At 72.4% G+C, this 57,671-nt stretch carries 41 protein-coding genes and 2 pseudogenes (1 of these 43 cut by a window edge); 26 read left to right on the top strand and 17 right to left on the bottom strand.

Annotated features, from left to right (window positions below; genetic code table 11):
- A protein-coding gene (locus tag ACYVOO_RS24155; RefSeq protein WP_461017782.1) for a hypothetical protein crosses the window boundary here: on the top strand, positions 1-11 show its end. 379 nt of this gene lie to the left of the window's left edge; the window shows 11 of its 390 coding nt (coding positions 380-390); the start codon falls outside the window, past its left edge; the stop codon is at positions 9-11.
- Positions 12-186: 175 nt separating this feature from the next.
- Here ACYVOO_RS24155 and ACYVOO_RS24150 read toward each other — a convergent pair whose 3' ends face one another.
- Genes ACYVOO_RS24150 through ACYVOO_RS24140 form a run of 3 tightly spaced genes read right to left on the bottom strand, consistent with a single transcriptional unit; the run spans position 187 to position 3,793 of the window.
- The gene (locus ACYVOO_RS24150) at positions 187-312 is read right to left on the bottom strand and encodes a hypothetical protein (protein WP_461017781.1); all 126 of its coding nucleotides are present in this window, start codon (positions 310-312) and stop codon (positions 187-189) included.
- On the bottom strand, positions 309-3,095 hold the full coding sequence (locus ACYVOO_RS24145) for a tetratricopeptide repeat protein (RefSeq protein ID WP_461017780.1): 2,787 nt from the start codon (positions 3,093-3,095) through the stop codon (positions 309-311). Before ACYVOO_RS24145 ends, ACYVOO_RS24150 begins: the two co-directional genes overlap by 4 nt.
- A gap of 38 nt (positions 3,096-3,133) precedes the next feature.
- Positions 3,134-3,793 carry a class I SAM-dependent methyltransferase gene (locus ACYVOO_RS24140; protein WP_461017779.1) on the bottom strand — a complete coding sequence of 220 codons (660 nt, stop codon included), beginning with the start codon at positions 3,791-3,793 and terminating at the stop codon, positions 3,134-3,136.
- Between the two features lie 99 nt (positions 3,794-3,892).
- Here ACYVOO_RS24140 and ACYVOO_RS24135 point away from each other — a divergent pair, with 99 nt between their 5' ends.
- On the top strand, positions 3,893-4,543 hold the full coding sequence (locus ACYVOO_RS24135) for a GNAT family N-acetyltransferase (RefSeq protein WP_461017778.1): 651 nt from the start codon (positions 3,893-3,895) through the stop codon (positions 4,541-4,543).
- Between the two features lie 16 nt (positions 4,544-4,559).
- Here ACYVOO_RS24135 and ACYVOO_RS24130 read toward each other — a convergent pair.
- The 4 genes and pseudogenes from ACYVOO_RS24130 to ACYVOO_RS24115 all read right to left on the bottom strand — a co-directional run.
- Positions 4,560-5,204: pseudogene (locus ACYVOO_RS24130) on the bottom strand (cytochrome P450); the annotation flags it as partial.
- Between the two features lie 104 nt (positions 5,205-5,308).
- Entirely contained in the window at positions 5,309-6,343 is a 1,035-nt protein-coding gene (locus ACYVOO_RS24125; protein ID WP_461017777.1) for a terpene synthase family protein, read from the bottom strand.
- A gap of 5 nt (positions 6,344-6,348) precedes the next feature.
- Positions 6,349-7,749, bottom strand: coding sequence for a cytochrome P450 (locus tag ACYVOO_RS24120; RefSeq protein ID WP_461017776.1), 1,401 nt, complete (start codon positions 7,747-7,749; stop codon positions 6,349-6,351).
- A gap of 201 nt (positions 7,750-7,950) precedes the next feature.
- Positions 7,951-9,099, bottom strand: coding sequence for a S1 family peptidase (locus tag ACYVOO_RS24115; RefSeq protein ID WP_461017775.1), 1,149 nt, complete (start codon positions 9,097-9,099; stop codon positions 7,951-7,953).
- A 393-nt stretch (positions 9,100-9,492) separates the two neighbouring features.
- Between ACYVOO_RS24115 and ACYVOO_RS24110 the strand changes: the two are divergent.
- Together ACYVOO_RS24110 and ACYVOO_RS24105 are read left to right on the top strand one after the other, a co-directional pair.
- A pseudogene (locus tag ACYVOO_RS24110) lies at positions 9,493-10,566 on the top strand (NAD(P)H-dependent amine dehydrogenase family protein); the annotation flags it as partial.
- Between the two features lie 62 nt (positions 10,567-10,628).
- Complete coding sequence (locus ACYVOO_RS24105; protein WP_461017774.1) at positions 10,629-11,108, top strand: carboxymuconolactone decarboxylase family protein; 480 nt, start codon at positions 10,629-10,631, stop codon at positions 11,106-11,108.
- Positions 11,109-11,118: 10 nt separating this feature from the next.
- Here ACYVOO_RS24105 and ACYVOO_RS24100 read toward each other — a convergent pair whose 3' ends face one another.
- On the bottom strand, positions 11,119-12,774 hold the full coding sequence (locus ACYVOO_RS24100) for a GMC oxidoreductase (protein ID WP_461017773.1): 1,656 nt from the start codon (positions 12,772-12,774) through the stop codon (positions 11,119-11,121).
- 166 nt (positions 12,775-12,940) lie between these two features.
- On the bottom strand, positions 12,941-13,819 hold the full coding sequence (locus tag ACYVOO_RS24095; RefSeq protein ID WP_461017772.1) for an alpha/beta fold hydrolase: 879 nt from the start codon (positions 13,817-13,819) through the stop codon (positions 12,941-12,943).
- A gap of 197 nt (positions 13,820-14,016) precedes the next feature.
- Here ACYVOO_RS24095 and ACYVOO_RS24090 point away from each other — a divergent pair, with 197 nt between their 5' ends.
- Positions 14,017-16,125 carry an AfsR/SARP family transcriptional regulator gene (locus ACYVOO_RS24090; protein ID WP_461017771.1) on the top strand — a complete coding sequence of 703 codons (2,109 nt, stop codon included), beginning with the start codon at positions 14,017-14,019 and terminating at the stop codon, positions 16,123-16,125.
- Positions 16,126-16,357: 232 nt separating this feature from the next.
- Positions 16,358-17,185 carry an alpha/beta fold hydrolase gene (locus ACYVOO_RS24085; protein WP_461017770.1) on the top strand — a complete coding sequence of 276 codons (828 nt, stop codon included), beginning with the start codon at positions 16,358-16,360 and terminating at the stop codon, positions 17,183-17,185.
- 37 nt (positions 17,186-17,222) lie between these two features.
- Here ACYVOO_RS24085 and ACYVOO_RS24080 read toward each other — a convergent pair whose 3' ends face one another.
- Complete coding sequence (locus ACYVOO_RS24080; RefSeq protein ID WP_461017769.1) at positions 17,223-18,434, bottom strand: cytochrome P450 family protein; 1,212 nt, start codon at positions 18,432-18,434, stop codon at positions 17,223-17,225.
- 178 nt (positions 18,435-18,612) lie between these two features.
- Between ACYVOO_RS24080 and ACYVOO_RS24075 the strand changes: the two genes are divergently transcribed.
- The 5 genes from ACYVOO_RS24075 (at position 18,613) to ACYVOO_RS24055 (ending at position 23,468) form a co-directional block, all read left to right on the top strand.
- The gene (locus tag ACYVOO_RS24075) at positions 18,613-19,662 is read left to right on the top strand and encodes a zinc-binding dehydrogenase (protein WP_461017768.1); all 1,050 of its coding nucleotides are present in this window, start codon (positions 18,613-18,615) and stop codon (positions 19,660-19,662) included.
- A gap of 45 nt (positions 19,663-19,707) precedes the next feature.
- A complete protein-coding gene (locus ACYVOO_RS24070; RefSeq protein ID WP_461017767.1) occupies positions 19,708-20,583 on the top strand; it encodes an SDR family oxidoreductase in 876 nt (291 codons plus the stop codon).
- 113 nt (positions 20,584-20,696) lie between these two features.
- Entirely contained in the window at positions 20,697-21,317 is a 621-nt protein-coding gene (locus tag ACYVOO_RS24065) for an L-threonylcarbamoyladenylate synthase (protein WP_453349437.1), read from the top strand.
- Positions 21,318-21,507: 190 nt separating this feature from the next.
- Entirely contained in the window at positions 21,508-21,792 is a 285-nt protein-coding gene (locus tag ACYVOO_RS24060; RefSeq protein WP_461017766.1) for an EF-hand domain-containing protein, read from the top strand.
- 209 nt (positions 21,793-22,001) lie between these two features.
- Positions 22,002-23,468, top strand: a complete 1,467-nt coding sequence (locus tag ACYVOO_RS24055) for a flavin-containing monooxygenase (RefSeq protein ID WP_461017765.1) — start codon at positions 22,002-22,004, stop codon at positions 23,466-23,468.
- A gap of 28 nt (positions 23,469-23,496) precedes the next feature.
- Here ACYVOO_RS24055 and ACYVOO_RS24050 read toward each other — a convergent pair whose 3' ends face one another.
- From ACYVOO_RS24050 to ACYVOO_RS24040, 3 genes are all read right to left on the bottom strand, one after another.
- Entirely contained in the window at positions 23,497-24,624 is a 1,128-nt protein-coding gene (locus ACYVOO_RS24050; protein WP_461017764.1) for a SagB/ThcOx family dehydrogenase, read from the bottom strand.
- A gap of 61 nt (positions 24,625-24,685) precedes the next feature.
- Positions 24,686-26,908 carry a TOMM precursor leader peptide-binding protein gene (locus ACYVOO_RS24045; protein ID WP_461017763.1) on the bottom strand — a complete coding sequence of 741 codons (2,223 nt, stop codon included), beginning with the start codon at positions 26,906-26,908 and terminating at the stop codon, positions 24,686-24,688.
- A gap of 141 nt (positions 26,909-27,049) precedes the next feature.
- The gene (locus ACYVOO_RS24040) at positions 27,050-27,169 is read right to left on the bottom strand and encodes an azolemycin family RiPP peptide (RefSeq protein WP_461017762.1); all 120 of its coding nucleotides are present in this window, start codon (positions 27,167-27,169) and stop codon (positions 27,050-27,052) included.
- A gap of 429 nt (positions 27,170-27,598) precedes the next feature.
- Here ACYVOO_RS24040 and ACYVOO_RS24035 point away from each other — a divergent pair, with 429 nt between their 5' ends.
- The 8 genes from ACYVOO_RS24035 (at position 27,599) to ACYVOO_RS24000 (ending at position 37,838) form a co-directional block, all read left to right on the top strand.
- Positions 27,599-28,747 (top strand): serine hydrolase domain-containing protein, encoded by a 1,149-nt coding sequence (locus ACYVOO_RS24035; protein WP_461017761.1) that lies wholly within the window; start codon positions 27,599-27,601, stop codon positions 28,745-28,747.
- Positions 28,748-29,427: 680 nt separating this feature from the next.
- Positions 29,428-30,450, top strand: coding sequence for an aminotransferase class I/II-fold pyridoxal phosphate-dependent enzyme (locus ACYVOO_RS24030; RefSeq protein WP_461017760.1), 1,023 nt, complete (start codon positions 29,428-29,430; stop codon positions 30,448-30,450).
- A gap of 2 nt (positions 30,451-30,452) precedes the next feature.
- Positions 30,453-31,625, top strand: a complete 1,173-nt coding sequence (locus ACYVOO_RS24025) for a polyprenyl synthetase family protein (RefSeq protein ID WP_461017759.1) — start codon at positions 30,453-30,455, stop codon at positions 31,623-31,625.
- Positions 31,622-32,695, top strand: a complete 1,074-nt coding sequence (locus ACYVOO_RS24020) for a UbiA family prenyltransferase (RefSeq protein ID WP_461017758.1) — start codon at positions 31,622-31,624, stop codon at positions 32,693-32,695. Before ACYVOO_RS24025 ends, ACYVOO_RS24020 begins: the two co-directional genes overlap by 4 nt.
- Before the next feature lie 8 nt (positions 32,696-32,703).
- Positions 32,704-34,509 (top strand): prenyltransferase/squalene oxidase repeat-containing protein, encoded by a 1,806-nt coding sequence (locus ACYVOO_RS24015; RefSeq protein WP_461017757.1) that lies wholly within the window; start codon positions 32,704-32,706, stop codon positions 34,507-34,509.
- Positions 34,506-35,855, top strand: coding sequence for an FAD-dependent oxidoreductase (locus tag ACYVOO_RS24010; RefSeq protein ID WP_461017756.1), 1,350 nt, complete (start codon positions 34,506-34,508; stop codon positions 35,853-35,855). The genes ACYVOO_RS24015 and ACYVOO_RS24010 overlap by 4 nt, the downstream gene beginning before the upstream one ends.
- Before the next feature lie 81 nt (positions 35,856-35,936).
- Positions 35,937-36,824, top strand: coding sequence for a TauD/TfdA dioxygenase family protein (locus ACYVOO_RS24005; RefSeq protein ID WP_461017755.1), 888 nt, complete (start codon positions 35,937-35,939; stop codon positions 36,822-36,824).
- A gap of 12 nt (positions 36,825-36,836) precedes the next feature.
- Positions 36,837-37,838 carry a sulfotransferase gene (locus ACYVOO_RS24000; RefSeq protein ID WP_461017754.1) on the top strand — a complete coding sequence of 334 codons (1,002 nt, stop codon included), beginning with the start codon at positions 36,837-36,839 and terminating at the stop codon, positions 37,836-37,838.
- A gap of 93 nt (positions 37,839-37,931) precedes the next feature.
- Here ACYVOO_RS24000 and ACYVOO_RS23995 read toward each other — a convergent pair whose 3' ends face one another.
- From ACYVOO_RS23995 to ACYVOO_RS23980, 4 genes are all read right to left on the bottom strand, one after another.
- Positions 37,932-38,120: a hypothetical protein gene (locus ACYVOO_RS23995; protein ID WP_461017753.1), complete on the bottom strand. Its 189-nt coding sequence runs from the start codon at positions 38,118-38,120 to the stop codon at positions 37,932-37,934.
- A gap of 158 nt (positions 38,121-38,278) precedes the next feature.
- The gene (locus ACYVOO_RS23990; protein ID WP_461018106.1) at positions 38,279-38,950 is read right to left on the bottom strand and encodes a chitinase; all 672 of its coding nucleotides are present in this window, start codon (positions 38,948-38,950) and stop codon (positions 38,279-38,281) included.
- Positions 38,951-39,164: 214 nt separating this feature from the next.
- Positions 39,165-40,184 (bottom strand): helix-turn-helix transcriptional regulator, encoded by a 1,020-nt coding sequence (locus ACYVOO_RS23985; protein WP_461017752.1) that lies wholly within the window; start codon positions 40,182-40,184, stop codon positions 39,165-39,167.
- 353 nt (positions 40,185-40,537) lie between these two features.
- The gene (locus tag ACYVOO_RS23980; RefSeq protein ID WP_461017751.1) at positions 40,538-41,518 is read right to left on the bottom strand and encodes an alpha/beta fold hydrolase; all 981 of its coding nucleotides are present in this window, start codon (positions 41,516-41,518) and stop codon (positions 40,538-40,540) included.
- Between the two features lie 200 nt (positions 41,519-41,718).
- Between ACYVOO_RS23980 and ACYVOO_RS23975 the strand changes: the two genes are divergently transcribed.
- The 7 genes from ACYVOO_RS23975 to ACYVOO_RS23945 all read left to right on the top strand — a co-directional run.
- Positions 41,719-43,062, top strand: coding sequence for a cation:proton antiporter (locus tag ACYVOO_RS23975; protein WP_461017750.1), 1,344 nt, complete (start codon positions 41,719-41,721; stop codon positions 43,060-43,062).
- 389 nt (positions 43,063-43,451) lie between these two features.
- Positions 43,452-44,375 (top strand): hypothetical protein, encoded by a 924-nt coding sequence (locus ACYVOO_RS23970; RefSeq protein WP_461017749.1) that lies wholly within the window; start codon positions 43,452-43,454, stop codon positions 44,373-44,375.
- A 70-nt stretch (positions 44,376-44,445) separates the two neighbouring features.
- The gene (locus ACYVOO_RS23965) at positions 44,446-45,510 is read left to right on the top strand and encodes a fatty acid desaturase family protein (RefSeq protein WP_461017748.1); all 1,065 of its coding nucleotides are present in this window, start codon (positions 44,446-44,448) and stop codon (positions 45,508-45,510) included.
- The gene (locus ACYVOO_RS23960; protein ID WP_461017747.1) at positions 45,510-50,939 is read left to right on the top strand and encodes an amino acid adenylation domain-containing protein; all 5,430 of its coding nucleotides are present in this window, start codon (positions 45,510-45,512) and stop codon (positions 50,937-50,939) included. The genes ACYVOO_RS23965 and ACYVOO_RS23960 overlap by 1 nt, the downstream gene beginning before the upstream one ends.
- Entirely contained in the window at positions 50,936-55,036 is a 4,101-nt protein-coding gene (locus ACYVOO_RS23955) for a non-ribosomal peptide synthetase (RefSeq protein WP_461017746.1), read from the top strand. Before ACYVOO_RS23960 ends, ACYVOO_RS23955 begins: the two co-directional genes overlap by 4 nt.
- Positions 55,037-55,134: 98 nt before the next feature.
- Positions 55,135-56,160, top strand: a complete 1,026-nt coding sequence (locus tag ACYVOO_RS23950; protein WP_461017745.1) for a fatty acid desaturase family protein — start codon at positions 55,135-55,137, stop codon at positions 56,158-56,160.
- Between the two features lie 107 nt (positions 56,161-56,267).
- A partial coding sequence (locus tag ACYVOO_RS23945; protein ID WP_461017744.1) for a condensation domain-containing protein occupies positions 56,268-57,671 on the top strand: 1,404 nt, incomplete at its 3' end.

The following is a 57,671-nucleotide window of genomic DNA, read 5'->3' as shown; positions in this document are numbered from 1 at the left end:
GGTCCGGCTGAGCCGGGCGGCCTGGCCGGACCGGCCCTGGTCGGACCGGTAGCCGTCGAACCGGAAGCCGCAGCACAGTCAGCCGCTGAACCGGCACCGGCCCGCACGGGCCGGTCCGGGCGGCGGGCGGTCCGGCGGGTGGGGGCGACCCGTGCGCACCCCACCCGGCGGACACACCACGGCAGGTCACTTCGGGCCGAAGGCCAGCGCGATGTCCTTGTCGTAGGTGCTGTCGTCGGAGATGATGCCGCGCTGGAGATAGAGGCGGCCCGCACCGGCACCGGTACCGGCATCACCGGCGCGGGCTGTCATGGCGGGCCGTCGCCCGTGAGGGAGGCCGCCTCGGCGTGCGCCGCGCGGGCCTCCACGTCGCGCCCCACAGCGGTGAGCTGGATGCCGAGGTTGCGCAGGGACGCCGCGAGCGCGTGACGGAAGCGGTCCACGTCGGCCCGGTCCGTGTTGGTCCGGGCCTGCGCCCGGTACGGGAACCGCACCGGATCTCGGCGCGGCCCCTGTCGCAGCTCGCGGTGCAGAGCCCGGTGGACGCGGACGGCCTCCTCGATCGAGACCAGGGCGTCCTGCTCGCGTCCCGCGTCGGAGAGCCGGTTGCCGAGGTTGTTGAGGCACGCGGCCAGGCCGGGGCGGTAGCGGTCGGGGGAGGTGCGGGCGAGGTCGCGGTAGAGGTCCACCGCTTCTTGAGCCGCCGTCAGCGCCTCGGCACGGAGACCCGCGTCGGAGAGCCGGTTGCCGAGGTTGTTGAGACAGCTCGCCAGCCCGGGGCGGTGGCGGTCGGGAGCGTGCCGCACCAGCTCGCGGTAGAGATCCGCCGCCTCCCGCGTCGGTGCCAGTGCCTCGTCCTCGCGTCCCGCCTCGAAGAGCCGGTTGCCGAGATTGTGCAGCAGCATCGCCAGCACGTGCGGGCGCCTGTCGGGCGCGTACCCGACCAGTTCCAGGTCGACCGCCTCCTGCGTCGCCGCCAGCGCCTCGTCCACCCGTCCCGCCTCGGACAGCCGCATGCCGAGGCTGTTGAGGCATTCGGCGAGCGCGGGCCGGTAGCGGTCGGGGGAGGAGGGGAAGGTGTGGGCGAGGTCGCGGTAGAGGCCGACGGCCTCCTGAGCCGCCGTCAGCGCCTCCGGGACGCGTCCGGCCTCCGCGAGCCGGTGCCCGAGACTGCTCAGGCACGCGGCCAGACCAGGGCGGTGCTGCTCGGGGGAGAGCCGCACGAGCCGACGCCGGATACGTTCCGCTTCCTCCATCGGCGCCAGCGCCTCCATCCGGCGCCCGACCTGATGGAACGCGAGCCCCAGGGCCTCCAGCCACATGGCACGGCGCTCCGGCGTGGCCTCCTCGGGCAGCGCCTCGACGATGTGATGGGTCACCACCATGTCCGCCTCGGCCAGCGCCAGGGTGGGGTACGGGATCGCACGCTTCACGTGCTGGAGAGCGGTGAGCGGCAGGTCCGCTTCCGCCAGCACCCGGGCCATGAGGGGGCCGAGCGGCCCCGGTGTCTCCACCGCGACGGTGACCGCCGCTTCGGCGAGTTCGGGCAGCCGGGCCGCGAGCCACCCCTCCAGCACCGCCTCGACGCCGGGCTGATGGGCGTGCGCCCTCGTCAGTACGGTGAGGGCGCGCCGCGCGTGCGACGCGTCGAGACGTAAGCCGATGAGCCGCGCCATCTCCGGGCTGCGGTCCAACTGGCGGGCGATGTGGTGCTCCGCCAGCAGATCGGGTTGCAGCGGCCCTACGGCGCCGGGCGACGTGCCGGGATAGAGGGTGCTCAGCCAGCGCGCCGTCCTGCGCCGCAGAGGGTCGCACCACGGTGCATCGAGGCCCGGCACCAGGCTCAGCAGGTCCGCCGCCGCTGCCTCGCTGTCCGCGTCGAGCAGGCTGGTGACGGCGACACAGCGCTGCACCGCCGTCGTGTCCAGACCGCCGGGGCCCGTGAGGGCGGCGATGGCGGCGCTCTCGTACCAGTACCGCTTCTCGTGCCGCAGCAGCTCGTCCAGCACGGCCGAGCCGACGGCCACGGGCAGCGCGGCCACGGGCAGGGCGGCACCGGGCAGCGCGGCCGGAGCACCGGGGGCCCCTGCCTCCCGTGCGCGGAGTACCAGGACCAGCGCCGCGGCGTGCAGCACGAGCAGAGGCACCCCCTCATCGGCCAACGTCACCTCGGCGTGCCGAGGGGGCGGTATCCCGAGCGCGCGGGCGAACTGGGGCACCGCTTCGGCGACGAGCTGCCGCTCCGGCCACCGCGGCAGCACACCGGGCTCCAGCGCGACGGTCACCGCGCCCGCGACCGCCGCGCCGACGGGACCCGGCACCCCCTGCAACCTCTCCCACCACTCGCCCTCGCTACGGGCCAGCAGCAGCACCCGTAGCCGCCGCGAATCCCGCTCGGGGCCGCCCTGCCCGGAACGCGAGCCCGCCACGGCGGTCAGCAGCGCCCGTAACCCGGTCCGGGTCTCCGCGTAGTCCACCACCAGCAGTACGGGAGCGGCCCCCACCTCCCGCACGGTGGTCACCACGTCGGCCTCGCCGCCCGCCCGCACCCACCGGCAGCTCCAGCCCCGCTGCCGCAGCTCCTCGGCCAGCCGCAGCGCCAGCCGGGTCTTGCCCACGCCTCCCGTACCCGTCACCAGCGCCACCGCGGCGCCCGTGCCCCCGCCCCCGCCCCCGCCGACGCTCACGCCGTCTCCGCCGTTCCGGCCGTCCGCGTGGCACCACTCCCGCAGCCGCCTCAGCTCGCCCTCGCGCCCGATGAAGGCCACCACCGCGCGCTGCGGACGCAGCAGCCCCACCACGTCACCGGTGCCGCGTGGCCGTGGCACGGTGGGCATCGCGGGCGGGGCGGTCATCTCGTCCGAGACCTCCGCCAGTCGTGCCACGGCGGCGCTTCGCCGCTCCAGCTCGGTCCTGACCCGGTCCCGGCGCTCCTTGACGCGGTCCCACACGGCCGGAACCACGAAACCGGCGGCCCCCGCGCACGCCGCTCCCCAGACCCCGGGCACCCACTCCCCGGCCGCTCCGCCGACGGCCGCGAGGACGGCCAGGGCCGCGGCCGTACCGGCCAGCAGCCACACGAACCCCCGCCTCATGCCCCCATCGTGCCCGCTCACCCGCTCACCCGCCCGCCTCAGCCGTCGCGTCGCCACACCAGCGTGTAGCGCCAGAACAGCCGACGCCGCAGTCGCGCGCCGGGAAGCACCCTGCGGGCCTCGCGTGCGATGTCGGGGAAGGTCATGGTCGCCGGTTTGACCGGTGCCCTCATGGCGGGCGGGCGGGGTGCCGCGCGGCCCCTGTTCTCGAGCAGGCCCATGGCGAGGTTGAGCGGCGCTGCGAGGGTGGCGAGCACGTAGTCGCCGGGGGAGTGCGTACGGAAGAGGCCGACGACGACGAGGGTGCCGCCGGGCGCCAGGTGGCGGCGGAAGTGGGTGAGCGCGTCGGTGAACGGCAGATGGTGCAGCGCGGCGACACACGTGATGACGGAGTACGGGCCGGGCGGTATCCCGGTGGGCGCGTCCGCGACGGTGAACGTCACGGGCGCGTCCTGGGCGGTGAGTTCCCGCGCCCTGGCGACCATCGCGGGGGAGGAGTCGATGCCCCGCACGGACGTGGCGCGGGCCGCCAGGAGCCTGGCCAGGTCACCGGCGCCGGAGCCGACGTCCAGGACATGTTCGACGTGCCTCGGCACCTGGCGGAGGATCCAGCGGTGGTAGTGGGCGTTGTGGTCCCAGGGGTGGGCGGAGTTGAAGCGGTGGAGTGCGTCGAGGAGACGGCGCGCCAGGACATGCATGCCGTGCAGTCCACCAGATTCCCGGCCCGGCGGCAGCCCCGGCGAGGGGACCCGGATATCGGGTGGCGGTCGCTGTCGCCGGTGGCGAGGATTCCCGGTATGCGCATCTTCCTGGAGACCGGCCGGCTCGTCCTGCGCGCGTTCACGGAGGCCGACGCGGACGATGTGCTCGCGCTGGACAACGACCCCGAGGTGACGCGCTTCCTCAACGGCGGTCGCCCGACGAGCCGCGAGGCGATCGTCGGACGCACCATGCCCCGGCTCCTCCACGACCACCCCTGCCTCGGCACCCGTGGCTACTGGGCGGTCCAGGCGAAGAGTGCGGGGACCTTCCTGGGCTGGTTCGAGTTCCGGCCCCTGTCGGAGCACAGCGCGGCCGTGGTCGAACTGGGCTACCGGCTGAACAGGAGCGCGTGGGGCAGCGGTTACGCCACCGAGGGCTCGCGTGCCCTGATCCGTAAGGGCTTCACAGACCTCGGGGTGGAGCGGGTGACCGCGAACACCATGGCCGTCAACACCCGTTCGCGGCGGGTGATGGAGAAGGCCGGGCTGTCCTACGTGCGCGGCTTCACCGGTGACTGGCCGGAGGCGATCGAGGGCTCCGAACACGGCGAGGTCGAGTACGCGCTCACCCGCGAGGAGTGGGCCCGTGCTCAGGGGAATCGTGCTGAGTGGGCCCGTGCTGAGTGGGACCGCGCCGGGCAGGAGCGGTCCGGGCCGTCGGGACCATCCGCATCCCCGCGGCGTTGAGGGAACTCCTGAACCGCGGCCGGGCACGGCTCCCGTCGACGGTGCGCAGGCGCCAGCGCGGCAGGAGGGAACTGAGCGTGATGACGGTCTCCGCGAGCGCGTACGTCTCCCCGAGGCGCCGTCGCCGGCCCGCGCCGAACGGGATGAACGCCTGGTCGGTGTCCTCGTACGAGGTGTCCCGGCGGTCGGGGCGGAACGTCTCCGGTGCCGGGAAGTACGCCGGGTCGTGATGGAGCTGGTACGGGCTGAAGAGGAAGCCCGTACCCGTGGGGAAGGTGTGGCCGCCCAGTTCGACCTCGGCCGTGGTCGTCCGGGTGAGGACCCACAGGACGGGCACCAGCCGCATGGTCTCCAGGACGACATTGCGGGTGAGGCGCAGCGCGGGCATGTCCGCGAGCCCGGCGGGCCTGCCGTCCAGGACCCAGGCCAGTTCGTCGCACACCCGCTGCTGCACGTCGGGCGCGCGGTCCAGGAGGTGGAGGATCCACACCATCAGCATGGCGTTGGTCTCGGTTCCCGCGACGAGCAGGTTGACGATCTGCACCTGGAGTTCACCGTCGTCGAGCACCCTGCCCCGCGCGTCGGGGACGGACAGCGCCGTGAGCAGGTGCCCGGGGTCGGGGCGTGTGCGTCTCGGCGACGATGCCGCCTGGCCGCGCATGAGGGACACGGTGTGTCCGAGCACGGGCAGTGCGCCCGGTGCCATCGGTACGGAGGTGGTGCCTCTGCCGTGGGTGTCTTCGGGGCGGGTGTCTTCGTGGTCGGTCATCGTGGGACTCCGGTGATGTCGAGCAGATCCTCCACATAGGACGCGGTGCCACCGTGCGCGGGAAGTTCGGAGGGGGCGAAGCGGATGGTGTCCGTGCGGTCCCAGTTCTCCATGCCGGCGGCCCATGACTGCTGGTCCCGGACACACCGCAGAACCGCTTCCCGCGAGGTGTGCGTCAGCCCCAGTTCCGCCATCACCCCGGGCAGTTCCCCGGACGCCGCGAGGTGGTCCGCGACGCGTCCCGCGACGCGCTCGGCCACGGTGTCGACGGCCTTCTGGACGCCGGTTTTCTCGTGGTGGTCCAGCACCGTCACGAAGTTGATCGGATCGCCCCGCTCCATGTGCAGCGAGTGGATGTCGTTGACCCAGCACATGATGTCGGCCGTGCCGAGGACCAGGGTCTGGTACTGGGGTGTCCCGTAGAGCGCGTCCGGCACCGTCGCACCCTCGGCCCTCTCCACGAGGTCGAGCGTGGGCAGCACCGTCGACGCGTCGCGCCGCACCGCGATGTAGTCCTCCACGCCGGGGACGGTCCCCGACACCCGGTAGGAGTTCTCGGCGAGGTGCCCGGTCAGCCACAGGTCCAGGTTGCGGCGGAACCGTGCGGCCCAGTACGGCGGACCGTCCCGGAGTGTGCGGCGCAGCAGGTCGCGCAGGGCGTCGAGGAGAGGGTGGCCGCGGCGGTACGTGCGCACCGGGCGCCCGGCGACGATCTCGCGCATGTCCGCGACGAGTGCCTCGTACAGCCCGGTGCGGTGGGTGGCGATCGCGGCGTTCTGCTGGTCGTCGGCGATGAAGAAGAGGCTGTTCCAGTAGGTGACCAGGGCCAGTTCGGCGACGGGCGCGTGGGGGAGGAGCGTGGACATGACGCGGCCGTAGCCCAGGGCGCGGAAGGTGGCGGCCGTCTCCGGTGAGTGCAGCAGACCGCTCGTCCGGCACCACCGCTCGGCCGTCTCCTGCACCTGGTGTGCCTGCGGATGGGCGGCGGTGGGGAAGGGTAGCCTCAGGTCGGGGAGCACGTAGGAGTCCATGTCCGTCAGCCCCGCGCGCCGTGTTCGCCGTGTCCGTCGTGACCGCCGACGTCGCGGCGGTGGACGGTCATGGGCAGCCGGTCGGGACGCACGAGCGCGGTGGCGATCTCGCGCACCGGCACACCGGGCACCGGCCGCATCCGCCAGCGTGCGCAGAGCACCGCCGCGATCATGGTGAGTTCCGTGGTGGCGAACAGCTTGCCGACGCACTGGTACGCACCGGCGGCGAAGGGGATGAAGGCACCCCTCGGTATCCGCGCCGCGTTCTCGGGGAGCCATCTGTCGGGGTCGAAGCGCAAGGGGTCGTGGAACCAGCGGGGGTCGTGGTGCAGCAGGTACGGGCTGTAGACGACCTCCGCGCCGGCCGGGACGACGGCCCCGCCGACGCGGACCTCGGACAGGGTGCGCCGCATGAAGACCAGGGGTGTGTGCAGCCGGAGCACCTCGGTGACGACACGGTCGAGGTACTCCAGCCGGGGGAGGTCGTCGAAGTGCGGGGGTCTCCCTTCGAGGACCGTGTCGATCTCGGTGTGGACGCGCTCGGCCACCTCGGGGTCCCGGCCGATCTCGTACATCAGCCAGCCCAGCACGGCGCCGGGTGCCTCGATCCCGGTCAGCGCCAACGTCATCACCTGGGCGTGCACCTCTTCGACGGAGAGCCCGTCGCCGTTGTCATCGCGGGCCGCGAGCAGGGCGGAGAGGACATCGCCCCGGTCCTCGCCCGCGTCGCGGTAGGTGCCGATGAGGTCGCCGACGGCCCGGTGCATCGTGGCCATCGCACGGTCGAAGCGGACGTTGCCGGGTGTGGGCACCCGTGTCCACACCGACGGCAGCACGGTGCGCATGAGCAGGCCGTGGCAGAGGCACCCCATGCCGTTCTGGATGGCCCGGGAGGTGTCGGCGCCCGCCGTGAACCGGAACAGGCTCCGGGTGAGCGCGGTGAGCGCCAGCTCGTTCATGGCCACGTCTGCCTCCAGCGTCTGGCCGTCCTGCCATGACGCGGCCGTCCCCTCGGCCGCGTCGCGCATGACCGAGGCGTAGCCGACGAGGCGCTCGCGCGTGAAGACGGGCTGGAGCAGCCTCCGCAGCCGACGGTGCTCGGCGCCGGACACCGTGGCCAGACCCCGGCCGAGCCCCGGTTCCAGCTTCTCGAAGATGCGCCCTCGCTTGTAGTCGAGGTCCCCCGGGACGAGCACCTCCCTGACCGCGTCCGGGTGCGTGAGGACGTAGACGGGCAGCCGTCCGAAGCGCACCTTGACCACGTCGCCGTAGCGGGCTCCGGCGGGCAGGAACTCCAGTGGCCGACGGAGCATCGGCACGATGTGGCCGAGCACCGGCCACGCTCCGGGAACCTCCCGGATGTTCTCCGGTCCCGCAGGGGGCTGACGGGTAACGGGCGCTGACATGGTCCCCTCCGTGTGTGCCACTCGACGTGTGTGCCATCAGGTGGGCGCGCCACTCGATGTGTGCGCTCAGGGAGTGCCGCTCCGTGTGTGCCGCTCGGCGGGGGCGGTACGCAGGGCCGAGGGTGCGGACGCCGGTCGCACCCTCGTCCGCACCCTCGTCGTACCGCCGCGCCGCCCGCTGCCCCCGTTATATCGCCGGGATCAGGCGGTGTGCAGGGTCAGCCCGTACCGCGCCAGGATCTCGTTGACCGGCTGGTACCACGTCTCGCCGCCGCTGGAGCAGTTGCCCCAGCCGCCCGAGGTCACACCCTGCGCCTGGTCGCCGCTGATGAACGAGCCGCCGGAGTCGCCCCCTTCGGCGCAGGCGCTGGTCTTGGTCATCTGGTACACGGCGCCCTGGCTGTAGTTGACCGTCTCGTTCTTGGCGAGCACGGTGCCGCAGTGCCAGTGCGAGGTGGACCCGGAGCGGCAGATGGAGGCGCCGACGGGTGCCTCGGCCGAGCCGCGTACGAGCTGGTCGGACACGGTGCCCCAGCCCAGGACGACGGGCACCGTCCACCAGCCGCTGCCGACGTTCACCCAGGCGTAGTCGTTGCCGGGGAAGGACGAGCCCTGGAAGTTGCCGATGTAGGAGCGGTCCCAGCCGCTCACCGAGGCACCCTGCTTCCCGCAGTGGCCCGCGGTGACGAACCCGCCGTGCACGGAGAAGCCGATGGAGCAGCGGACGTTGCCCGTGTAGTACGGGTCGCCGCCCACGGTTCCGGCGCTGAAGGTCTGGGGTGCCTCTTCGACGGTCTCGACCCGCACGGGCCCCGCGCGCCGCGCGCGCTCGGTGAACGCGCGGACGGCCTTGTCGTCCTTGTCGTCCGCGACGACGTCGACCACGACCCGGTTCGCTTCGGGATCGACGTGCCAGCTCGCGACGCCGGACGGCGCGGACAGCGCGTCGACGCGCTTCTTGGTGGCGTTCAGCTCCTTGGCGGTGTGCTCGACGGTACGGACGACGGCCCCGGTCTTCCGCACGGCCTCGGCGGCCTGTGACCGGGTGACGGCGACGTTCATCGAGCCGGTGTCCGCGTCGTACCAGGAACCGCCGTACGCGGAACCGGCCGCTTCGCGTGCCGCCTTCTCGACGGCCGTCGCGGCCTTCTCGGAGGCCAGCCGGTCACGGGCCTGACTCTCCGTCAGGCCCAGGTCCTGCTGCATGGCGCTGAGTATTCCGGCGGAGGCCGGTGCGGAGGTCGCGGGTGCGGGTGCCGCTGTCGCCTGGGGCGCGAGCACGGCGCCGCCCCAGGTGGCGAGGAGAAGGAAGGAGGACAGTCCGACGCGCGCTGCGATGGTGCGTCTCACGGTGGTGACCCTTCTGTCGTTCCAGCTACACGGGGGGTGGAAGGGTGGAACAGGGTGTGGTGAGAGCGCTCTCATGACGAACTAGGAGGGAGCATAGGAGAGCGCGATGGGCATGTCCATACCAATCCTTGTCGCGCAGGCTCCCCCCCCGGTTCGTAGACTCGGGGCATGCTCAGACTCGAATGCCCGGTCATCGCCCGGCCATCGGTGTGACCGGCCTTCCCCGCGCGGTGGACTTCTGGACCGAGGCGCTCGGCCTGGTGGACACCGCCGGCCGCTCGGGCGCTCGCGCGCGTGGAGCGCGTGACGCTGCGTCAACTCCGCGTGGATCGCGCGGAATTCGGTGTGCGCGTGGGCCTATGAACCGATAGGTGCTCTCGCTACCCTCCGCGCATGATTTCCACGGTTGTCTGGGGTACGGGAAATGTCGGGCGTGCCGCTGTGCGTGCCGTCGAGGCGCATCCCGCGCTGGAACTGGTGGCCGTGCTCGTGCACGACCCCGCGAAGGCCGGGCGCGACGCCGGGGAACTGGGCGGGCTCGGGCGCGAGCTGGGGGTGGCCGCGACGGACGACATCGGCGCGGTGCTCGGCGCCGCGCCGCAGGCCGTGGTGTACGCGGCCTCCGGGGACGTCCGCGCCGACGGGGCGCTCGCCGACATCGTCAGCGCTGTCCGCGCCGGAGCCGTGGTCGTCACCCCCGCGCTGTACGCGCTCTACGACCAGCGCAACGCACCGCCCGAGCTGCGCGAACCCGTGCTGGCCGCCGTCGCGGAGGGCGGCGGCTCGCTGTTCGTCTCCGGCGTCGACCCCGGCTGGGGCAACGACGTGCTGCCGCTGCTCATCAGCGGGCTGGGCACCACCGTGGACGTCATCCGCTGCCAGGAGATCTTCGACTACTCCACCTACGACCAGGAGGACTCCGTCCGCCATCTGGTCGGCATGGGCCATCCGCTGGACTACGAACCGCCCATGCTGGCGCCCACGGTCCCGACGATGGTGTGGGGCGGGCAGTTGCGGCTGATGGCACGCGCCCTCGGCGTCGAGCTGGACGAGATACGGGAGACCATGGACCGCCGCGCGCTCGACACGACGGTGAGCACCCGCACGATGGGGAAGTTCGCGGCCGGAACCCAGGGAGCCGTGCGGTTCGAGGTGCAGGGTGTCGTCGCGGGCGTACCGCGCCTCGTCATCGAGCACGTGACCCGCATCCACCCCTCCTGCGCACCGGACTGGCCGACGCCGCCCGACGGCGCGGGCGCACACCGCGTGGTCATCGAGGGGCGGCCCCGCATCGAGGTCACCGTGGAGGCCACCGACGAGGGCGGCAACCGTTCGGCCGGGGGCAACGCCACCGCCGTCGGCCGCCTGGTGGGTGCCATCGACTGGCTCGTGGAAGCGGACCCCGGACTCTACGACGCCCTCGACGTCCCCCTGCGCCCCGCCGTCGGCAGGCTCGGCGCGCATCCCGTCGGCGCGCAGCACGTCGACACGGACCACACCGACGCGGACCACACAGGAAGGAAGCTGCCATGAACATCGACATCCCCGAGGGCAAGGACCCGATCGCCTATGTGTGGGGCGAGATGGTCCCGGGCATCGGCCCCGCCGCCTCGCAGTTCTCGCTGTCCGTCTACTCCCACACCACCCTCGGGCTCCGGGAGTTCGAGGCGGCGCGCCTGCGGATCGCGCAGATCAACGGGTGCGCCTTCTGCCTCGAATGGCGGACCGAGCGGGACGGCGAGAAGGTCGAGGAGGAGTTCGCCGACGCGGTCACCCAGTGGCGCACCACCGACGCCTTCGACGACCGCACCAGGCTGGCCGCCGAGTACGCCGAGCGGTACGCACTGGACCACCGTGGCCTCGACGCGGAGTTCTGGGAGCGGATGACCGCGCACTACTCCCAGCGCGACATCGTGGAACTGAGCATGAGCATCGGCTCCTGGCTGGCCTTCGGCCGCCTCAACCACGTGCTGGGCCTCGACACGGTGTGCGTCCTGCCCGGTCATTGACCGTCGAGCGTCACAGGTCGGCGGCGACGATCCGCTCGATGTTGCGCTCGGCCAGCGCCGTGATGGTGACGAACGGGTTGACGCTGGTGTTGCCGGGGATCAGCGCGCCGTCGATGACGTACAGCCCAGGATGGCCGTGCAGACGGCCGTAGTTGTCGGTGGCCTTGCCGAGCACCGCGCCGCCCAGCGGGTGGTACGTGAGGTGGTCGCCCCAGATCTTGTAGGTGCCGAAGAGGTCGGTGCGGTAGATCGTGCCCTCCTTGGCGTTGATCTTGTCGAAGATGGTCTTGGCCATGTCGATGGATGCCTGTTTCCAGGAGGTCTGCCAGTCCAGTTCGGCCTTCCCCGCCGAGGTGTTCCACGAGAACTGGGCGCGGTGCGGGTTCCTGGTGATGGACAGATAGAACGAGGCGTAGGTCTCGATCCCGGTGGGCAGCGGCGCGACCTCGGCGAACGCGCCGCCCGCCGCCCAGTTGTCGATCCCCGCGGTGGGGATGCTCGACTGGAGTCTGCCCGTCGGATCCCACAGGTGGTTCGCCCGGCCGCACATGACGTTGCCGTTGTCGCCCCAGCCCTTGCCGATCTCGCTGTTCAGCCGGGGCAGCGCGCCCGTCGCCCTGAGGCCGACGAGCAGCTTGCTGGTGCCCACGCTGCCCGCTGCGAAGAACACCTTGTCCGCCGTCACGGTCTTGGTCGCCGTGGTGGCGCCGCCGGTGTCGAGCTGGTCGATGACGACGGTGTAGCCGCCGGCGGAGGCCGGGGTGACCGAGGTGACCCTGTGCAGGGGTGAGATGGTGACCCTGCCGGTGTCCCGTGCGCGGGCGAGGTAGGTCTGCTGGAGCGACTTCTTGCCGTGGTTGTTGCCGTACAGGATCTCCCCGTCGAGCGCCGACCGGGGCACGGTGCCCGCGGCCTCCCGCTCCATGTAGTCCCAGTCGTAGACGTCGGGCACGAAGACGAACGGGAAGCCCGAACGCTCCGCGTGTCGACGGCCGACGCGCGCGTACTGGTAGCACTCCGCGCTCTCGAACCAGTCCGGATCGACGGTGCCGACGCCGAGCCCGCTGTTGGCGCGCGGGTAGTAGGTGCCGTACATCTCGCCCGCGTCGACGGAGGGGAGGACGGCGGCGAAGTTCTCGCGCCGGGGTGTGACCGCCATGCCTCCGTTGACCAGCGAACCGCCGCCGACGCCGCGGCCCTGGTAGACCGTGATGCCGCTGAAGTCCTCGGCGTCGAGGATGCCGGTGTAGCGGGGGACGTCCTTGTCGAGGGGGAAGCCGAGGAAGTTGCTCAGGGGCTGCTTGGTCCTGGTGCGCAGCCAGTAGGAGCGCTTGTCGGGCCTGGTGGTGTTGGCGAAGATCTTGCCGTCGGAGCCCGGGGTGTCCCAGGCCATGCCCATCTCGACCATGTGCACCTCGACGCCCGCCTGGGCGAGGCGCAGCGCGGCGACGGAGCCGCCGTAGCCGGTGCCGATCACCAGGACGGGGACGTGGGCCCCTGAGCCGATCGCGGCGGGGGCCGAGGCGGGCGCGGCAGCGGCCCTGGGCTGGGCCACCGCAGGGGGACCGGCCAGGGCCGCGGCTCCCAGAAGGGAACCTGTTCCAGTGATGAATCCGCGGCGCGACAAGCCGTCGGAGCCGATGTCACGAGGAGTGATGTCGTTCATGCGACGTTCCTCACCTTCGGGGGAATGAGGACACGTTCTACTGTTGCTTACCGCTTAAGTCACTACATACCTGGAAGTAATTTCATGTCAGGTTCAGACCTGACAACCGGTCACTGCGCCGATCGCCGGGAGGGCCTCCGGGCCGCCCGGCGATCGGGTCGGGGCCTCAGCGGGCGAGCAGGTCCCGGATGGCAGTGGCGATCTCCGAGGGTGCTTCCTCGGCCATGAAGTGGCCGCTGGTGACGGTGGAGTGCCGCAGATCGGTGGCCCATGCGCGCCACAGCGCGGCGGCGTCGAAGCCGAGCGCGGCGCCCCAGTCCTGCTGGAGCACGGTGACCGGCATGGTCAGGCGGTTGCCCGCGTCGCGGTCGGCCTGGTCGTGCTCGACGTCGATACCGGCGGAGGCCCGGTAGTCGGCGACGATCGAGGGCACGGCGGCGCGGCAGGCGTCCAGATAGGCGGCGCGCACGTCGGCGGGCACGGCGTCCGGGTCGTTGGCCCAGATGTCGAGGAAGTAGCCGAAGAAGGCGTCGGGGGCCCCGGCGATCATTTGCTCGGGCAGGCCTGGCGGCTGCGCCATCAGATACAGGTGGAAGCCGACGGCCGCGCTCGTGCCGTGCATGGCGTCCCACATGTCGAGGGTCGGCAGCACGTCGAGGCTGGCCAGATGTGTGACGGCCCGGGGGTGGTCGAGCGCGGTGCGGAACGCGACGAGGGCGCCGCGATCGTGCCCGGCCAGCGCGAAGCGCTCGTGGCCCAGCGCACGGGCCAGCGCCACGATGTCGGCGGCCATGGTGCGCTTGGAGTAGGTGGCGCTGTCGGCCTCGGCGGGCTTGTCGCTCGCGCCGTAGCCGCGCAGGTCGGGGCAGATGACGGTGTGCTCGGACGCGAGGTCGGCTGCGACGTGCCGCCACATCAGATGGGTCTGCGGAAAGCCGTGCAGCAGGACGACGGGGCTGCCCGTGCCCCCGACGGCCACGTTGAGGGAGACGCCGTCGGCGACGGGGACGCGCCGGTAGTCGAAGCCGGTGAGGACAGGTGTCATGGTGCGGTGTTCCGTTCCTTGGTGGTGCTGGTCCTGTGGGGTGGCCGGGCGGCCGGGTGCCTGGTTGGCCGTGTCGCCGGGGCGATGCGCTCCGACCTGGTGTCCTCAGCCTGCCGGGCGCGGATGAGCATCCGGTCAGCGCGCTATAGCGTGGCCGGGGGCGACGCCCCGGAACGGCCGGAAAGGGTGGTGCGCAGGTGCGGGTCGACTTCGGAGTGCTGGGCCCGGTGACGGCGTGGGACGGTGCCGGGGACACTCTCGATCTGAAGGGGCCGCGGCACCGCGCGGTGCTGGCCAGGCTGGTCGTCGCGCGTCGCCGCGTCGTCCCGGTCGGCAGCCTGGTGGACGACCTGTGGGAGGACCCGCAGCCCGGCGCGGTGAGCGCGCTGCGCACCTTCGTTGCCGCGCTGCGCCGGGCACTGGAACCGGACCGTCCGCCCCGCGCCCCGGCCAGGCTGCTGGTCACCGAGGGGCCGGGGTACGCGCTGCGCGCGGACCCGGGAACGGTGGACGCCTGGCGCTTCGAGCAGGCGGTGGCCGACGCGGCGAAGCTGCCCGCCGAGGACGCGCTCGCGCACCTCGACGAGGCGCTGGGGTGGTGGCGCGGCCCCGCTTACGCCGACTTCGCCGAAGCGGACTGGGCCCGCGCGCCGCGCTCGCGCCTCGCTGAGCTGCGGCTGCACGCCGTCGAGCGGCAGGCAGAGGCCCGGCTGACGCTGGGACTCGCCGCGCAGGCCGCCGCCGATCTGGACGCGCACGTCGCCGAGCACCCCTGGCGTGAGGACGCGTGGCGCCTGCTGGCGCTCGCCCTGTACCGCACAGGGCGTCAGCGCGACGCGCTCGCCGTGCTGCGCCGGGCCCGTACCCTCCTCGCCGAGCAACTGGGCGTCGATCCGGGCCCGGCGCTGCGCCGCCTGGAGGCGGACATCCTCGGCCACGCGGAACACCTCGACCCCGGACACGGGGCCGTGGGCCCCGGCAGCAATACGGATGTGGATACGGGCACGGACACGGGATCGGCCGGTGCTGCGGGCGAGGTGTGGGCGAGCGCAGCCGCCGCGTACGACCGGACCGTGGCCTCAGGCGCCCGCGCGCGCCTGGAGTCGACGGTCGGCCTGCTGCGCAACCTCGCGGTGACCGGTGGCGGCGGTCTCGAGGCGGCACGCCGCCACCGTCTGGCAGCCGTCACAGCGGCGCGGGAACTGGGCGACGTGGAACTGACGGCCCGCGTCATCGGCGCCTACGACGTCCCCGCGATCTGGACCCGCTCCGACGACCCGGACCACGCCGCACGGATCGTGGCCGCCGCCGAGCACACCCTGACGCTGCTTCCGCCCGAGGGGCACGAGGCGGCGCGCGCCCGGCTGCTGGCCACGGTAGCGCTGGAGTCGCGCGGCACCACGGGAGAGCGCGGCCCGCGGGCGGCGCGGCAGGCGGAACGGCTCGCCCGCGGCCTGGAGGACCCGGCGCTGCTCGCCTTCGCCCTCAACGGTGTCTTCATGCAGACCTTCCACCGGGCGGGGCTGGCCCCGGAGCGGGACGCGGTCGGCGCCGAACTGGTGGCGCTCTCGGCGCGGCACGGGCTGGTCACATACGAGGTCCTCGGCCACCTCGTCCGCCTCCAGGCGCGCGGCGCCCTCGCGGACTTCGCCGGCGCCGACGCGCACGCCGCAGCCGCCGACCGGCTGGCGGAGCGTCATGAGCTGCCGCTGGTAGGGGTGTTCACACGGTGGTACGGGGCGCTACGGCTCGCCGAGACCGGAACGGCGCAGCGCGCCGAGGTGGAGTCGGCCTACCGGAACGCCGCCGCGTCCCTGGAGGGCGCGGGCATGCCGGGACTGGAGCGCGGCCTGCTTCCGCTCGCGCTGCTGTGCCTGCGGGTGCGGTACGGGGACGGGGCGGTGGGCCCTGACCTGGACCGTGGCCTGGGCCCGGACCTGGCTTCGGCCCCGACTCCGGCCCCCGCCCCGGGTCCGGCTCCGGATCCCGACTGGGGGCCGTACGAGCCCTGGGTCCGCCCGCTCCTCCTGCTGGCACACGACCGGCGCGACGCGGCGTCGGTGGCGCTGCGCGCCGTACCGGAGCCGCCCCGCGATCTGCTGTACGAGGCCATGTGGTGCCTCGTCGCGCGGGCCGCCGTCGCCACGGGCGAGCGGGGGACGATGGAGCGCGCGCACCACGCGCTCGCCCCCGCGGCGGGGGAACTGGCGGGGGCGGGCAGCGGCCTGCTCACCCTCGGCCCCGTCTCCCGCTACCTGGACGCCCTCACCGCCGCCCTGGGGAAGGCCCCCTCGGGCGGGCCGTGAGCTGCGGCTTCGCTCTCTCTTGCGGGCTTTCGTGCGCTGGCTTAGCTTCGTAGGGAGGCACCCGGCACGGCGAAGGTTCCGGCGCGGGTGGCGTGGCGTGGCGTGACCAACGTGCGCCACCCCGTACGACGCGTCGCATGCTGTGCCGTGTCCGTATCCGTGTGGCGCACGCTGACCCAGGACGGTCCGACGCGTGGCCCCCGGGCGCGTACCCCTGTCTGAGGAGGCGTACATGGCTTTCGTGACCACCCGTGACGGTGTGGAGATCTTCTACAAGGACTGGGGGAGCGGGCCGCCCGTGCTGTTCATCCACGGCTGGCCGCTGAACGCGGACGCGTGGGAGGACCAGATGAAGTGGGTGGCCGAGAACGGCTTCCGCGGCATCGCCCACGACCGCCGGGGCCACGGCCGCTCCGGTCAGCCGTGGGAGGGCTACGACTTCGACACCTTCGCCGACGATCTCGCCGACCTGATCCAGGCACTGGACCTGCGCGACGTGACCCTGGTCGCGCACTCCATGGGCGGCGGCGAGCTGGCCCGGTACATCGGCCGCCACGGAACCGGCAGGGTCCGGAAGGCCGTGCTGCTCTCCGCGATCCCGCCGCTGATGCTCAAGTCCGACACCAATCCCGAGGGTGTACCGGCGGACGTGTTCCAGGGCATCAAGGACGGCATCCTCAGGGAGCGTTCGGAGTTCTGGAAGGACACGGCGGAGGGCTTCTTCAGCGCCAACCGTCCGGGGAACAAGGTGACGCAGGGCAACAAGGACGCTTTCTGGTTCATGGCCATGCACGAGAGCATCAAGGCCGGGGTGGACTGTGTGACGGCGTTCGCGGAGACGGACTTCACCGAGGACCTCAAGAAGTTCGACATCCCCACCCTCGTCGTCCACGGCGACGACGACCAGGTGGTGCCGATCGACGCGACGGGCCGCAAGTCCGCCGAGATCATCCCCGACGCCACCCTCAAGGTCTACGAGGGCGGCTCGCACGGCATCGCCCTCGTGCCGGGTGACAAGGAGAAGTTCAACCGGGACCTCCTGGACTTCCTCAGGAAGTGAGGGAAGTGAGGGAAGCGAGGGGGAAGGTCCCGGTGGGTCAGGAACTCCGGACCGGCAGCGACGTCAACTTGTTGAACAGGAGCGCCGGTTCACGCTCCAGCGACTCGGGCGACGTCGCGAGCCGGAGCCCGGGGAAGCGCTCCACCAGTGCGCGCAGCGTGATCCGGCCCTCCAGCCTGGCCAGCGGCGCGCCGAGGCAGTGGTGGATGCCGTGGCCGAAGGCCAGGTGTCCGCCGTCGTCACGCGCGAGGTCGAGCAGCGCGGGGCCGGCGAAGCGGGCGGGGTCGCGGTTGGCCGCGAGCAGGGACACGATCACGACATCGCCCGCCGGGACCGTCCGGCCCGCTATCTCCACGTCCGCCGCCGCCGTGAGGGGCATCGCCACCTGGACGGGGCTGTCGAACCGCAGCAGTTCCTCCAGCGCTCCGGGCCACTGCCCGGGATCCTCGCGCAGGGAAGCCGTCCACGCAGGGTCCGACAGCAGTGCGAGGGCGCCGTTGGCGATCAGGCTGACGGTCGTGTCGTGCCCGGCGATGAACAGCAACTGCACCATCGAGGTGAGTTCGTCCTCGCTGAGCCGGTCCTCGCCGTCACGGGCCTGGACCAGCGCGGACAGCAGGTCGTCGGCCGGGGTGTGCCGCTTCTCGGCGACGAGGTCGCGGGTGAAGGCGAGCATCTTCCGCGCGGCTGCGGCGTACGTGTCGAACCCGAAGATCCCGCCCGCCAGCAGTGGCCGCATCCAGGTGCGCACATCCTCCCTGGCCTCTTCCGGGATGCCGAGCAGATCGCAGATGACGGTCAGGGGCAGCGGATGCGCCAGCGACTCCATCAGGTCCGCCTCGCCGGTCGCCGCCAACCGCTCGGCCACGTCGTCGAGCAGTGACGTGCACAGTGTCTCGATACCGGGTGCGAGGCGCTCGACCTGACGGCGGGTGAAGGCCGTCGAGACCAGCTTGCGCAGCCGGGTGTGGGTGGGCGGATCGGCCGTGAGCATGTGGTGGTTGAGCCCGGCCGAGGTCTCCGGTTCCAGCTCCGCCACATACGGCGCGTTGTCCGGGCCGCCCTTGACGAGACGGGGATCGGCCAGCGCTGCCCTGGCCTCCGCGTAGCCGGTGATCACCCACGCGGGCACCGTGGTGGGCAGGACCAGCCGGTGCAGTGGGCCCTGCCGGGCCAGTTCGGCGAGCGCGGCGTGCCGTGCGCCGTTGGGCACGGCGGCGAAGGGGTCGTGGTCATGAGTGGTCGTCATGGTGCCGCTGATCGTAGCGCCGCATCCCGCGCTGCTTAGTGCCACGCCGATGAGTTTCCGCGGCGGGGGGTCCGTGCAGGGGGCACGGGGGCACGGAGCGGCGTTGGGCGTCGCTTGACCGATCGGTTTACACTGGTACAGGTATACAGATCGGTTTACTTGCGAGGAGGGTCAAACGATGAACGCGTCCGAGACCATGCGAGCGGTGCGGATCACGGCGCACGGAGGGCCGGAGGTGCTGGAGCTGGCCGAGGTGCCCGTGCCCGTCCCGCAGGCGGGAGAGGTGCTGGTCAGGGTCGGCGCGGTGGCGCTGAACAACACGGACCTGTGGACGAGGGAGGGCGCCTACGGCCGCCCGGAGGACCCGAAGGCGCTGTCGGGCTGGCGTGGCCCCGTCGACTTCCCGCGCATCCAGGGCGCCGACGTGGCCGGCCGGGTCGTGGTGGTCGGCGCCGATGTGGACGTGGGGCTCGTCGGCCGTCGCGTGGTCGTCGACCCGGCGATCTACGACGCCGAGGGGCCGGACGCGAACCCGGTCGGCCTGATGGGGAGCGAGCGCGACGGCGGCTACGCCGAGTATGTGACCGCGCCCGCGCGGCGTGTGCACGACGTGACGGAGTCCCCGCTCACGGACGCGCAGCTCGCGACGCTGCCGACCGCCTACGGCACCGCGCTGGGCATGATCGAGCGGGGCCGGCTGCGGAAGGGGGAGACGGCCCTGGTCTCGGGCGCTTCCGGCGGCGTCGGTGTCGCGCTGACGCAGCTCGCCCGTGCGCGCGGTGCGCGGGTGGTCGCCATCAGCAGCGGCTCCAAGATCGACGCGGTGCGCGAGGCGGGCGCGCACGAGGTCGTCGACCGCGCACGGGACCTCGCCCCACAGCTCCGCGCCGCGGCGCCGGAGGGCATCGACGTCGCGCTCGACGTCGTCGCGGGTGACCTGGTGAGCGAGGGGCTGCCGCTGCTGCGCGAGGGCGGCCGATGGGTCGTGGCCGGAGCGCTCGGCGGGTACGGCATCGCCTTCGACGTGCGCCGTCTCTATCTGCACAACGCGCAGGTCATCGGCTCCGCGATGCACACCCCCACGCACTTCGACCGCCTGATGGACCTGGCGCGTGGGGCCGAGATCCAGCCCGTCGTCGCCGCGACGTTCCCCCTGGAGCAGGCCGCTCAGGCACAGGAGGAACTCGCCCGCAGGGGCCACGTGGGGAAGATCGTCATGCGCCCCTAGGGCGTCGGCGTCGGCGCTGGCGCCGGTGTCGGTGCCGGCTCCGACGTGGTCGCCGTCGTCACCGCGCTCATCGCGGCGGGCCATGCCGTCACCGGCCTGGCGCGCTCGGACACCGCCGCCGCCAGGCTGGAGTCACTGGGGGCCACGCCGCACCGCGGCTCGCTGGACGATCTCGACAGCCTGCGCAGCGGCGCCGAGGCCGCCGACGGCGTGCTGCACATGGCATACGGCGGCGATTTCTCCGACCTCGACGACATGATGAGGCGCGACCGGACCGCGATCGAGACGCTCGGCCGGCCGCTGGAACACTCGGGCAAGCCGTTCGTCGTCACCTCCGGCACCCTGGTCATGCCCGCCGGCCGGGAGGCCACCGAGAAGGACGAGCCCGACGCGGCCGGGATCGCCGCCTTCCGCATCGCGGGTGAGCGCGCGGGCCTGGGGTTCGCCGAGCGGGGAGTGCGCGCGAGCGTGGTCCGCCTCGCGCCCACCGTCCACGGCCCCCAGGACCACGGTTTTGTCCCCATGCTCATCGCCACCGCGCGACGAACAGGCGTCTCGGCCTACGTTGGCGACGGCAGCAACAGGTGGCCCGCGGTGCACCGGCTCGACGCGGCGGCGCTGTTCCGCCTCGCGCTGGAGAAGGCGCCGGCGGGCAGCATGCTGCACGGAGCGGCCGAGAGCGGCGTCACCCTGAAGAGCGTCGCGGAGGTGATCGCCCGCGGCCTGGGCCTGCCCACGGTCTCGCTGACACCCGACGAGGCCGCCACGCACTTCGTCAGCCCGTTCATGGCCACCCTGTACGGCTTCGACGGGCCCGTGTCCAGCTCGTACACCCAGGAGTTGCTGGGCTGGACGCCCACCGGCCCGGCGCTGCTCGACGACCTGGAGCACGGCGACTACCTGACCGCACCGGCACCCTGACGGCCCGCGCGCTCCGGCTTCGTCCGCCTCGCGCCGGATCACAGTGGTGTCGAACCGGGGCGGGACCCGTGCCCCCACCACATGATCGCGCGGGCAGCACCTAAGCTCGGCGGATGGCGAAGTATTTCGACGTGCACCCCGAGAACCCTCAGCGGCGCACCCTCAGCACCGTGGCCGACAGCATCCGCTCGGGGGCGCTCATCGCGTATCCCACGGACTCCTGTTTCGCGCTCGGATGCCAGTTGGGAAGCCGGGACGGCATCGACCGGATCCGGTCGATCCGGAACCTGGACGACCGCCACCACTTCACCCTCATGTGCCAGAACTTCGCGCAGTTGGGCCAGTTCGTGCACGTGGACAACGACGTGTTCCGTGCGGTGAAGGCCGCCACGCCCGGCAGCTACACCTTCATCCTCCCCGCGACGAAGGAGGTGCCGCGCAAGCTGTGGCACCCGAAGAAGAAGACGGTCGGGGTCCGCATCCCCGATCACGGCGTCACCCAGGCACTGCTCGCCGAACTCGGCGAGCCCCTGCTCTCCAGCACGCTGCTCCTCCCCGACGAGGAGGAACCCCTCACCCAGGGCTGGGAGATCAAGGAGCGGCTCGATCACGTGGTCGACGCCGTACTGGATTCGGGTGACTGCGGTACCGAGCCGACCACGGTCGTCGACTTCTCCAGCGGTGAGGCCGAGATCGTGCGCAGGGGGGCGGGGGACCCCGCACGCTTCGAGTAACGGCCGCGAGCGGCTTCGGGCGGCGGCCCGGCGGTGTGCTCCGGCGCCGGGCCGTCGTCGGTGCCCCTGCGTGACGCACGGTGGTGGATCGGTTACGTTTGGTGCCCGCATGTGCGAGCACGTGCTCGCACATGGAAGTAACCAGCACGCGTCCAACCCCTGCCCGTCGGCGGGGGCGATGGGAGAAAACATGCAGACTCGCACCGCTGTCATCGCGACCGCCCTCGCGGCGGCAGGTGTCCTCGGCGCCACGGGCAGCGCCCTCGCCGAGACCGGCCACGCGAGTGCCCCGCCCACGTTCCACCAGATGGACACGAACAAGAGCGGCACCATCAGTGAGCCGGAGCTGCGGGCCGGCGCGCAGGCCCAGGGTGTCTCCAGGGCCGACGTCCACAAGGCGTTCAGGATGGTGGACACCAACTCGGACGGACAGATCTCGAAGCAGGAGTTCGTCAAGGGTTCGCGCAAGGGCTGACGGCGGAGAACGGGCCGACGGGGGGCCTGCCTCCTCGCGAGTCCCCGGCGAGGGCGCGGCCCTCGCCGGGGACTTCTCCATGCCCGGGGGCTCGCGGCGTGACGCGCTCTTCGCGGCGGTGGGAGGGTGGTGGCGGGCGCGAGGGAGAGCGGAGCGGTACCGCTGTGGAGGCGTGCGCGGCCGGGCCGCCGGACGACGGGAGCGCGGACGTGAAAGTGATCATCGTCGGAGCGGGCTTCGGCGGCATCGCCGCCGCGATCGAACTGCGACGCCACGGGTTCGACGAGCTGACCCTGCTGGAGGCGGCCCCGGAACCGGGCGGGACCTGGCACTACAACCGCTACCCCGGAGCGGCCTGCGACGTGCCCAGCCACTTCTACTCCTACTCCTACGCACAGCGCCCCGACTGGTCGCGGCTGTGCTCCCCGCAGCCGGAGATCCTGGAGTATCTGCGGGGTGTCGCCGCCGAGTTCGGCGTCGACCGCTCGGTCGTGACGGGGATGGAGGTGACCTCGTGCCACTGGGACGAGGACGCGTGCCGGTGGACGGTGCACGCCCGGGACGCGGCGGGGGAGCGGCACACCTGGCACGGGGAAGCCCTCGTGCTGGCGACGGGCCAGCTCAACCAGCCCGCCGTGCCCGCACTCCCGGGCCGGGCGGCCTTCGAGGGGCACAGCTTCCACTCGGCGCGCTGGGACCACGGCTACGACCTGCGGGACAAACGGGTCGCGGTCGTCGGCACCGGCGCGAGCGCGGTCCAGTTCGTCCCCGAGATCGCCTCCCGGGTAAGCCGCCTGACGGTGTTTCAGCGCACGGGCAACTGGTTCCTGCCGCTGAGCAACGGTCCGTATCCGAGGACGGTCAGGGCGCTGCTGCGCCGGGTGCCAGGTCTGCGGGCCGTGTGGCGGGCCGTCCTCTTCTCCGCCATGGAACTGCTGACGGCCGCGATCCGGCATCCGGGCACCCTGGGACGGTTCGCCGGAGCGCTGGCGGGTGCCTTCATGCGACGGCAGCTACGCGACCCGGAGGTGCGGCGCAAGGCATGGCCCACGTACCCCTTCGGCTGCAAGCGGGTGCTCTTCAGCTCCACGTTCCTGCCCGCGCTGCAAGGCGAGAACGTGGAGCTGGTCACGGCACCCATCACCGGCATGTCGCCGCGCGGCCCGGTGACGGCCGACGGACGTACGCACGAGGTGGACTGCGTCATCTACGCCACCGGGTTCAGGACGAACGACTTCATGCTCCCCATGGAGATCACCGGAACCGGGGGCAGGAGCCTCCGCGAGGCGTGGGCGCGCGGCCCACGGGCCCATCTGGGCATCACGGTGCCGGGCTTTCCCTCGATGTTCCTCATGTACGGGCCGAACACCAACACCTCGGGCGGCTCCATCATCTTCTTCCTCCAGGCCCAGGCCCGCTATCTGTGCCAGGCGCTGCGGCGCGTCCGCACCCACCGGGCCGCGGCCATCGAGGTGCGCGCCGAAGCGGAGGCCGCGGACGTCCTCGCGGTACGGCGCCGCTTCGACGGCACGGCATGGCTGCGGTGCGACTCCTGGTACCGGGACGCGGCGGGCCGCAACGTCGCCAACTGGCCCGGCTACATGCGGGAGTACGCCGCGCGCACCCGCACCCTGGACCCCGCCGACTTCCGCCTGCTGAGGGGGAACCGCGGCTGACCCGCTCGGGCGCTTCCCGTCCCGTGTCTCAGCCGTCCGCCTCCGGCGCGGGCACCGGGACCGACGGGGAGGGGGACGGCAGGCCGAGCGCGAGGTTGCCGACGTGCAGGACGTCGTGCTCGTCGGGCGGGAGGAACGGAGCCGTCGGCGGCGCCTCCATCCGGCCCGTCAGACAGGAGGCGAGACCGAGATCCGTGGCGGCCAGGCACATGGTCTGCATCAGGCAACCGGTGTCGCGGTAGATGAGGCTGAGGGCCATGCCCTCGTACTTCCAGCCGGTGCGCGCGGCGCGTGAGGTGAGGTACAGCCCGGCCGGGGGTGGTGCTGCCATGAGTGCCGGAGTGGTGAGCACACGGTCCTGGAGGTCCGAGAGGTTGTCCGACCAGGGGGAGAGCCGGTGCAGGGCGTGCGCGAACGGGTCGTAGTGATAGGCGCCGGAGTCCAGTCCGCCCACGTCGCGGGCGAGGAGATAGACCTCCAGGCTGTGCCGTCCGCCGCCGGAGGGGGCGGCGCGCTGCGTCTGCTCGTACGCGCGGGGCGGCAGATAGCCGCGCACACGCGCCGACCTGTCCAGCACTGCCGCGACGAGCGCGAGAGGCACCGGTTCCGGCGCGAACTCGCGTACGCTGCGCCGCTGTTCCAGCACCCGCGACAGCGGACGGCTCGGCGGCCCCGGGTCCTCAGGAAGGGGCACCGTGGCCGTGGTGCCGGGGTGGCGCAGGCGCGCGGGCGGAGGGGGCCCCTGCCGTGCGTGGGGCACGGGGCCACGGGCCGCCTGCGCGTGGGCGGCGAGTTCGTACCGGGTCAGGCCCGAGCCGCGGCCCCGTACCGGCGCGCCGTCCCCTTCCTCCCCTTCCTTCTCGTGCTCCTTGTCGCAGCGCTGGACGATGCCCGCGGCGGCGAGCCTGACCAGCAGTTTCCGTGTCCCCTCCACGCCCGCTGTGTCCCCTGTGTCCTCCGCGTCCTCGGCGCCCTGCCACCTCGCGTGCGCCTCCTCGGCGCTGAGCGGCCCGTCGAGATGGTGCAGGAGATCGACGAGCGGGGCCTTGGCGGAGAACTTGCGCCACCGCAGGCAGTCCACGAGGACCGCGCCCGCGTCCTCGTCCCACTCCAGCAGGAGGTCGGGGTTGCGTCGGTAGAGAGGTCGGCCGGTCATGGAAGCGGACCCAATCGTCGGTGAGGTGGGGCGGGGTGCGGTGACGTGACGTGACGTGCCGTCAGAGGAAGGGCAGTGGGAGGGGGTTCAGCTCGTCCTCGGTGAGGGCGCGCTCGCGCACCCCCATGTCGAGCGGCGCCTGCCGCACACGTGGGCCGCCGCGCCGGTGGAAGTCGCTGCGCAGCGTGATGGGGCACAGCCCCGGCACCAGCGTGCGCACCACGGATACCCCGCACTCCGCCACGTCGATGGGTGTGATGTCGACGCTGACGGGCTCGTAACCCCGTGCGTCGAGGCGTCGCACCGCCTCGTCGATGTCGGCGCGGAAGCCCTCCGAGGGCCTGGCCTCCGCGACGGGGCGCAGCGGGCCGTCCTCCCAGAACGCCAGATGGCGGAAGCGCTCCGGAGCCCAGTAGTACAGGCTGAAGTCCCTGAGCGAGTCCAGCAGATCGTCAGGGCCTGGGATGCGCGCACCCGCGTCGAGCTGTGCGCACCAGGTGCGGGTCCCGGCGCGCCCCAGGCACGCCTCCTCCAGCGCCCCCAGCAGCGCCGCGCGCGGATCGAGGTCGGCCCGCGCGGAGTGCACGACGACCGGCCGCTCGCGGGTGCCCTCCACGAGGCGGACGCCGACGACAGGGACGCCGAGGTCCGTCGTCAGGTCCTTGCACGTGAGCTGCACGCCCTCGGAGCGCAGCCGCTGGACGATCCGCCGCTCCGGGCCCTCCTCCAGCCCCTCCAGGTCCAGGGTGGGCAGGACGAGCCTGTTCTCCCAGAACACCACCGTCGCGTCCCGCTCCAGCACCTCCAGCAGACCGGCGAGCACGGCGTGGTGGTAGCCGCTGCCCGCGGCGAGCCCCGTCGAGATGGGGTCGAACCACGCCTTGTGGCCGCGGGGGAAGCGGTAGGGGAGATAGACCGCGCAGGCCGGTACGTAGCGGGTGCGGCCGGTGGTGAGGGAGCGGCCGGGCACCCAGTCGATCTCGGTGTCCGGCACGAAGGGCCCGTAGCGGGTGTGGGCCGCGTACTCCTTGTCGGAGCCCAGCGGCAGGGTGCGCGGATCGATGGCCTCGTCGCCCAGCGAAGCGAACGTGGCGCGGACGAGCCGCGCCGGGTCGTAGACACCGGCCGCGTAGCGTTCCATGGTCTCGCCGACCGCGCAGACCCGCGCCAGTACGGGGTCGCCCTTCACGGCGCCGCCGCGCGCCTCGGCGGAGACGGGGGAGAACCACTTCGTGGCCGTGCGGCCCGCGGTGCGCGCGTACGTCGTACCGCCCGGCGCCTCGGTTTCGTCGACGCGCAGCTCCAGCACCAGTCCGGTCAGCGGATCGACGGCGCCCCGCATGCGCTCCCAGCTCTCGCGCACGTCCACACCGTCGGTACCGGTGTCATCGGCGGGGGTGTCACGTCCCCGCCCGCCCTCCGGTGGTGGGACGGTGTGCACGGTGTGCGAGGAGCAGGCGGGGCAGCCCGGGGTGTGGAAGGTGGCGTGCTGGACGCGCTCCAGCGAGCGGTGGTCCACCTCGGTGAGCACGGCGGAGTCCGGCGCGGGCCCCGGGCCCCCGAGCGTGAGCACCTCGTGGGCCAGCAGCCCGGCGGCGACGGTGGCTGTGGGCCACGCGTCGTCGTGTGCCGCGCCCATCAGCGCGTCCAGCGGGAGACCGGCCACCGCCTGCCAGGTGTGGTTGGCGCGGATACGGCGCACGAGACACAGCGGACAGGCCGTGTGCGGGGGCCGGAGGGTGGCGAACAGCAGCCGTGACGGGGTGCTCAGATGCACCACCAGAGGCATGTTCCGTTCGATGGCCGTCCGCGTCCACCGTACGAGTGCGGGCTCCGGTGCTGAGAGCGGCAGTACGGCGGCATCGGTGGGGGCGGTGGCGGCGGTGGCGGCGGCTTCGGTGGCGGTGGTGGTTTCCCTCCGCCGGTCCGCGCCGCCGTTCCCGCCGGGGTCCTCGCGCACCGTGCGGAGCCCGGCCCGTGACAGGAGTGCCGCGACGTGGTCCCCGAGCGGTCCGTCTGCCACGGTCACGGTGCCGGGAGGCGCCGGCCGGTCGTAGAGCGGGTGCGACAGGCCCTCTTCACCGTCCCGGACGAGACCGCGCCGGCGCAGGCCCTCCAGCACATGTTCCGGCAGGGCGTCGAGGGGCACCGCGTCGCTGTCCCCCGCCGCGCCCGTGGTGGCGACGCGGAAGGTGCCCGTGCTGGTGCAGACGTACAGATGGTCCCCGCGCCGGACGAGCCGTACGTCGCTGCGGGGCGTCGTGCGTGCGGGCGGCGGAGCCACCGCGGGAGCGTGGGGAGAACTCACGTGCTGCTGCCTGCTTTCCTGGGAGCGGGGGCGAGTGGGAAGAGGGGGAGGCGGGACGGGCCGGTGGCGGGAGCGTCCCCGGCCCCGCTTCGCGCGGAGCCGGGGACGCCTGGTGGGCTATTCGCCTTCTGTCTCGCTGTCAGCAGCCGCTGCCGCGCTCAGACAGGAGTGCCCGGCGAATGTCTCCTCGGCCTCCGGAATGGTCATTTCCTCGAACAGGTCGTCGCTCTCGGACATACCGTCCTCCTTTTTGTTTTCAACTATGGTGAGCCGCCGACGAATTGATTCGGTCACCGCTGTCGGCGCGTTTCCATTGCGCGTTGTCGCTGGACAGAGCGTCAAGACGCCCAGGAAGCAGTGCACCCGAAAAGGGTGACGGGCCTCGCAGGTGCATTCTTGTCTCGTACGTGCGCAGCAGAAAAAGGCGGACCGGACGGGCGGTTTCCCCGGTGTTTTCCCTCTTTTGGGTACTTCCCCTTCCCGGGGTATTTCCGGTGTGGAGAAGGTGAACCGGTGCCTCTCGTCGCGGCAGGGGGTTAACCCCACCGCCGATCCGGACGGCCGCACCATCGCGCCGGTTCGTTCTCCGCGGAGATCGTGGGACAGCGATGCGGGGCGGACACCGCGCTCCCTCGCACGAGAGCCTTCACGACCGAGGGAGCACACGTGACCAAGCACAAGCGCGCACTGAACGGCGCACTCGCACTCTTGCTCGCGCTGGCCGCGGCGACCGGTGTCGCGGCGGGCGCACCGAAGGACGACGACGCGGCCGGTCACGCGCGGTTGCGCGCGCTCCTGCACCGGCTGACCACCGTCGACGGCGGGCCCGGAGCGCTCCTGGAGATGCGGGACCGGCGCGGCAGCACGGTGCTGACCAGCGGCGTCGCGGACTTACGGCGCCACACACCCGTGCACCCCGACAGCAGGTTCCGGATCGGCAGCATGACCAAGACGTTCGTGGCCACGGTCGTGCTCCAGTTGGTGGGAGAGCGCCGGATCGCCCTCGACGCGCCGGTGGAGCGCTACCTCCCCGGCGTCGTGCGCGGACACGGCAACGACGGCCGGAAGATCACGGTCCGTCAACTGCTCCAGCACACCAGCGGCCTGCCCGACATCCTCGACCACCTCAACCCGCTGAAGGTCATCGAGGACCCGTTCACGCACTACGACACCCGTGACCTCGTGAACATCGCGCTCGCCCACCCCCCGACCTTCAAGCCGGGCACCGACTGGAGCTACTCCAGCACGGGCTATCTGCTGGCCGGAATGATCATCGAGAGCGTGACGGGCCACTCGTACGGCGACGAGATCCGCCGACGTGTCATCGAACCGCTGGACCTGCGCGAGACCTATGTGCCGGGAGACGCCACGTCGATCCCCGGACCGAACCCGCGCGGGTACGCGCGCCCTGACGCGGAAGCACCGCCCGTGGACATCACCGCGTTCAACCCCACCGTCGCGAACGCGGGCGGCGAGATGATCTCCAGCGGTGGCGATGTCAACCGCTTCCTGGACGCGTTGGTGCGCGGCAAGCTCCTCCGGCAGGGCCAGCTCCGGGAGATGATGCGGACCCGGCCGACCGGCAACCCCGACGGCCGCGCGTACGGCCTCGGCCTGGAGAGCAGGCCGCTTCCCTGCGGCGGCCGCTACTGGGGGCACACCGGCGACGTCCTCGGGTTCGAGACGGCGGGCGGCGCCACGACCGACGGCAGGCAGGCGACGGCCATGGTGAACCTCGACCCGGGCGGTTCGGACGCACAGAGCGCCGACATGAAGGCCGCCGTGCAGACAGCGCTTTGCGAGGGGCGCGGCTAGGAGCCCGCGGCGGGCATTCTCCCGGGGAGAATTCCGGCGCCTTGAACTCCCCGTCCCGCGCGCCGCACCAGGATTCCCGGGGAATGCGCCGACGGGTGAGTGAGGCGAAATGCCTGATGGTTCCGTTCGCTCTTCCGCGCGGGATGCGGAGTCGACGTCGCACGAAGAGCGCGACAACCCATGACGCCTTTACCGGAACCGGGCACGGAACGGGCGCAGAAAACCGGGAAGCGGAGTGAACCGCCCATCCCGCGGGCGCTCCCAGGGCCCGGTGCGACGGTGTGACTCCGCCTTCCGTTCCGGGGCCCTGAGCGGCGCTCCGGGCAGGGGAGAGCCTGCTGGTCACCGGGCGGCAGGAGGGGTCGGCGCGACTCGCAGGATTCCGGTTGCCCGGAAACATGCCTCCCGTCCGCATGGTCGGCGGGAATCTGGGAAGCGATCAGAATTTGCCCGCGCGGCAGGTGATTACGCGGTCTTGGCTTGCCCCACAAGAATGTGATCGACTCCTGGCCACGCGAAGTGGTGCGGGGTTATCGTCCTGCTTGGCGTACGGAATCCACATGGGTGATCGCGTTTAGCGTCCCGTGCCCTGCCGGGTTTCCGTGCTGTTTCGCAGGGGCTACCGTCCGGAAAGAATCCGTGGTGGAGGGCAAGTGCCAGATTCAAGCGGGTGGAACCGAATGCGGCCGGATATCGCGCCGGGCGCCGCCGTGCACGAGATGTCGTTGAACGAGACGTACCATCCGCCGCTCCCGGCCGTGGTCGAGGCCGTCAGAGAGACCGCCACACGGTCCCACCGGACGCTGGACGCGCTCGGCTTCGGACTGTCGGCGGCCATCGGCGAGCACCTCGGCGTGCCCGCGCGGGACGTCCTCGTCGGACCCGGCTCCGGCGCGCTGCTCCAGCAACTGTTCAGCGCCCTCACCGGACCCGGCACCCACACCGTGCACGCCTGGCCGTCGTGGGAGGCGTACCCGATGATGGCGGCCAACGCCTCGTCCTCGGTCGTGCGCGTCCCGCTCAAGGACGAGCGCCACGATCTGGACGCCATGGCCGACGCCGTCACCGACGACACCCGCATGGTGCTGGTCTGCAACCCCAACAACCCGACGGGCACGGCAGTGGGGCCCGGCGCGGTCGAGGAGTTCCTGCGGCGGCTGCCCGACCACGTCACCGTCGTGCTGGACGAGGCGTACCGCGACTTCGCCACCGAAGGGTCCGTCCCCGACGGCATCGAGCTGTACCGCGAGGATCCGCGGGTGTGCGTCGTGCGCACCTTCTCCAAGTCGTACGGTCTGCTGAGCCTGCGCGTCGGCTATCTCGTCGGGCACCCCTCGCTGCTCGATCCGCTGCGCCCGCTCCAGATGTTCGTGCGGGTGAGCGCTCCGGCCCAGGCCGCTGCCGTCGCCGCCCTCGCGCACAGCGCCGAGATACGCGAGCAGTGCCGCGAGACCGCCGCCGAACGCGAACGGCTGCACCGCGTCCTGACGGAACAGGGGTGGGTCTCGGCGCACAGCGAGGCCAACTTCGTGTGGCTGCCGCTGGAGAAGGGCGTCGAGGAGTTCACGCAGCACTGCGCCGACCGGGGCGTGGTGGTGTGCGGGAAACCGGGCGAGGGCGTGCGGGTCACCATCGCCGAACGCGCGGCGAACGACGCGTTCGCCGCGCTCGCCGCCGACTACCGCGCCTCCCTGGACCGGTGACCATGCGATCAGCGAGAGCAGCGCGATCGGCGCGGGAGGGCATCGCGCCGACCCCGTCACCCCCGATACCGGCCCCTTCGGCACCCTCCGCCCCGGCCGCGCTCGCCGACCCCGTACCGGACGGTCCAGCCCCGGCCGACCCGCTGGAGCGCACGCTCACACTGCTGCGCGAGGAGCTGGAGCGCCGATGTCCGGCCGACGCCACCGGCGTGGACGCGATGAGCCGCTCCGCGCTGCTGCCGCCCGGCAAGCTGCTGCGCCCGCTGCTGTTCACCGAGTCGGCCGCGGCGCTCGGCCTGCCCCGCGCGCACGCGCTGGGCCCCGCACTGGGCATCGAGTCCCTGCACAGCGGCTCCCTCGTCCACGACGACGTGATCGACGGCGACGAACTGCGCCGGGGCCGCCCGACCGTGGTGGCCAGGCACGGTGTGCCGAACGCCATCGTGACGGGCGACGCCCTCATCATCGACGCGTTCCGCGCGGTGGCCGGGGACTCCGATGACGCCGGGAACGCGGACGGCACCGGTCGCGCCGCCGACGTCGACACCGCCGACGTCGACCACCCGGTCCCCGACGACCGCAGGCTCGCCGTCGTACGGGTGCTCGCCGAGGCCGGCGTGGACCTGTGCCGCGGACAGGCGCTGGAGGACGAACTGCGCGCCTGGCCCGGCTGCGGACTTGAGCGGTACCTGAAGATGATCGCGCTGAAGACCGGCGCCCTCTTCCGCGCCGCCTGCGTGGGCGGCGCCCTCCTCGCGGGCGGCCCGCCGACGGCGCGGGAGGCGCTGCGCCGGTACGCCGAACACCTGGGCAGGGCCTTCCAGATGGCCGACGACCTGCTCCCGTACCTCAGCGACGACACCACCAGCGGCAAGCCCGTGCTCAGCGACCTCGCCAACAGCCGCCCGACGCTGCCGGTGCTGCTCTGCTGGCAGTGGGCCGACGAGCGGGACCGGCGGCGGCTGACGGAGGCACTCGACGGCACCGTGCCGCCCGAGGAGGCGCTGCGCACCGTGCGCACGCTGCTGACCGCGACCGGCGCGCTGGAACTGGCCCGCGCCGACGCGCTGGCCGAGTCCGCGCGGGCCAAGGCCGCGCTGCTGGACCTGCCCGCAGGAGAGGCCAGGAGCGCGCTGGCCGCCGTGGCCGATCTGGCAGCGGACCGGAACCTGTGAGGGCGCGTCACGGCGCGGCCGTACGCGCCCACTTGGAGACCTGGCGCCCCTACACCCTGGCCTACCCCGGCCTGCTCGGGCTCGCGGGCGCGGCCTGCGGCGGCGGCGCCGTCACCGGAGAAGGTGTGGTCGCGGCGTGGCTGTGCCCCACGCTCGGCTGGCTGGGCGGGCACTATCTCGGCGACTACTTCGACCGCGAACTGGACGCCATCGGCAAGCCGCAGCGCCCCATACCCTCGGGGCGGCTGAGCGCGGGGACAGCGCGCGCGTGCGGCGTCGGCGCCGTGCTCCTCGCCGCGCTGATCGTCCTCGGCGTCAACTGGCCCGTCGTCGGCTTCGTCGTGCTGGCGCTGGCGGGGATCGTCGCCTACAGCCGTGTGCTGAAGGGCCGGGGCATCCTCGGCAACGGCGTACGGGGGCTGCTGAGCGCCCTGGCCGTGCTGTTCGGCGCCGCGGTGACCGTGCCGCCCGGCCACCTGCCCTCGTGGGGGGTGCTGCTCGTGGCCCTCGCCTTCCTCCCGCACGACACGGCGTCCAACCTCGTCGGCACCCTCCGCGACGTGGAAGGGGACCGGGCGGGCGGCTATCTGACGCTGCCGGTACGGCACGGGCTCGGGCACGCCGTACGGGTGGCCTCGGCGCTCTACGTGCTCGCCCTCGCCGCGGGCACGTGCCACCTCGTGCTCGCAGCGCACCCCGTCGCCGCCGCGACGCTGCTGGCACTCGCCGCCGTGGCCGGGGCGTGCGCGCTGGTGCCCCTGCTGCGCTCGGCGGCGCCGACACCACGGGCCGCGCTGCGCGCACACGAGGTACTGGTGGGGGAGCGGCTGGTGCTCGCCGCGGCGTTCACCGCGGCCGGCTGGGGCGCGTTGCCCGCGCTCTGCCTGCTCGTACCCGTGCTGGCCGTCAGCCTCCTGACGCAGCGTCACATGCGGGCGCGGCACGAGTTCCCTGACCCGGTGGACGGCGACCGCGAGGACGCCACCGCACCGCCCACCACACCGCCCACCACCTCGCCAGCGTCACCCCCGCGCCTGGGCACGCCCCGCACCGCGCAACCGGAAGGATGACCCCGCCGATGCCCGACACCGCCGTGCTCGACCGCGTGGAGCGCGCCGTCCCGAAGGGGGCCGAGGCGCTGTTCGCGGGCCGCCGGGACGACGGGGTGTTCGCCCCGGACGAGGACCGCTTCTCGCCCGCCAACACCGCCGCCGTGCTCCTCGCCCTCCACACCGCAGCCGCACACGGGGCGGAGCCGGTGCCGCTGCCGCTGCGTGAGGCGGCCGTCGAGCGGCTGTGCGCGACCCAGCGCGACGACGGCGGCTGGGCCATGGCCGGTGTGGGCACCGAGACCCTCAGCACGGCAGCCGTCACCGCCGCGCTCCGACTGGCCGCGCCGGAGCGCACCCGGGTCATCACCGCGGCCCAGGACCTGCTGCACCGGAGCGGCGGCGCGGAAGCGCTGCCGGAGCCCGCCATGGCGGGGCTCGTCCGGCAGTTCGACGTGCTGGCGGGCCGACGCGACCCGGCCGGACCGCCCCGGCTGCCCGCCGAACTCCTGCTCCTGCCCGGCCTCGCCCGCCGGCTGCTCAGCCTGCGGCTGCCGATCTTCAGCGCCATGGCGCTGGCCCAGTCGGCGCACCGCGCACGCGGGCCGCTGGGACGGCGCCTCGACGGGCTCACCCGGCCCCGCGCGCTCGCGCTGGTGCGCCAGGCGTACGAGCGCGAGCGCGGCGCCGGGTCCTTCAGCGGCGACCCGTGGCTCACCAGCCTCATCACCATCGGCGTCGGCAGGTCCGGGCTGGCCCCGGACATCGCCCGCACGGCGGCGGGCTGGCTGACGGACACCGCGCGCCCTGCCGGGGGCTGGGACCTGATGCCGCTGGACATCACCTGGACCAGCTTCGCCACCTCGGCCCTGCTGGAGGCCGGATACGCCGCCGACCCACGGCTCACCCCGGCCCGCGACATGTTCCGTGCCCGGCAGCAGGACGTGCCCTTCTCCGCGCTGGCGTGCCCCGCCGGGCATTGGGGGTTCTCCACAGACCGCAGTTGGCCCATGGCACTGGAGACGGCCGAGATCAGCTCGCTCCTGCACCGGCTGCCCGGCGGACCCGAGGACGACCACGCGCGGCGGGGGCTGGCCTGGCTCACGGCCATGCAGGACAAGAAGGGCTCCTGGTCCCTGGCGGTACGCGACAGCCGTCCCGGCGGCTTCGGCCCCTGCCCGCAGATGACGGCCAAGGCGGCACTGGCACTGCTCGACTGCGGAGCGACGCGCGGCGACGCGCGGGTGACGCGCGCACTGGAGTGGCTGGCACGACAGCAGGAGGAGGACGGCTCGCTCGCGGCCATGTGGTACCGCGGACGCGTCCCGGGAACCTCGGCGGCGCTGGTGGCCTTCGCGCGGGCAGGGCGGGGCGACAGCGGTCCGGCCCGCCGGGCGCGGGACATGCTGCTGCGCACGCAGCGCGGCGACGGGGCATGGGACACCGGGGGAGAGGACCCCGGGCTGCCCACCCCAGTGCCGCCCGCCGAGGGGACCGTCGAGGAGACGGCGTGGGCCCTGCACGCACTGCTTGCGGCGGGGGAGGGGCCCGGGAGTGCGCCCGTCGCGGCTGCGGCGAGCTGGCTGCTGGACCGTCAGGAACCCGACGGCACCTGGCCAGGCGGCCCCGTCAACGAGTACGTGCGCCACTGCTACCGCTACACGGACCGCGTACTGGCCACCGCGCTGGCGCTCAAGGCGCTGGCCCGCCTGCGCACGGCGTCCCGCGACGGCACCGGACACGTCGGCACCGGACACACCACTCCTGAACACACCACTCCTGAACACACCACCGTCGCGCACCCCGGCGCCCCGTCGCGGAGGGAGCAGGCATGACGAGCAGATCCCGCCACGGCGTCCACCTCAGCCGTGACTACGACTACGACGCCGTGGTGTGCGGCGCCGGGGTCGCGGGGCTGGCGGCGGCGCGCGGGCTGGGCGGACTCGGCCTGCGCGTACTGGTCCTGGACAAGCAGCACACACCCCGCGACGTCGCCAAGGGCGAGGTGCTCCAGCCCGGAGCACTCCGTGTCCTGCGCCGCTGGGGCACGGAGGAGGCACTGCGCCGCAGAGGCGCGGTCGGCCTGGACCGGCTCGTCGTCCGCAGCGACCGTGGCGCTCCGCTGATGACCCTGGACTACGGGCAACTGCCCGAGGGGGACCGCAAGTTGCTGGCCCACGAACACCTCGCCATCCTGCACACCCTCGCCCAGGACCTGCCGCCCACGGTGGAGCTGCGCCGGGGCACCCTCGTGCGAGAAGCGCTGCGCGAGGACGACGGGCGGGTGGGCGGGGTGCTCCTGACGAGCCAGGACACCCGTGCTGCGGCAGCGGAGGCGGTGGAGGTACGGGCACCGCTGGTCGTCGCCGCTGACGGCATCTCGTCCCGGCTGCGCCGCGCCGCCGGGATCGAGGGGCAGCGCGTGGAGTACCCGCACCGCCTCGTCTCCCTCGAACTCACCCCGCCCGGCCCCCTGCCCCACGACTTCTCCGCCTATCTCACCGACCGCGGGCTGCGCCTGGTGTATCCGCTGCCGGGAGGCCGGGTGCGGCTCTACCTCCAGACGGAGCCGGACGAGCTGCGCGGACTGACGGCCGACGGCTTCGCGGACTGGCTCGCCCGCGCGGTCCGCGAGGTGCCCGCGCTCGACGGACTCGTCCCCGCGCTGCCCGAGGCCGTGGGCAGCAAGCAGACGTTCGCCGTCGGCCGCTACCTCGCCGACCGTCTCGCGGCACCTGGCCTGGCCCTCGTCGGCGAGGCCGCCTACGCCGTGCACCCGATGGCCGCGCAGGGCATGAACACCGCCATCACCAGCGCCGCCTCCCTCGCCGAGCAGATCGCGCGAGCGCTCGACGGCTCGGCACCCGGGGACGGCGGCGCGCGACTCGGGGCCGCCGCCGCGGACGCGGCCCTGCGCGCGTACGAGGAGGAGCGGCGGCCCACGCTCGTCCAGGCCGCCAAGACCAGCGCCAACGCCGCGCGCATGGTCACGGACCTGGCCTGGCCCGGGCGTGTGGTGGGGCGCAGAGCCGTGCGCTGCACCGGGGCCAACGCCCGGCTGCTGCACACCGTCACCCACAACATGGCGGGCCTCGGGCCCCGGCCGCTCACACCCCTGGACAGGTTGCAGCAGATCGGCCTGCTCCCCGATCCCCGCGCCCACCGCGTCCCCACGGCCTGACGCACCACCACCACCGCACCACCGCCGCGACACACGTCCCCGTACCGCCGCCCGCCCGTACACACGTCAGGAGACACCGAAGTGTCAGCAACACCCGCGACGCACGCACCCGCCGAGCCGCAGCTCCACGTCCAGCCCGTCTCCGGGGCCATCGGGGCCGAGGTGTGCGGAGTCGACCTGGGCCGGGTCGACGACGAGCAGTTCGAGCGCATCCACGAACTGATGCTGCGTCACCTCGTGCTCTTCTTCCCCGACCAGCACGAGCTGACCCCGGAGGCACATGTGGCGTTCGGCCGCCGCTTCGGCGAGGTCGAGGTGCACCCGTTCCTGCCCAAGCTGGAGGGCTTCCCCGAGGTCACACTGATCGAGTCCGACAAGGGCGGCAAGGCCGACGAGTGGCACATCGACGTCACCTTCCAGCCCAGCCCGCCCATCGCCTCGATCCTGCACCTGGTCACGTGTCCGCCCGCGGGCGGCGACACCATGTGGAGCAACCAGTACCTCGCCTACGAGACACTCTCCGCACCGTTCCGCGAGATGCTGGAGGGCCTCACCGCCGTCCATGTGCTCAAGGCGCCCCAGGTCGGCGAACTGTCGGCTGAACACCCCGTCGTACGCGTCCACCCCGTCACCGGACGGCGCTCCCTCTACGTCACCCGGATGTGGACGTCGCACATACCGCAGCTCAGCCGCCACGAGAGCGACGCCGTGCTCCAGCACCTCTTCGAGCACTCGGAGCAGCCCCGCTTCTCCTGCCGCCACCGCTGGTCGCCGCACACCGTCGCGCTGTGGGACAACCGCGCCACCCAGCACATGGCCGTCAACGACTACCAGGACTACCGCCTCGGCCAGCGGGTGACGGTCCTCGGCGACCACCCCGAGGGCGGGGCCCCGCGCCGCCCCGACCACACACCCGACGGCGACGAGCGCTACTACCCGCGCCGGGTCAGCTCCCGCTACGGGTACTGAGGGGCGTCCACCATGCTCCGACCCCCGCTGACCTTCGTCGTCGGCACAGGACGGTGCGGTTCGACGGCGCTCTCGGAGATACTGCGGCTCCATCCGTCGGTGCTCAGCCTGAGCGAACTGTTCACCACGCTGGAGCCCGGCGCGCTCCCCGAGGAAGAGGTGAGCGGGGACCGGTTCTGGGAACTGCTGGCCTCGCCGCGCCCCTTCGCCGACCGCATGATCCGACGCGGCACACCGCTGCCCGAACACCTCTACCCGCGCGGCCCTGGACGCTTCACCGGCGACACGGGTGTGCCCGCGGTGTGCCTGACCACCCTGCCGCACCTCACCCCGGACCCGGACGCGCTCTTCGACCACCTGCGCCCGCTGCTCGCCGACCGCCCCACGGGCCCGGTGGCCGGGCACTACCGCGCGCTGTTCGCCGCGCTCGCCGAGCGCTGCGGACGGGAGGTGGCCGTCGAACGCTCGGGCTTCTCGCTCGCGCTGGTGCCGAAACTGCGCGCGCACTTCCCCGAGGCGCGCTTCGTCCACCTCCACCGCGAAGGCCCCGACTGCGCGGTGTCGATGAGCCGCCACCCCGGCTTCCAGCTCGTCCTGCTGATGGCCGACCTCGCGGAGCGTGAGGGCGCCGACGCCGCCGCCGAACTGGGGCGGATGCTCGGCGACGACACCTTCGACCTGGACGCCGCGCTGGCGCGGCACGTGCCGGTGGAGCGGTACGGCGAGCTGTGGTCCACGATGATCACCACGGGCCTGACACACCTGGCCCAGCTCCCCGCCGACATCAGGATGTCACTGGCCTTCGAGGATCTGCTCGAAGCGCCGGAACACCATCTGAAGCGGCTCGCCGACCACATCGGCGTCGCGCCGCACCCGGAGTGGACCGAGGCCGCGGCGCGGAGGCTGGACGCCGGGCGCCGCGGCGCAGCGGACCGGCTGCCGGCTGCGGAACAGCGGGCACTGCGCGCCCGCTGCGCACCGGGCACCCGCGCCCTGGCCACCGCACTGCCGTGAACGGCCCGGGCAGCCCTCCCGGGAGGGCTGCCCGTCGGCCACGATCACGGTGTCCGGTTCACCCGGCGCCGAAGAGCAGTACGGGAACTGGCGCTACGAGCGCCGCGCCCCACGGAAAGTGACACCAAGGACTCCGCCGACACCTCCGCCGAGCACCAGGCCCATCGCCATGTTGCCGAAAACAGCCCACCCGAGCACGAGCCCCACCGGAATGCCGATCAGCAGGCCCACGACGAGCCCTTTGCCGATGGACGGTACGCCGGCTTGCTCATTGTTCGTCATACGATCATGATGCCCGACGAGGGCACCGGAGACGTCCTTCAGTACGGCCGGCTTTCAAGGTCGCCCGCACGCCGAAGCCCCGGGACACCCGCCCCGGGGCTTCGACTCGGACATCGGTCAGCGCCGCCGGAACACTTTCCGGCGGCCCCGCACCGGCCTCAGCAGCTCAGGTTGTCGCCGGGCGTGGTCCCGAGGATGCCGGTGAAGCGCTGGTAGGCGTCGATGCGGCTCTGCACCTGGCCCGGGTTGCCGCCGTTGCACTCCAGGGTGCCGTTGATGGCGCGGATGGTCTCGCCGAAGCCCTTGCCGTTGACCATCGCGTCGTGCGGGGTCATGGTGCCGGGCCCCGACTGGGTGTTCCAGTACCACAGGCCGGTCTTCCAGGCGACGGCCGCGTTCTTCTCCACCTGGTAGGGATCGTTGAGGAGGTCGATGCCCAGGGCGTCGCCCGCGGCCTTGTAGTTGAAGTTCCAGCTCAACTGGATGGGCCCGCGGCCGTAGTACGCGGCCTGGCCAGCGGGGCACCCGTAGGGCTGGGTGGAGTCGCAGTAGTGGGGGTAGTTGTCCTGGTTCTGCTCGACGATGTGGACCAGCCCGCCCGTCTCATGGCTGACGTTGGCCAGGAAGGCGGCGGCCTCCTGCTTCTTGACCGTGTCGCTGCCGGTGTTGGCGAAGGCCGGGTACGCGCCGAGCGCCTCGGTGAGGCCCTGGTACGTGTAGAAGGAGTTCCTGTTCGGGAACATCTGGTTGAACTGCGCCTCTGTGACCACGAATTCGGCCGCGGCCTTCGACGGCTCCGAGGGCTTCGACGTCGACGCCTGGGAGGCCATCGGGGCGAGGGCCCAGAGTGCGGCGCCGACCACGAGTGCGGTTAGCAGGGACATGACACGTCTTGACGACATGAGGTCGCTCCTCGTTGTGGGGGTGGAGGCACTCAACCGCGCGTCCGCCGCACGAGGCAAGGTCCAGACCAATAATGGCGAGATCGTGCCACCGGGCCATTCCGCCCGGCCACACCTCGCCGCACCCCGCGCCCCCGTGCCCCTACGCGACCACCTGGGGCGGCAGATGCAGGCCCTGGCGCAGCACCCGTACAGCGGCCATGCTCCGCGAGGAGACGCCGAGCTTGGCGAAGACGTGTTCCAGATGGGCGGCCACGGTACGGGGCGTGATCGCCAGGGCCGCCGCGATCTCCGCGTTGGAGGCGCCCCGCACCAGGTGCCCGCACAGCTCCAGTTCCCGCCTCGTCAGACCGTGCAGCTCGGGCGGCGGGGAGAGCAGGACCAGGCCGTACAGATGCCCGGGCGGCTGCCGGGGACAGGAGAGCACGGTGACCCGCAGCACCGAGGGAGGCGCGGCGGCCTCCCCGTCCGGGGCGAGGAAGACCGAGTGTTCGTGGCCCTCGGCCAACTGCGCCTCGGCGGCGGCCAGTACGGGCGAGCCCTCCGTCAGCAGCCGGTGCCCGGGCAGCCCGGGGAGCGGCGAGGTACGCCCAGCGCGCGTGAGTACCACGGCGGCCGTGGCCCCCGCGACGAGCGAGGCGCGCGCGGTGAGGGAGCGCAGCGGGTCGACGGCCTGCGCGATCAGCGAGGCCAGCGCGCCGAGCCGGTCCCGTACGGAGGGTGCGGGCGGGCGGCTCTCGACGGTGGTGACCCCGAGAAAGCCCAGGTAGCTCCCGGAAGCGGTACGCAGCGGCACGCCGATGCCCTCGCGGAACCCGGCGGGGGAGAGGTAGTCGGCCCACAGCGGGATCTCCGACCAGTGCTGGGAGAGGTCCTTGAGCCGGAAGGGGCGGTGGCCCTGGCCACCGGCACCGTCCACGTCAGCGGTGAACTCGGGCGTCGTCATGTACCGCCCGACCTGCTCGTCGTACCCCTCGTGCAGCAGCGGCACCTGGAGGCTGCGGTCCGGGTCGTAGAGGTGGATGAAGGCGGCGTCGTACGAGATGAGGCGGCGGATGGGGGCCAGCAGCGCCTCGGCCCGCTCGGCGGCCTCCCCGGGCAGCGTGCCCACACGCGCGATCTCGGCCGTGATCTCGGCGTCACGGGCGGAGAATCGGACCATCCCTCGCACCATCCGGACCCAGTCGTCTGCAACCGTCGCGCCATGGTACCGAGGCCGGGCACGGGACCCGGAGGCAAGCGGCCGGCCCTGCCCCGGTGCTCCGGCCTACGGGGGTGAGGCCGGAGCACCGGGGTGCCGGGCGAGCGCCGTCCGGTGGCCCAGGGTCTGGGGGCGGGGGGCGCCGCCGAGGAAGCGTGCCGGGACTCCACGCCCACCGTCGGCGCGGAGGCAGCGTTCCGCCTCCTCCGCAGAGTTCAGCAGCTCCTGTTGATCTTGTCGATTGGCAGTTCTTCCCATACCGCGCCGTGCGGCACTCCGCTGCCGGGCACGCGCTCACCCGTCGGAGCCCGTCGTCACCGGTCGTCGAGGGCCCGCGTGATCGACGCGAATATCGCGGCACCGCTGGTGACCGGAAAGAAGTGGCCTCCCGGCACGCGGTGAATACGGAAGGAACCGTCCGTCCAGTGGCGCCAGTCGCGCATTTCCTCATGCGTCACCACCTGGTCCTCCGTACCACTGAAAGCGATCACCGGAATATCCAGCCTCTCCCGCGCCTCCGGGGATTTCCGGCAACTGGCCACCACCGAGAGATCGGCGCGCAGGCACGGCAGGAAGACCGAACAGGCGTCGGGATCCGCGAGAATTTCCCCCGGCGTGCCTCCCCAGGCGGCCATCGCGTCGAGCAGCGTCCCGTCGTCGGCCTCCGCCTCGTCCCCGGTCACCGCGTCGGGCGCGGGGGACCCGGCGACCGCGAGCAGCCGCAGCCTCGGCGAGCCGACGCGCCGCGCCACCTCGCGGGCCACCAGCGCGCCCGCGCTGTGGCCGAGGAGGACGAAGGCGCGGTCGTCGTAGGAGCCGACCGCCTCGGCGACGCGGTCGGCCAGCGGCGCCACATGCGTGTACGCCGCCTCCTCCAGCCGCTCCTCCCTGCCGGGCGCGTGCACCAGCACGACGTCCAGGTCCGCCGGGACCTCCTCACGCCAGCGCTGGAACATCGCGGGTCCCGCGCCCGCGGGCGGCAGCACGAAGACCACGGCGCGGGCCGTTCCGGTGCCGTTCGCTCCCGCGCCGCCCGCCTCCCGGAGGAGTGGGCGCAGCCGGATCTCGCCGCCCCCGCCGCCTTCGGGGCCCGAAGGGACGTGGGCGTCCTGTGCGGCGTCCGGAAGATCACCGTCCCGTTCCAAATGCCGGAGGATCTCCTCCCGGTGCTCCCGCAGTCGCCCGACGACCTCGGGCGTCAGCGCGCCGGGCGCCGCGTCGTACCGGATGCGCCCGGCTTCCGCCCAGATGAGGATGTCCCTCTTCCGCAGGTCTTCGAGAAGGTGGGGAATCACTTTTCCTCCCGGGCCCTTAATTGCCTTGAAAGTGCGGAAAAAATAAACAACACCCCACGTCAGGGCGGCAATTCCGTGATCGAGTGCGGACCTGTCACCGCTCGACGTGATGTGCGCACGGCTATAGGATCGGCCAAAATTCGTGGCTCATAAATGCGTGGCCTCGCGACTCTCTCCGCCTTCGCCGGAGCGCGACGCACATGCCGCGTCTTGTGCCGCATCGGCCGGAACGGGGAGGGTCAGGAGTGGGCGTCGACGATGTCCCGTGGGGGAGCGTGCACGTGGTCGTGGCGGGGGTGGGCGCGCTGTTGCTCGCTCACGTCGGCGGAATCATAGCCCGGACGTTACGCCAGCCCAGAGTGATCGGGGAGATAGCCGTCGGCCTGGCCGCGGGACCCCTGCTGATCGCCCTCGCCGGGCCCGAAGCCCTTGACCGGGTGCTTCCGGCACATGTCCTCGACGCCCTGAAACTGCTCACCGAGGCGGGCCTCGTCCTCTTCCTCGTCGGCGTGGCGCACGGCATACACCCCAAGGAGGCGCGGTTCACGCGCCGTTCGGTGGCGTGGGTGTCCACCGGGTCGTTCGTCGTCCCGCTGTGCGGCGGAGCCCTGCTGGCCTGCGGGCTCCTCCTCGACGGCGACCCGTCCCTGCGGGGGCACGCCACCTGGCCCGCGCTGGTGATCTACATGGCCACGGCGCTCTCGATCACGGCCGTGCCGGTGCTGGCGAGGCTCCTGGAAGACCTCGGACTGGCGCGCACCACGAGCGGCAACCTCGCCCTGACCGCCGCCGTCATCCAGGACATCGCGGGGTGGCTGCTGCTGTCGGTCGCCGTCAGCCTCAACACCGGTTCGGCGGGCGGCACGGCGCGCACGATGGCGGTCTTCGCCGCCGGGGCCGTCGGGGCGATGCTCCTCCGGTGGGTGCTGCGCGGCAAGGCCGTGTGCCGCCTGTTCGAGGGCCGGCCCCTGCTGACCGCGCTGCTGCTGGGAGCCCTCGCGCTGACCGCGGGGCTGGGCAGCGAACGGCTGGGCCTGACCGCCGTGTTCGGCGCCGTGCTGGTGGGCGCGGCGGTGCCCCGCGGGGCGCTGCTGCCCTGGAACGGCGCGGTGGCCAGGGTGACCAGGATCGGGCGCAGGCTGGTGCCGCTGTTCTTCGTCACCACCGGGGTCACCGTGCTGACCAAGGCGATGGGCGCCACCTCCTGGACCCTGGTCCTGCTGGTGACGGTGCTCGGCTTCGTCTGCAAGACCGGGGGCGGCTACGCGGGGGCCAGGCTCGGGTCCCAGTCGCGCTGGGAGTCGCTGCGCATCGGCGTGCTCATGGACACCCGGGGTCTGACGGAACTCATCGTGCTGTCCGTGGGGCACAGCACGGGGATCCTGACCGGACCCATGTATCTGGCGCTGCTGATCATGGCGGTGGTGACCACCGCCATCACCGGGCCGCTGCTCTCCGCGGTCTCCTGGGGCGAGGCCCGCAGGGCACCCGTGGCGGAGCGGGCCTCTTCCCCTTCTTCCCCTTCTGCCGGTTCTGCCGGCTGATCTTCCCCCTTCTCCGCACCCCCTCCGGGCCCGCGTTCAACGGCTGGTGACGGAACGATGGTTGAGCCTCGGACAAACCTCCATATCCCAAGCGGTAGAGGTGTTCAATCCGTCAATCTTAGGTCTGGAGGTTCGAACAAAACGTGAGATGTGGTGGTGCGGTGTGCAAGTGGCTGACGTACTGTGCGACTGACCACAAAAGCGGGATACCCGCCTTTCTGGCGATAGAGCGACATGGGGCACAGGTCGATCCATCCGCGTTTGAAAGGTGCTAGTGAACGATGCTCGGAAATGAATCATCGGGGGCGTCAGGCTCCGAGCAAAGCGGCGAGAATGCAGACCTGGAAGCGTGGATCTGTAAAGTCCTTGAGGGGGCTTTGACGGTCACGGTGCCGATTTCGACGCTGGTGCTCGACAATTCACCCCGCCAGGACGGTGAAGACAGTCGGCACACGCAGGCACTGGCGGAAGTGGAAGGCCAGTTGCCGCCCATCCTCGTACACGCACCCGCCATGCGGGTCATCGACGGATTACATCGCGTCCGTGCCGCCACGCTACGCGGGGAGACCTCCATTCCGGCCGTCATCTACGAGGGTGGGGAAGCGGATGCTTTCGTCCTCGCGGTGAAGATGAACGTGAGCCACGGACTTCCCCTCGCGCACGCCGACCGAATGGCAGCGGCGGGCCGGATCCTGGCCTCGCACACGCGGTGGTCCGACCGCAGGGTCGCGCTGGCCACGGGCCTGTCGGCCAAGACGGTGGGGGAGCTACGGCGGCGATCGACTGAGGAAAGTACACAGTCGAACGCCAGGTTCGGCAGGGACGGACGGCTGCGCCCGCTCAGCAGCGCGGAGGGCCGGATCAAGGCGGGCCAGCTCCTGGCCGAGCGGCCCGCTTCCTCCCTGCGGGAGGTCGCGAGGGAGGCGGGAGTCTCCCCCTCCACGGTGCATGACGTGCGGCAACGCCTGCTGGCCGGGGAGGACGTGGTGCCCGCGAGGCAGCGCCGCCGCCCCGTGACCACGGCACGGGTCACGCGCGAGAGCAGCCGGGTGCGGGTGGCACCGCCGGAGGACCCGGAGACCGCGCTGGCCGGGCTGCGCAAGGATCCCTCGCTGCGGCTCAGCGAGTCGGGGCGCTCCCTGCTGCGCTGGCTGGACAGGCACCGCGCCGCGACGGAGGAGTCCGCGCGCTTCGTCGAGGCGATACCCCCGCACTGCGTGGACATCGTCGCGCGGCTAGCGCGCGGTTACGCGAAAGTGTGGGACGACTTCGCGAAAGAGGCGGAAGCCAGGAGCATCGGCAAGTCCGTCTGACATTTCCGTCGGCGGATCAGAGCCGCTCAGGGCCGCTCAGAACTGATTCTTCAGTGCTCTTCGGACAACATTGACTGGGCCGGGCAAGTCCACCATCGTATTGCTCTGCACTTGCAGTGAAACGGCGGCCGAACGGCTGTCCTTCGACGCAGGCCCTGGAGACCAATTGAAGTCCAAGACGGTATGGAGAAACAGTCCGCTCGACGCTGTATTGGTCGCCCTGAGCCTTGCGCAATTCGGGGCGACGATTGTTCTGGCGGCCTCCTGGGGCGGGGCGGGAACAGCGGCCCGAATAGGATCGTTCGCCCTCCTCGTATTCATGATGACGTACAACATCATCATTATCTCGCACCTGTTCACCCATCAGCCGTGGTTCCGCTCGCAGGTGCTGAACGGGGCCGTGTCGATGATGAATTCGGCGAGCATCGCCCAGTCCGTACAGGAGTACGAGCTCAGTCACGTACGCAATCACCACCGGTACAACAACGACCGGCAGGCGGCCGACGGGACGACGAAGGACACCTCCTCGACGTACCGCGACGGGCGCGACGGCGAGCACGCGGGGCTGCTGCGCTACATCGTCGGCGGCGCCCTCGACTCGATGCTCTCGCTGGCCACCGCGCTCCTCTCCGTCACCCGGCTGTTCCGCGTCGGCCCGCACGAGTCGGCGCTGCGCTATGCCTCGCGGTCGCCTGGGCCGCGCGGCGTGGAGCTGCGTCAGGTGCGGCTCGACCGGCTCGCGCACTTCGCCTTCGTCTGCCTGCTCGGCGCCCTCTCCTGGCAGTGGCTCCTCATGTGCTATCTGCCCGCCGTCTTCCTCGGCCTGGTCCTGGTCAACGTGCAGAACTACTACCGCCACTTCGGCGCCGAGCCCGACAGCCGCTACGCCAACTCGGTGAGCCACTACGGCCGGGTCTACAACCTCCTCACCTTCAACGACGGCTACCACCAGGAACACCACCTGCGCCCGCCCACCCACTGGAGCAGGCTGCCCGACGTACGCAGCCGCTACCGCGCCGAACTCGACAGCGTGGACCGCGTGATCTCCCCGGTCCCCGCGATCCTGGGCTTCCTCGACATCGGGCGCGCCCAGGGCAACCCGAAGAAGACGACGGTGACGGGAGCGGACCGCTGATGACGGCCAACACACCTGCCGCGGCCCGCTGCCCGCACCACCTCTTCGAGGAGGCAGCGCGCCGGTACGCGGAGACGACCGCGGTGGTGCACGGCGGCGAAGAGGTCTCCTACGCGGAGCTGAACGCGCGCGCCAACCGCCTCGCCCACCACCTCGTCGCCACCGGCATCACCCCCGAGACCCTGGTCGGCATCGCCATGGAGCGCTCCGTGTCGATGCTCGTGGGGGTGCTGGGCGTGTGGAAGGCGGGCGGCGCCTGCCTGCCGTTCGACCCGGCGCACCCCGCCGAGGTCGTGGCCTCCGCGCTGCGTGACGCGGGCGCCGCCGCGCTGCTCGTCGACGGGCGCCTCGGATCTCGCGCCTCGGCGGCGTCGGCGGCCTCGGGGACGTCGGCCGCGTCAGCGGCTTCCGGCCTCGGCGGCACCGTACGCGTCGTGGACCTGTCCGCCGTGCACCTCACCGGGGACCTCTCCCGGGAGAACGGCACGCACCCGGACACCGCCGACCCCGCCGTGCCCGTGCGCGCGGACAACCTCGCGTACGTCGTGCACACCTCCGGCTCGACGGGGAAGCCGAAGGGCGTCGCCGTCGCCGGAGCCTCGCTGGTCAACCACGCGCTGCACATGACCCGAGCGCTCGGCATCCGCCCAGGTGACCGCGTCCTCCAGTTCACCTCGCTGGCCATCGACGCGGCGCTGGAGGAGATCCTGCCCACCTGGCTGGGCGGCGCGACGCTCGTCCTGCCCACGCAACGGGTGCTTTCGACAAGGGAGTTCACGGCCCTCCTGGACAGCGCCCGGGTCAGCGTCGTCAGCATGCCCAGCTCGTACTGGCACCGCTGGGCCGAGGACCTGAGCGCCGCCGGAGCGCCGAAGCCCGACGCGCTGCGCCTCGTCTTCGTCGGCGGGGAGAAGCTGCGCGCCGACGTGCTGCGCCGCTGGCGGCAGTTGGAGTGGGCCGCTGACGTCGACTGGCTCGCGGACTACGGCCCCAGCGAGGCCACGATCAGTTGCACGACCTTCGCCGGACCCCTCCAGGACGACTGGGACACCGTGCCGCTCGGCGAGCCCATCCACGCCACCGACGTCCACGTACTGGGCGAGGACCTGGAACCTGTCGCGCCCGGCACCACCGGCGAGATCTTCATCGCGGGCGCCGCGCTCGCCCGCGGCTATCTGCACCGGCCGGGACTGACGGCCGAGAAGTTCCTGCCCGACCCCTTCGGCCCGGCGGGCACGCGCATGTACCGTACGGGCGACCTCGGCCACCGGCAGGCCGACGGCACCCTGCACTTCGCGGGCCGCGTCGACCACCAGCTCAAGGTCCGCGGCCACCGCGTCGAACCCGGCCAGGTCGAGGCGGCGCTGCTGCGCTGCCCGGGGGTCACGGAGGCGGTCGTCACCGGCACGGAGGACGCCGACGGCACCCGGCTGGTGGCCTACGTCGTGGCGCGGGACTTCTCCGAGCCCGAGCTGCGGGCCAGGCTCGCCGCGCTGCTGCCCCCTGTGATGGTGCCCAGCCTGTTCGTGCCCGTCGACGGCTTCGTCCGCTCGCCTGTCAGCGGCAAGCTCGACCGCAGTCGGCTGCCTGACCCCGCCTCGGCCGGGACGACGGCGAGCGGCCCCGCCACATCCGGCACCCCTGCATCAGGTGCCGTTGACGGGGCTGCGGAGACGTCCGGCGCGTCCGGCGCGTCCGGCGCGCCCGGTGCGCCCGGCGCGCACGCGCTCACCGCGCTGGAGCAGGCCGTCGCCGGGCTCTTCGCCCGGCTCACCGGGCGCCCACCCGCCACGCCGGGGCTCGACTTCTTCGCCGCCGGCGGCGACTCGCTGCGCGCCCTCCAGCTCCTGAACCTCCTCACGGAGGTGACCGGCGCGACCCTCACCTACGCCGAACTCGTCACCGCCTCCAGCGTGCGCGGCATCGCCGCCGCCGTCACCGAGGCCAGGCGCCCGTCAGCGGGCGAACGGCCCGCGCCCTTGGCGCCGCACGCGCTGCCCGTCGCCTCCCACGCGCGGGACACCTCGCTGCGCCCCGCCTCCCGCGCCCAGCGGAGGCTGTGGTTCCTGGCGCGTCTGCACGGCGGCGCCGCCACCTACTCCGTGCCCTTCGCCTACCGGATCAGGGGCCCCCTCGACATCGGCCGTCTCGACGCCGCGCTGACCGCGCTCGTGGACCGGCACGAGGCACTGCGCACCACCCTCGAAGAGGCGGACGGCGACCTGCGCCAACGCGTACGACCCGGCACACCCGTCCGCACGACGGTGACCCCGGCCGAAGGACCCGAGCACGCCCGCGCCCTCGCAGCCGAAGAGGCCCGCCGCCCCTTCGACCTCACCTCGGGACCCCTGCTGCGCTCGCTGTGCGTCACCTGGCCGACGGGGAAGCCGGGGGAGCCGGAGGCGGAGAGGGAAGCGGGGGAGGCGCTGTGGGTGCTCAACGTTCACCACGCCGTCTTCGACGCCTGGTCGCTCGGCGTCTTCTGGGACGAGCTGAGCGCACTGTACGAGGGCCGGAGCCTGCCCCCGGCAGAGCGCCAGTACGGCGACTTCGTCGCCTGGCAGGAGTCCTGGCTGACGGGCACGGACGCCGAGGCCCAGCGCGCGTTCTGGAAGCGGGAGCTGGATGCCCTGGACGCCGGGCCGCCGCCCGCGCTGCACCTGGAGGGCCGCTTCAAGGCCCCCGCCCCCGCCCCTGCCCCCGCCAACACCGATGCCGACACTCCCGCCGGGGCCACCGGCACCGACGGCGGCTACGCACCGCTGTCCCTCGCGCCCGGGCTGCTCGCCGGGGTCAGGGCGCTCGCGCGGGAGCACGGCACCACGGATTTCGGTGTCCTCCTCGCCGCCTTCCTCGCCACGCTGCGACGCACCGCCGGCGGTGACCGGCTCGTCGTCGGCGTACCGGCCGCGTGCCGGACGGTGCCCGGCAGCGAGCGGATCGTCGGCTATCTCGTCAACACCCTCGCCGTGAGCGTGGAGTTCACCGAGGGGATGCGCTTCGGCGAGCTGATCGACCGCACCTCCGCCGCGCTCACCGCCGCGCTGGCGCGCCAGGAGCTGCCGTTCGACGAGGTGGTCGACGCGCTCGGTGTGGCGCGCCACACCGGCGACGATCCCCTCGCCAACCCCCTCTTCCAGGCCATGTTCGTCCTCCAGGCCACGCCCGCCGACGTGGCGGCCCGCATCGGGGGACTGGAGATCACCGAGGAGACCGTCCACTCGGGGACGGCCAAGGTCGATCTGACCTGCATGTTACGCGCGGACGGCGGCGACGGGCTCACCGGCGAACTCGAATACAGCGCGGCCGTCATGGACGGCGCGGGAGCCGCGCATTGGCTCGCCGCATACGAGGCACTGCTCGACGGCGCCGTCGGCGCGCCCCGCACCCGTGTCGACGAACTGCCCCTGCTCGCACCCGCGGAGCGCGACCAGCGCACCGCCGCCGTCAACGCGGACCGCGAGGAGCCCGGCGGCCTCCGGCCGCTGCACCTCCGCTTCGAGGAGACGGCGCGTCGCACCCCGGATGCCGTCGCCATCGAGGCGGGGTCCGCCACAGGCTCCGGCCGCTCCGGACTCGGCGCCCGTACCGTCACATACGCCGAACTGGACCGCCGCGCCGAGCGCCTGGCCCTGGCCCTCGCCGCAGCGGGCGCGGGCCCGGAGAAGCTCGTCGGGATCTGCGCCGACCGCTCGCCCGACCTGATCGTGGCCCTGCTCGCGACGCTCAGGACCGGCGCCGGGTTCATCCCGCTCGACCCCGCCATGCCCCTGGAGCGGATGCGCGCGATCACCGAGGACGCCCGTCCCGTCGCGCTCGTCACCCAGCGGCCCCATCTGCCGCTGCTCGAACCCCTGGGCACCCCGCTCGTCGTGGAATCCGCAGAACCCGCGGAACCCGCGGAACCCACGGAACCCGCAGAACCCGCGGAACCCACGGAACCCACGCAGCCCACCGGGCGGGACACGGCGGGCACCGTCGACGGGACACCGCGCGCCACGGTCCCCGTCGGGCTCGACAACGTCGCGTACGTCTACTACACCTCCGGCTCCACGGGCCGCCCCAAGGGCGTCGTGATCGACCACCGCTGCGCGGCCAACCGCGTCGACTGGATCGCCCGCCGCTACGCGATGGGCCCCGGCACCCGGGTGCTGCACAAGACGCCGCTCCTCTTCGACGTCGCCATCTGGGAGATCTTCAGCACCCTCGGCCACGGCGGCACCGTGCTCCTCGCGGACGCCGGAGCCGAGGCCGACGTCACCCATCTGGCCGGGCTGCTGACGGACGGGCGCCCCGCGCTCGCCCACTTCGTCCCCTCCATGCTCGACGCCTACCTCTCCCTCGCCCCGCGCGCGAACCTCGCGGACACCCCGAGCCCTCGCTGGATCCAGACCTCCGGCGAGGGTGTGCCAGCCCGGCTGTTGCGAAGGTTCGCCGCGCACTTCCACGCGCCCGTCGAGCTGCACAACATGTACGGGCAGACCGAGACCTCGGAGGTCGCCGCCTGGGAGGGCCGCGTCACCTCGGCGCCAGCCGCCGTCCCCATGGGCCGTCAGATCGGCATCTACCGGCTGTTCGTGCTCGACGAGGCACTCAACCCGCTGCCACCGGGCGTGCGCGGGGAGCTGTACGTCGCCGGAATCGGCGGTCTCGCCCGCGGCTACCACGGCCGCCCCGGGCTGACCGCCGAGAAGTTCGTCCCGAACCCCTACGCGCTCACCCCCGGCGAACGCCTCTACCGCACGGGCGACCTCGCCTGGACGGACAGGGAAGGGGCGCTGCACTACGCGGGGCGCTCCGACGACCAGGCCAAGATCCGGGGCGTGCGGGTGGAGACCGGCGAGATCGAGTCCGTACTGGAGCGGCACCCCGGTGTGCGCGCGAGCGCCGTCGTCGTACGGCGCGACGGGCGCGACGGGGGCGGCGCACCGGAACTGGTGGCCTACGTGGTGGGCGACGCCTCCGCCGGGGAACTGGCCGAACACCTGGCGCGGTATCTGACGACGTACATGCTGCCCGCCGCGTACGTACGCCTCGACGCGCTGCCGCTCACCCCCTCGGGCAAGACCGACCGGCTCCGGCTCCCGGCCCCGACCGCCGCGGACCGCGAGGCACGGGTGGGCGCGGCGGAACCGCACTCCGAGCTGGAGAGCGCGCTGGCCGAGCTGTGGAAGGACGTGCTCGGCGTGGGGCGCGTCGGCCGCAAGGACAACTTCTTCGGCGTCGGCGGCAACTCGCTCAGCTCCCTCCAGGTGCTGAACCGGGTCAACGAGACCTTCGGCGTGGAGGTGTCCCTGCGCGAGTTCTTCGGCGCACCGACCATCGAGGGGCTCGCCGCCTACGTCGAGAAGTCGCTGGTGTCGATGGTGAGCGGGCTGTCGGACGACGAGGTCGCCGACCGCCTCAACGAGGGAGGACTGACGGCATGACCGAGCTGAGCCCTGGGCGTGCTCAACTCCTGGACAGCCTGCTGCGACGGCGCATCGGCACCCCCGAGCGGCAGCAGCGGATACCGAAGGTGCCCGCGGGGACCGAAGTGCCGCTGACTCCCGCGCAGGCCAGGATCTGGTTCTTCACCCACCTGTATCCCGACAGCGCCGAGTACAACGTCTTCGAGACACTCACCTTCGACCACGCACCCACGCGCACCGAACTACGCACCGCACTCAGCACCCTGATGGGGCGTCACGACGCGCTGCGGGCCGCCGTGCGCGAGACCGGGGACGCGGAGGACGCGGGGGAGGCCGGGGGCACGGCCGTACAGCACGACAGCGGCCTCATCGAACCGCCCCTGGAGTGGCACGACCTGCGGGAGGCGACCGGGGCCGAGGCCGATCGGCGCGCCCGCGAGATCGGCGACGCGGCGGCCGCGGCGCGCATCGCGCTGGACAGCCCGCCGCTGCTGCGCGCCGTGGCCGTAGCCCTGCCGGGCGGCAGACTGCTGCTCGTCCTGGTGCTGCACCACCTCGTCACCGACTACTGGTCGACCAAGCAGCTCGTCCAGGAGCTGTGCTCCCTGCTCGCGGGAGAGCCGCTGGACGCGCCAGGCGAGGTGGGGTTCCTCGACTACGCGGCCTGGCTCGCGGCCCAGGCCGACGAGGAGCGGGTGGCCCGTGACCTCGGCTACTGGAAGCGGCAACTGGGCGGGGAACTCCCCGTCCTGGACCTGCCCGCCGACCGCCCGCGTCCCAGCGTGCCCAGCCGCCGGGGCGGTGTCGTACCTCTGGACGTGCCCGCCGAGGACGCAGGGCACGTGCGCCGCCTCGCCGAGGAGGAGGGCACCACCCCGTTCGTCGTGCTCCTCGCCGCCTACAAGGCGCTCATCCTGCGGCTGACGGGACAGCCCGACGTCATCGTCGGCGCACCCCTGGCGGGGCGCGACCACCCGGTGACCGAGGACATCGTCGGCTGCTTCATCAAGCCCGTCGCACTGCGCACCGACGTCACGGGCGACCTCTCCTTCCGCGCACTGGTGCGGCGCGTGCACGACACCGTCGTCGGCGCGCAGGACCACCAGAGTGTGCCGTTCGAGCGCGTCGTGGCCGAGCTGGGCATCCCGCGCACCGCGGGCGGCAGCCCCGTCTTCCAGACGTTCTTCGGCCTCCAGTCGGCCGACGGGCTCAGCATCGAGGGCGCGCGCTGGGGCGAGGTCGTGCTGGACAGTGCCTCGGCCAAGTGGGACCTGACGGTGTCGCTGACCGAGACCCCGGACAGCTCCGGGTCCGCCGGGTGCGCCGGTGCCTCCGGCTTCTCCGGCTTCTCCGGCTTCGTGGAGTACGCCTTCGACCTCTTCGACGAGCCGACCGTACGCCGCTACACCGCCGCCTACCGCCGTCTCCTCGACTCCGCCCTACGCGACGCCGACACGGCGCTGCGCGACCTGGACCTGCTCAGCGGCGCCGAACGCGACCACATCGTGCACGGCCTCAACCCCTACCGGCGCCCCGAGCTGCCCTACCGCACCATGGCCGAGCCCTTCGAGGAACAGGCGGCCCGCACCCCCGGAGCGGTCGCGCTGGAGGGCGACGAGGGAACCCTCACCTACGGCGAGCTGAACGCCCGCGCCAACCGGCTCGCCCACTTCCTGCGCTCCGCCGGGGCCGGACGCGGCACCTTCGTGGCCCTGTGCGCCGAGCGCGGCTTCGACATGATCACCGCGCTGTACGCCATCGCCAAGTCGGGCGCCGCCTACGTCCCGCTCGACCCCGAACTCCCCGACGGGCGACTGGAGTACATGCTCCAGGACGCGGGCGCCCTGCTGGTGCTCACCGACGACACCACCAGGGAGCGGATCGGCGAGGGCCCCTGGCACACCTACTCCCTCGGCAAGGACGCACACCTGTGGGCCGCGCTGCCCACCGGCGACGTGCCCGCCGAAGGACCCGGCAACCACCTGGTGCACCTGCTCTACACCTCCGGCACCACGGGACGGCCCAAGGCGGTCGCCTACGGGGTGGACGGCGCACTCGCCAACATCTTCTGGCTCCAGGAGAAGTACCCCTTCGGGCCCGGCGACGCGAACCTGCTGAAGACCTCCTACGGCTTCGACGTCTCCATCTGGGAGATCTTCTGGCCGCTGTACTTCGGCGCCCGCCTCGCCGTCTGCCGCCCCGGCGGCCACAAGGACCCCGGCTACCTGCGGGAGATGATCGAACGGCACGGTGTCACCACCGTCTACCTCATCCCCACGATGATGCAGGTCTTCCTGGAGAACGCCCCCGCCGGCAGTTGCCCCTCGCTGCGCTGGGTGTTCTGCGGCGGCGAGCCCGTCACCCCGCGCATCCGCGACGGCTTCCACGAGCGCTTCGACGCCGCCCTCATCAACTGCTACGGGCCCACCGAGGCGGGATGTGTCACCGACATGGTGCTGCCCCGCGACCCCGGTGCACCCGTACCGCTCGGCCGTCCTGCGGGCAACTTCCGGCTCTACGTGCTCGACGAGAACCTCGCACTCGCACCCGTCGGTGTGCCCGGTGAGGCGTTCATCGGCGGTGAGAGCGGCGTGGCGCAGAACTACCACCGCCACCCCGGCATGACCGCCGAGCGCTTCCTGCCCGACCCGTACGGGCCGCCGGGCTCGCGCATGTACCGCACCGGCGACCTGTGCCGCTACCGCGCCGACGGCGTCCTCGAACACCTCGGCCGCATCGGCCGACAGGTCAAGATCCGCGGCATGCGCATCGAACTCGCCGAGATCGAGGCCGTGTTGTGCGAACACCCCGACGTCGAGGACGCCGTGGTGCTCGCCCCGCAGAGCATGGAGCAGGGCACGGACCGCCGCCTCGCCGCCTTCGTCGTCCCGCGCGAGGGGCACACGTCCGACGCGCGGGAGCTGGCGGAGCACGCGGCCCGGCTGCTGCCCGCCTACATGCTCCCCTCCCGCTACACCGAGGTCCCGCACGTCCCCATGAACGTCAACGGCAAGGCGGACGAGAAGGCCCTGCTGCGCCACCTCGGCGAGGGCGGCGCGCCCGAGCGGCAGCGGACGCTCGTGCCCCCGGAGGGCGAGGTGGAGACCGGGCTCACGGAGATCTTCCGGCGCGTCCTGGGCACCGAGGACGTCGGCGTCACCGACGGGTTCTTCGAACTGGGCGGCCACTCCCTGCTCATCTTCCGGCTCATCGCCGCCTGTTCACAGGAACTGCGCCTGCGCCCCACGGTGAGCGACGTGTTCGCGGCACCCACCGTCCGCGAACTGGCCGCACGGCTGCGCTCCTCCGCCGACGAGGCACGCACCTGCCTGGTCCCGCTGGCCCCCGCCAAGGGCAGGCCCCTGCTGGTCCTCGTGCACGCGGCGAGCGGCTCGGTCCTGCCGTTCCTGGAGACGGCGCGCCGTCTGGAGGGCGAGTTCGACGTGTACGGCATCGAGGCGCCGCAGGACGCGGAAGGCCGCCTCGCGGGCTCCGTGGAGCAACTGGCCGCGCACTACGCGAGCGCCGTCGACGCGGTGCGCGGCGTCAGCCCCGTCGTCCTCGCCGGGTGGTCCATGGGCGGGTGCGTCGCGCTGGAGATGGCCCGCCAGTGGCGCGAGCGCGCCGTGGACGTCACCGCCACGCTGCTCCTCGACTCCTGGGCGCCGCCCGCGCTCGCCGCCTGCACGGACGGTGCGGACGGTACGGGGGGTGGCATGGGCGGTGCGGCGCGGGTGCGGGCCGCCATCCTGGGCATGGACATCTTCGCCCTGGAGGGCTTCGAGGCCGACACCCTCGACGAGGCGGCGGGCGAGGTCCACCGCCTCGAGCAGGCCGTCGACCACCACCGCGCCGCCTTCCTCGACTACGACCCCGCGCCCTACGACGGCGCCGTCGACCTGCTGCGGGCCACGGAAGTGATACCCGAGGTGCGCGGCGCACTGCCCGACGGCTATCTGACGGGCGACCGCGGCTGGTCGTGCCGGATCGGGGAAGTCACCGTGCGCGACGTACCCGGAAATCACTTCACCCTCCTCGCCAAGGAGAACGCGGAAGAACTCGCGAAAGCCATTCGCGAGACCGTCGAAGCGCGTTTGTCGTTCGAAGAGTTCTGACGCTCGAAGATTCCCGAAGAATCTGGAAGAGTCCTGAAACGAGAATTCCTGCGCCTTTGAACACTGAGGCGAGCTGAGGCGACAAGCCGGAGGTGGCAGTGGAAGGCAACCGAGGCGGTGTTGCCCGTCGGCACCAGTTCTCCAAGGAAATACGCGAGGCCGTAAGAGAAAGCTCACGACTCGACAACTGGCACGGCCCGCTCGAAACCGTCGAGCACTGGATCGTCGTCGCCGTGGCGTTCGCCGGTTCCTGGTGGCTGTGGCAACACGCGCCCGTCGCCGTCTCCGTTCCCGCGTACGTGGTGGCCGTCTTCCTCATCGGCGGACGGCAGCGGGCCCTCGCCGGGGTGCTGCACATGGCCACACACCGGGCGCTGATGAGCCACACCCGCGCCGGATCCGTGATCGGCGGCCTCTTCGGCGGCTATCCCGTGCTCCAGAGCTTCACCGGCTACCGCGCCTCCCACCTGGGCGAGCACCACGGCAGGCTGGGCGACCCCGAACGCGACCCCGACTACCAGCAGTACCAGCGCAACGGGCTGTGCGGCGACGACCTCAGCAGGCGCGCGGTGCGCCGCTATCTGCTCACCATGCTCGGCCCGCGCGCCACGCTCTCCTACGTCGCCTACCTGCTGCGCCACCGCATCGTCACCGGCGGCGAACAGCTCTGGGAGCGCTGGGTGCGCGGCGCGCTGACGGCCGCCGTGCTCCTCGTCGGGGTGTGGGGCGGCTGGCTCGACCTGCTGGCGCTCTACTGGCTCGTCCCCCTGGTCACCACACAGGTGTGGCTCGGCGCCGTCGCGGAACTCCTGGAGCACTTCCCCGTCATCGAGACCGCGCCCCGCGTGGACATCTACATGTCCTGGAACCGCAGATACCCGCTGCCGCTGCGCTTCCTGCTCGGCGAGAAGCAGGGCGAGGGCTACCACCTCGTCCACCACCTGTTCCCCAGGACGCCGCTGTGGCGCCTCAAGGACGTCCACGCGGTGCTCTCCCGCGATCCCGAGTACGCCGCCCTGCCCACGCTGGGCGGTGTGTTCGCGGCGATGTCGACGATCTACCGGTCGCTGCCCGAGCGGCCCGAACATCCCGAGAGGGGCGCACCCGCGCCCGCCGCGGGCTGACCTCCCCGCCGTCCCCCAGCCGTCCCTCCGCCTCACCGGTTCCGCGAACACCCCCCCGCCTTGCGCACCCCTGCCTTCCCGACCGATCCATGAGGAGCGAACCGCCGATGACCGACCTCCGTAGCCTCCTCGGTGAACTGCGGCACAGCGGCGTCCAGCTCTGGGTGCACGAGGGCAGGCTGCGCGTGCGGCCTTCGAACGCGCTCACCGCCGAGCAGTCGGCGGCGCTGCGCGCCTCGAAGCAGGAGGTCATCGCCCTCCTCCAGGCGGAGGAGCTGTCCCGCAGCACGCCACTGCGCGGACGGCCCCGCCCCACGGCCGTCCCGCTCTCCCTCGGTCAGGAAGGGCTCTGGTTCCTCGAACAGCTCGGCGCGCCCGGCGCCGCCTACGACCTCAAGAGCATCGTCCGCATCACCGGCCCCTTGGACCCCGAGGCGCTCGACCGCGCCCTCGCCGACCTCGCCCGCAGGCACGAGGTGCTCCGCACCCGCTACACCACCGTCGAGGACGTCGCGGCCCAGGTCGTCGACGAGGAGGCCACCCTCACCGCCGAGCGGCTCGACCTCTCCGGCATCCCCGCCGGGCGCCGCGAGGACGCGCTGCGCGAACTGCTGCGCGCCCCGCAGCGCTTCGACCTGGAGGCCGCCGCGCCCTTCCGCGTCCGGCTCATCCGCCTCGGCGACGACGCACACGTGCTCGCCGTCCACACCCACCACATCATGATCGACGGCCCGTCCCTCGACCTCTTCTACACGCAGCTCGGCAGCCTCTACGCCTCCTTCGCCGCCGGTGAGCGGCCCACGTTGCCCGAACCCGCAGCGCAGTACGCCGACTACGCCGTCTGGCAGCGCGAATGGCTGCGCGGCGACGTACTGGACGAGCAGCTCGCGTACTGGAAGGACGCGCTGGCCGGAGCCCCCGGCACGCTCGGCCTGCCCACCGACCGCCCGCGCCCGGCCGAGCCCACCTTCGCCGGTGACGTCGTCGAGTTCACCGTGCCGCCCGAGCTGACGCGTGCGCTGACCGCGCTCGGCCGCGAGCAGGACGCCACCCTGTTCATGGTGCTCCTCGCCGCGCTCAAGACGCTGCTGGCCCGCTGGTCGGGGCAGTACGACGTGAGCGTCGGCATCCCCGTGGACGGGCGGGGCCACGAGGACACCGAGGGGCTCATCGGCTACTTCCTCAACACCCTCGTCCTGCGCTCCACGCTCTCCTCCGAGCTGCCCTTCGCCGAGCTGGTCCGGGGCGTACGGGACCGTCTCGTCGGCGCCTACGACCACCGCGACCTCCCCTTCGACCGCCTCGTCGCCGAACTCTGCCCGCAGCGCGACCTCGCCCACCACCCGCTGTTCCAGACGCTGTTCACCTTCCTCGCCCAGGACGAGATCCGCTGGGGCGATCTGCGCCTCGACCGCATGGACCCCGAGGACCGCACCTCGAAATTCGACCTTTCGCTTTTCGTCTCCGAGACCGGCCCCGACGGGGGCCTGGAATGCGGATTCGAATACGCC

The organism is Streptomyces daliensis, assembly GCF_054782395.1.
The sequence above is the reverse complement of the archived record's forward strand: the minus strand, read 5'-3'. Positions and strand labels throughout refer to the sequence as shown.

Bases quoted from the DNA above. Each gene is read 5' to 3' on its own strand.
- ACYVOO_RS24150 (WP_461017781.1), bottom strand. From the start codon at position 312: ATGACAGCCCGCGCCGGTGATGCCGGTACCGGTGCCGGTGCGGGCCGC.
- ACYVOO_RS24145 (WP_461017780.1), bottom strand. From the start codon at position 3,095: ATGAGGCGGGGGTTCGTGTGGCTGCTGGCCGGTACGGCCGCGGCCCTG.
- ACYVOO_RS24140 (WP_461017779.1), bottom strand. From the start codon at position 3,793: ATGCATGTCCTGGCGCGCCGTCTCCTCGACGCACTCCACCGCTTCAAC.
- ACYVOO_RS24135 (WP_461017778.1), top strand. From the start codon at position 3,893: ATGCGCATCTTCCTGGAGACCGGCCGGCTCGTCCTGCGCGCGTTCACG.
- ACYVOO_RS24125 (WP_461017777.1), bottom strand. From the start codon at position 6,343: ATGGACTCCTACGTGCTCCCCGACCTGAGGCTACCCTTCCCCACCGCC.
- ACYVOO_RS24120 (WP_461017776.1), bottom strand. From the start codon at position 7,749: ATGTCAGCGCCCGTTACCCGTCAGCCCCCTGCGGGACCGGAGAACATC.
- ACYVOO_RS24105 (WP_461017774.1), top strand. From the start codon at position 10,629: ATGAACATCGACATCCCCGAGGGCAAGGACCCGATCGCCTATGTGTGG.
- ACYVOO_RS24100 (WP_461017773.1), bottom strand. From the start codon at position 12,774: ATGAACGACATCACTCCTCGTGACATCGGCTCCGACGGCTTGTCGCGC.
- ACYVOO_RS24095 (WP_461017772.1), bottom strand. From the start codon at position 13,819: ATGACACCTGTCCTCACCGGCTTCGACTACCGGCGCGTCCCCGTCGCC.
- ACYVOO_RS24085 (WP_461017770.1), top strand. From the start codon at position 16,358: ATGGCTTTCGTGACCACCCGTGACGGTGTGGAGATCTTCTACAAGGAC.
- ACYVOO_RS24080 (WP_461017769.1), bottom strand. From the start codon at position 18,434: ATGACGACCACTCATGACCACGACCCCTTCGCCGCCGTGCCCAACGGC.
- ACYVOO_RS24075 (WP_461017768.1), top strand. From the start codon at position 18,613: ATGAACGCGTCCGAGACCATGCGAGCGGTGCGGATCACGGCGCACGGA.
- ACYVOO_RS24065 (WP_453349437.1), top strand. From the start codon at position 20,697: ATGGCGAAGTATTTCGACGTGCACCCCGAGAACCCTCAGCGGCGCACC.
- ACYVOO_RS24060 (WP_461017766.1), top strand. From the start codon at position 21,508: ATGCAGACTCGCACCGCTGTCATCGCGACCGCCCTCGCGGCGGCAGGT.
- ACYVOO_RS24050 (WP_461017764.1), bottom strand. From the start codon at position 24,624: ATGACCGGCCGACCTCTCTACCGACGCAACCCCGACCTCCTGCTGGAG.
- ACYVOO_RS24040 (WP_461017762.1), bottom strand. From the start codon at position 27,169: ATGTCCGAGAGCGACGACCTGTTCGAGGAAATGACCATTCCGGAGGCC.
- ACYVOO_RS24030 (WP_461017760.1), top strand. From the start codon at position 29,428: ATGCGGCCGGATATCGCGCCGGGCGCCGCCGTGCACGAGATGTCGTTG.
- ACYVOO_RS24025 (WP_461017759.1), top strand. From the start codon at position 30,453: ATGCGATCAGCGAGAGCAGCGCGATCGGCGCGGGAGGGCATCGCGCCG.
- ACYVOO_RS24015 (WP_461017757.1), top strand. From the start codon at position 32,704: ATGCCCGACACCGCCGTGCTCGACCGCGTGGAGCGCGCCGTCCCGAAG.
- ACYVOO_RS24010 (WP_461017756.1), top strand. From the start codon at position 34,506: ATGACGAGCAGATCCCGCCACGGCGTCCACCTCAGCCGTGACTACGAC.
- ACYVOO_RS24000 (WP_461017754.1), top strand. From the start codon at position 36,837: ATGCTCCGACCCCCGCTGACCTTCGTCGTCGGCACAGGACGGTGCGGT.
- ACYVOO_RS23995 (WP_461017753.1), bottom strand. From the start codon at position 38,120: ATGACGAACAATGAGCAAGCCGGCGTACCGTCCATCGGCAAAGGGCTC.
- ACYVOO_RS23990 (WP_461018106.1), bottom strand. From the start codon at position 38,950: ATGGCCTCCCAGGCGTCGACGTCGAAGCCCTCGGAGCCGTCGAAGGCC.
- ACYVOO_RS23985 (WP_461017752.1), bottom strand. From the start codon at position 40,184: ATGGTCCGATTCTCCGCCCGTGACGCCGAGATCACGGCCGAGATCGCG.
- ACYVOO_RS23975 (WP_461017750.1), top strand. From the start codon at position 41,719: ATGCCGCGTCTTGTGCCGCATCGGCCGGAACGGGGAGGGTCAGGAGTG.
- ACYVOO_RS23960 (WP_461017747.1), top strand. From the start codon at position 45,510: ATGACGGCCAACACACCTGCCGCGGCCCGCTGCCCGCACCACCTCTTC.
- ACYVOO_RS23955 (WP_461017746.1), top strand. From the start codon at position 50,936: ATGACCGAGCTGAGCCCTGGGCGTGCTCAACTCCTGGACAGCCTGCTG.